At 65.5% G+C, this 44,936-nt stretch carries 37 protein-coding genes and 5 pseudogenes; 18 read left to right on the forward strand and 24 right to left on the reverse strand.

All coding sequences use genetic code 11. The annotated features are described in order from the left end of the window. Positions 1 to 77 precede the first annotated feature (77 nt). From sucD to NW75_RS16365, 8 genes and pseudogenes are all read right to left on the reverse strand, one after another. Positions 78 to 962, reverse strand: coding sequence for a succinate--CoA ligase subunit alpha (gene sucD / locus NW75_RS16330; RefSeq protein ID WP_033966213.1), 885 nt, complete (start codon positions 960 to 962; stop codon positions 78 to 80). Positions 963 to 1,023: 61 nt separating this feature from the next. Then, positions 1,024 to 1,320: a GIY-YIG nuclease family protein gene (locus tag NW75_RS16335; RefSeq protein WP_033966214.1), complete on the reverse strand. Its 297-nt coding sequence runs from the start codon at positions 1,318 to 1,320 to the stop codon at positions 1,024 to 1,026. 51 nt (positions 1,321 to 1,371) lie between these two features. Beyond that, positions 1,372 to 2,333: pseudogene (mdh, locus tag NW75_RS16340) on the reverse strand (malate dehydrogenase). Between the two features lie 150 nt (positions 2,334 to 2,483). Next, positions 2,484 to 2,783 (reverse strand): hypothetical protein, encoded by a 300-nt coding sequence (locus tag NW75_RS16345; RefSeq protein WP_052192463.1) that lies wholly within the window; start codon positions 2,781 to 2,783, stop codon positions 2,484 to 2,486. Between the two features lie 10 nt (positions 2,784 to 2,793). Further along, positions 2,794 to 3,120 carry a YbjQ family protein gene (locus NW75_RS16350; RefSeq protein ID WP_033966215.1) on the reverse strand — a complete coding sequence of 109 codons (327 nt, stop codon included), beginning with the start codon at positions 3,118 to 3,120 and terminating at the stop codon, positions 2,794 to 2,796. 60 nt (positions 3,121 to 3,180) lie between these two features. Next, the gene (gene zapE / locus NW75_RS16355) at positions 3,181 to 4,290 is read right to left on the reverse strand and encodes a cell division protein ZapE (protein ID WP_033966216.1); all 1,110 of its coding nucleotides are present in this window, start codon (positions 4,288 to 4,290) and stop codon (positions 3,181 to 3,183) included. A gap of 46 nt (positions 4,291 to 4,336) precedes the next feature. Further along, complete coding sequence (locus NW75_RS16360; RefSeq protein ID WP_033966217.1) at positions 4,337 to 4,798, reverse strand: PaaI family thioesterase; 462 nt, start codon at positions 4,796 to 4,798, stop codon at positions 4,337 to 4,339. A 118-nt stretch (positions 4,799 to 4,916) separates the two neighbouring features. After that, on the reverse strand, positions 4,917 to 5,702 hold the full coding sequence (locus NW75_RS16365) for a succinate dehydrogenase iron-sulfur subunit (RefSeq protein ID WP_033966218.1): 786 nt from the start codon (positions 5,700 to 5,702) through the stop codon (positions 4,917 to 4,919). 266 nt (positions 5,703 to 5,968) lie between these two features. On the opposite strand from NW75_RS16365, the gene NW75_RS16370 reads away from it, so the two are divergent. Beyond that, entirely contained in the window at positions 5,969 to 6,712 is a 744-nt protein-coding gene (locus NW75_RS16370; RefSeq protein ID WP_033966219.1) for an SDR family NAD(P)-dependent oxidoreductase, read from the forward strand. A 57-nt stretch (positions 6,713 to 6,769) separates the two neighbouring features. Here NW75_RS16370 and NW75_RS16375 read toward each other — a convergent pair whose 3' ends face one another. The 4 genes from NW75_RS16375 to sdhC all read right to left on the reverse strand — a co-directional run bounded on the left by NW75_RS16375 (position 6,770) and on the right by sdhC (position 10,025). Then, complete coding sequence (locus tag NW75_RS16375; RefSeq protein WP_033966220.1) at positions 6,770 to 7,330, reverse strand: ATP-dependent Clp protease proteolytic subunit; 561 nt, start codon at positions 7,328 to 7,330, stop codon at positions 6,770 to 6,772. 89 nt (positions 7,331 to 7,419) lie between these two features. After that, positions 7,420 to 9,222 (reverse strand): succinate dehydrogenase flavoprotein subunit, encoded by a 1,803-nt coding sequence (sdhA, locus tag NW75_RS16380; protein WP_033966221.1) that lies wholly within the window; start codon positions 9,220 to 9,222, stop codon positions 7,420 to 7,422. After that, positions 9,215 to 9,613 (reverse strand): succinate dehydrogenase, hydrophobic membrane anchor protein, encoded by a 399-nt coding sequence (gene sdhD / locus NW75_RS16385; protein WP_033966222.1) that lies wholly within the window; start codon positions 9,611 to 9,613, stop codon positions 9,215 to 9,217. Before sdhD ends, sdhA begins: the two co-directional genes overlap by 8 nt. Position 9,614: 1 nt before the next feature. Further along, positions 9,615 to 10,025: a succinate dehydrogenase, cytochrome b556 subunit gene (sdhC, locus tag NW75_RS16390; protein ID WP_081988796.1), complete on the reverse strand. Its 411-nt coding sequence runs from the start codon at positions 10,023 to 10,025 to the stop codon at positions 9,615 to 9,617. A gap of 317 nt (positions 10,026 to 10,342) precedes the next feature. Between sdhC and NW75_RS27495 the strand changes: the two are divergent. The 3 genes and pseudogenes from NW75_RS27495 (at position 10,343) to NW75_RS16405 (ending at position 13,844) form a co-directional block, all read left to right on the forward strand. Next, positions 10,343 to 11,685, forward strand: a pseudogene (locus NW75_RS27495) (methyl-accepting chemotaxis protein). 19 nt (positions 11,686 to 11,704) lie between these two features. After that, positions 11,705 to 13,084, forward strand: a complete 1,380-nt coding sequence (locus NW75_RS16400) for a methyl-accepting chemotaxis protein (RefSeq protein WP_033966224.1) — start codon at positions 11,705 to 11,707, stop codon at positions 13,082 to 13,084. Between the two features lie 61 nt (positions 13,085 to 13,145). Beyond that, positions 13,146 to 13,844, forward strand: a complete 699-nt coding sequence (locus NW75_RS16405; protein WP_033966238.1) for an SDR family NAD(P)-dependent oxidoreductase — start codon at positions 13,146 to 13,148, stop codon at positions 13,842 to 13,844. Position 13,845: 1 nt separating this feature from the next. Here NW75_RS16405 and NW75_RS16410 read toward each other — a convergent pair whose 3' ends face one another. From NW75_RS16410 to NW75_RS16425, 5 genes and pseudogenes are all read right to left on the reverse strand, one after another. Beyond that, positions 13,846 to 14,421, reverse strand: a complete 576-nt coding sequence (locus tag NW75_RS16410) for a nucleotidyltransferase family protein (protein ID WP_033966225.1) — start codon at positions 14,419 to 14,421, stop codon at positions 13,846 to 13,848. 4 nt (positions 14,422 to 14,425) lie between these two features. After that, the gene (locus NW75_RS16415) at positions 14,426 to 15,346 is read right to left on the reverse strand and encodes an XdhC family protein (RefSeq protein ID WP_033966240.1); all 921 of its coding nucleotides are present in this window, start codon (positions 15,344 to 15,346) and stop codon (positions 14,426 to 14,428) included. A 35-nt stretch (positions 15,347 to 15,381) separates the two neighbouring features. After that, positions 15,382 to 17,589 carry a xanthine dehydrogenase family protein molybdopterin-binding subunit gene (locus NW75_RS16420; protein ID WP_033966242.1) on the reverse strand — a complete coding sequence of 736 codons (2,208 nt, stop codon included), beginning with the start codon at positions 17,587 to 17,589 and terminating at the stop codon, positions 15,382 to 15,384. Further along, positions 17,586 to 18,561: pseudogene (locus NW75_RS24595) on the reverse strand (FAD binding domain-containing protein). The gene NW75_RS16420 and the pseudogene NW75_RS24595 overlap by 4 nt, the downstream one beginning before the upstream one ends. Continuing rightward, entirely contained in the window at positions 18,558 to 19,058 is a 501-nt protein-coding gene (locus NW75_RS16425) for a 2Fe-2S iron-sulfur cluster-binding protein (RefSeq protein ID WP_137902839.1), read from the reverse strand. The pseudogene NW75_RS24595 and the gene NW75_RS16425 overlap by 4 nt, the downstream one beginning before the upstream one ends. 111 nt (positions 19,059 to 19,169) lie before the next feature. On the opposite strand from NW75_RS16425, the gene NW75_RS16430 reads away from it, so the two are divergent. Together NW75_RS16430 and NW75_RS16435 are read left to right on the forward strand one after the other, a co-directional pair. After that, a complete protein-coding gene (locus tag NW75_RS16430; RefSeq protein WP_081988798.1) occupies positions 19,170 to 20,219 on the forward strand; it encodes a glycerophosphodiester phosphodiesterase in 1,050 nt (349 codons plus the stop codon). Then, on the forward strand, positions 20,219 to 20,497 hold the full coding sequence (locus NW75_RS16435) for a hypothetical protein (protein ID WP_033966226.1): 279 nt from the start codon (positions 20,219 to 20,221) through the stop codon (positions 20,495 to 20,497). Before NW75_RS16430 ends, NW75_RS16435 begins: the two co-directional genes overlap by 1 nt. A gap of 23 nt (positions 20,498 to 20,520) precedes the next feature. Here NW75_RS16435 and NW75_RS16440 read toward each other — a convergent pair whose 3' ends face one another. Continuing rightward, complete coding sequence (locus NW75_RS16440; protein WP_033966246.1) at positions 20,521 to 21,213, reverse strand: alpha/beta fold hydrolase; 693 nt, start codon at positions 21,211 to 21,213, stop codon at positions 20,521 to 20,523. Between the two features lie 88 nt (positions 21,214 to 21,301). Between NW75_RS16440 and phhA the strand changes: the two genes are divergently transcribed. Continuing rightward, complete coding sequence (phhA, locus tag NW75_RS16445; RefSeq protein ID WP_033966227.1) at positions 21,302 to 22,168, forward strand: phenylalanine 4-monooxygenase; 867 nt, start codon at positions 21,302 to 21,304, stop codon at positions 22,166 to 22,168. Here the strand turns inward: phhA and NW75_RS16450 are convergent. Continuing rightward, positions 22,165 to 22,899, reverse strand: a complete 735-nt coding sequence (locus tag NW75_RS16450; RefSeq protein ID WP_033966228.1) for a UTRA domain-containing protein — start codon at positions 22,897 to 22,899, stop codon at positions 22,165 to 22,167. The two genes, phhA and NW75_RS16450, sit on opposite strands and share 4 nt — an antisense overlap. Positions 22,900 to 22,927: 28 nt before the next feature. After that, positions 22,928 to 23,485, reverse strand: a complete 558-nt coding sequence (locus NW75_RS16455; protein ID WP_081988801.1) for an HD domain-containing protein — start codon at positions 23,483 to 23,485, stop codon at positions 22,928 to 22,930. Between the two features lie 189 nt (positions 23,486 to 23,674). On the opposite strand from NW75_RS16455, the pseudogene NW75_RS16460 reads away from it, so the two are divergent. From NW75_RS16460 to NW75_RS28340, 3 genes and pseudogenes are all read left to right on the forward strand, one after another. Continuing rightward, positions 23,675 to 25,378: pseudogene (locus NW75_RS16460) on the forward strand (phosphocholine-specific phospholipase C); the annotation flags it as partial. A 116-nt stretch (positions 25,379 to 25,494) separates the two neighbouring features. Continuing rightward, a complete protein-coding gene (locus NW75_RS26770) occupies positions 25,495 to 25,746 on the forward strand; it encodes a phospholipase domain-containing protein (protein WP_231565262.1) in 252 nt (83 codons plus the stop codon). 82 nt (positions 25,747 to 25,828) lie between these two features. Beyond that, positions 25,829 to 26,302 (forward strand): annotated as a pseudogene (locus NW75_RS28340) (phosphatase PAP2 family protein); the annotation flags it as partial. Here the strand turns inward: NW75_RS28340 and NW75_RS16470 are convergent. Together NW75_RS16470 and NW75_RS16475 are read right to left on the reverse strand one after the other, a co-directional pair. Next, on the reverse strand, positions 26,210 to 28,621 hold the full coding sequence (locus tag NW75_RS16470; RefSeq protein ID WP_443024491.1) for a phosphocholine-specific phospholipase C: 2,412 nt from the start codon (positions 28,619 to 28,621) through the stop codon (positions 26,210 to 26,212). The pseudogene NW75_RS28340 and the gene NW75_RS16470 sit on opposite strands and share 93 nt — an antisense overlap. Before the next feature lie 66 nt (positions 28,622 to 28,687). After that, complete coding sequence (locus NW75_RS16475) at positions 28,688 to 31,390, reverse strand: TonB-dependent receptor (protein WP_081988802.1); 2,703 nt, start codon at positions 31,388 to 31,390, stop codon at positions 28,688 to 28,690. A 175-nt stretch (positions 31,391 to 31,565) separates the two neighbouring features. Here NW75_RS16475 and NW75_RS16480 point away from each other — a divergent pair, with 175 nt between their 5' ends. Then, the gene (locus NW75_RS16480) at positions 31,566 to 32,402 is read left to right on the forward strand and encodes a DeoR/GlpR family DNA-binding transcription regulator (protein WP_033966232.1); all 837 of its coding nucleotides are present in this window, start codon (positions 31,566 to 31,568) and stop codon (positions 32,400 to 32,402) included. 10 nt (positions 32,403 to 32,412) lie between these two features. Here the strand turns inward: NW75_RS16480 and NW75_RS16485 are convergent, their stop codons facing one another. After that, on the reverse strand, positions 32,413 to 32,838 hold the full coding sequence (locus NW75_RS16485) for a flagellar basal body protein (RefSeq protein WP_033966233.1): 426 nt from the start codon (positions 32,836 to 32,838) through the stop codon (positions 32,413 to 32,415). A 3-nt stretch (positions 32,839 to 32,841) separates the two neighbouring features. Further along, the gene (locus NW75_RS16490; protein WP_231565263.1) at positions 32,842 to 35,655 is read right to left on the reverse strand and encodes a hypothetical protein; all 2,814 of its coding nucleotides are present in this window, start codon (positions 35,653 to 35,655) and stop codon (positions 32,842 to 32,844) included. 135 nt (positions 35,656 to 35,790) lie between these two features. Between NW75_RS16490 and NW75_RS16495 the strand changes: the two genes are divergently transcribed. The 7 genes from NW75_RS16495 (at position 35,791) to NW75_RS24600 (ending at position 44,936) form a co-directional block, all read left to right on the forward strand. Then, positions 35,791 to 36,819, forward strand: a complete 1,029-nt coding sequence (locus tag NW75_RS16495) for a flagellar motor switch protein FliG (RefSeq protein ID WP_033966234.1) — start codon at positions 35,791 to 35,793, stop codon at positions 36,817 to 36,819. Between the two features lie 13 nt (positions 36,820 to 36,832). Beyond that, complete coding sequence (locus NW75_RS16500; protein WP_231565265.1) at positions 36,833 to 37,390, forward strand: FliH/SctL family protein; 558 nt, start codon at positions 36,833 to 36,835, stop codon at positions 37,388 to 37,390. 262 nt (positions 37,391 to 37,652) lie between these two features. Further along, positions 37,653 to 39,206 carry a flagellar basal-body MS-ring/collar protein FliF gene (gene fliF, locus NW75_RS16505; RefSeq protein WP_171010530.1) on the forward strand — a complete coding sequence of 518 codons (1,554 nt, stop codon included), beginning with the start codon at positions 37,653 to 37,655 and terminating at the stop codon, positions 39,204 to 39,206. 13 nt (positions 39,207 to 39,219) lie between these two features. Further along, entirely contained in the window at positions 39,220 to 39,573 is a 354-nt protein-coding gene (gene fliN / locus NW75_RS16510; protein ID WP_033966249.1) for a flagellar motor switch protein FliN, read from the forward strand. Positions 39,574 to 39,672: 99 nt separating this feature from the next. Then, the gene (locus NW75_RS16515) at positions 39,673 to 40,911 is read left to right on the forward strand and encodes a sigma-54-dependent transcriptional regulator (RefSeq protein ID WP_156143056.1); all 1,239 of its coding nucleotides are present in this window, start codon (positions 39,673 to 39,675) and stop codon (positions 40,909 to 40,911) included. Positions 40,912 to 40,925: 14 nt separating this feature from the next. After that, the gene (flhA, locus tag NW75_RS16520; RefSeq protein ID WP_137902875.1) at positions 40,926 to 43,001 is read left to right on the forward strand and encodes a flagellar biosynthesis protein FlhA; all 2,076 of its coding nucleotides are present in this window, start codon (positions 40,926 to 40,928) and stop codon (positions 42,999 to 43,001) included. 474 nt (positions 43,002 to 43,475) lie between these two features. Further along, positions 43,476 to 44,936 carry a hypothetical protein gene (locus NW75_RS24600; RefSeq protein ID WP_156143057.1) on the forward strand — a complete coding sequence of 487 codons (1,461 nt, stop codon included), beginning with the start codon at positions 43,476 to 43,478 and terminating at the stop codon, positions 44,934 to 44,936.

The following is a 44,936-nucleotide window of genomic DNA, read 5'->3' on the forward strand; positions in this document are numbered from 1 at the left end:
AGGACATCGGGCACTGTGCCCGTCACCCTCATCCGGCCCTGACGGGCCACCTTCTCCCACCGGGAGAAGGTTCTTGTTTAACCGTTCAACACCGCCAACAAGGTGGTGCCGAGCTCGCTGGGCGAGTCCGCGACACGGATCCCGGCGGCTTCCATCGCCGCGATCTTGTCTTCGGCACCACCCTGCCCGCCACTTACTATAGCACCGGCATGGCCCATGCGACGGCCCGGAGGTGCCGTGCGGCCCGCGATGAAACCTGCCATCGGCTTTTTGCGGCCGCGCTTGGCCTCGTCGATCAGGAACTGCGCCGCCTCTTCTTCAGCCGAGCCGCCGATTTCGCCGATCATGATGATCGACTTGGTCGCCTCATCGGCGAGGAACAGCTCGAGCACGTCGATGAAGTTGGTGCCGTTGACCGGATCGCCACCGATGCCGACCGCGGTCGTCTGACCGAGACCTGCATTCGACGTCTGGAACACCGCTTCATAGGTAAGCGTGCCCGAACGGCTGACAACCCCGACCGAACCCTGCCGGAAAATGCTGCCGGGCATGATGCCGATCTTGCACTCGCCAGGCGTCAGCACGCCCGGGCAGTTCGGGCCGATCAACCGCGACTTGGAGCCCGACAGCGCGCGCTTGACCTTGACCATGTCGAGCACGGGAATGCCCTCGGTGATCGTCACGATCAGCGGCACCTGCGCATCGATCGCTTCGAGGATCGAGTCGGCTGCGAAGGGCGGTGGAACGTAGATTACCGATGCGGTCGCGCCGGTCTTGGCGACCGCCTCGGCCACGGTGTCATACACCGGCAGATCGAGGTGCGTCGTGCCGCCCTTACCCGGGGTAACGCCGCCCACCATCTGCGTGCCATATTCCAGCGCCGCCTTGGTGTGGAAGCTGCCGGTCTCCCCGGTCATGCCCTGGGTGATGACCTTGGTATTCTTGTCGACGAGGATGCTCATAAGGGTCCTGCTCTTCGTTCAATTCCACCCCGCGAACGCCGGGGCCCAGTTGCGATTCGGCTCATGGCTGCGCGATCCGGTCGTAGAGATCTTCCCAATCCGGGTTGAGCCCTTCGATCTCATCGACTTTCCAGCGCCGCCTCCATTCCTTCATCTGCAGCTCGCGCTGCCTTGCATCTTCCCAGTCGGCTCGGGCTTCGTACCAAACCAGCAGCTTGCACCCGTATCGCTTCGTGAACCCTTCAACGAGTCCGTTGCGATGCTCCCAGGCGCGCTTGGCCAGATTTACCGTCGAACCCAGATAAATCGTGCCGTTGCGCTGACTGGCCATGATGTAGACATAAGCGTGTCCGTTCATCGCCAGCGTTCCACAACTGGGCCCCGGCGTTCGCGGGTGGTACTTACTCCCTTAGTTCAAGCTCGAATCGATCGCCTTGCAGGCAACCAGCAGCTCCTTGACCGCATCGACCGACACGGCAAGGTTCGCCTTGGCTTCGTCGTCGAGTTCGATCTCGACCACCTGCTCGACGCCGCCTGCACCGATCACCACCGGCACGCCGACATAGAGATTGTCGATGCCATATTGGCCGGTCAGGTGCGCCGCTGCCGGCAGCACGCGCTTCTGGTCATAGAGATAGCTTCCGCCATCGCGATGCCGCTGGTGGCAGGCGCATAATAAGCCGAACCGGTCTTGAGCAGCGCAACGATCTCGCCGCCGCCGCCCCGCGTACGCTTGACGATCGCGTCGATCTTTTCCTGAGTCGAACGGCCCATCTTGATGAGGTCGGGAACCGGGATACCCGACACCGCCGAATATTGGATCACGGGGACCATGGTGTCGCCGTGGCCGCCGAGCACGAAGCTGGTCACGTCCTTGACCGAAACATCGAACTCCTCGGCGAGGAAGTGGCTGAAGCGCGCCGAATCGAGCACGCCGGCCATGCCGACGACCTTGTTGTGCGGCAGACCCGAAAATTCGCGCAGCGCCCACACCATCGCATCGAGCGGGTTGGTGATGCAGATGACGAACGCGTCAGGCGCGTTGGCGGCGATGCCCTCGCCGACGGCCTTCATCACCTTGAGGTTGATGCCGAGCAGATCGTCGCGGCTCATGCCGGGCTTACGCGCGACACCGGCGGTGACGATGATGACGTCCGCGCCCGCGATGTCCTTGTAATCATTGGTGCCGGTGATCTTGGCATCGAAGCCCTCGACCGGCGAGCACTGGCTGAGATCGAGCGCCTTGCCCTGCGGTACGCCTTCGACCACGTCGAACAGAACGACATCGCCCAGGCCCTTCAGTGCTGCGAGATGGGCGAGCGTGCCGCCGATGTTGCCGGCGCCGATCAGCGCGATCTTCTTGCGAGCCATCGAATGTCCTTCTTCGCTGTGGCCGCGTGCGGCCGACCTGTCTCGGCCGCGTTCGGCCTGAACGCGCGCGGCTTAGGCCGGTTTCCCTGCGGGGCAACCCGAAAGAGAACGCCTTTGTCAAGGCTTATTGCACATGGTTCGCAAGTGCAATTATTTGACATCCGGGTGCTCCATTGCCACGTACCGCCGCTCGCCAGTCTTCGCATCAAACCATACCGACACCGGCTTGCCCGACGCATCGTCGATGAAACGCTCCGACGTCTCGCGCCAGTCAGGCCCCTGGGGCGCGCGCTGCACCGCGCCGTAGCGCACGCGCTCAAACGCAATGCCACCCGCCAGCAGCCCGGCCGCGACGACCGTCGGCCACGTTCCCGGATCCAGCACCACGCCAATCAGCGCGGCCGTCAAAAACAGCGCGGCGGCGACCAGCACGAAGGTACGCAGCATCATCGCCGGGGCTTCATTCGGGCGCGGGATCGAGCAGCACGGCGGTGCCGTACGCGACCACCTCGTTCATCGCCTGCGCGATCTCGCCCGAGTCGAAGCGCATCATCACCACCGCGTTCGCCCCCATCAGCGTGGCGTTGGCCACCATCCGGTCGATCGCGTGCCGCCGCGTATCCTCGACCAGCCTGGTATATTCGGGAATCTCGCCACCAACGATCGAGCGCAGGCTGGCGGTGATGTTGCCGCCAATCCCGCGACTGCGCACGACAACGCCAAACACCTGACCCAGCGTCGCGCGCACGGTGTGGCCGGGGACATTCTCGGTAGTGGTCACGAGCATGGCATGGCTCCCAAGGGCAGCAACTCCCTTAACGCGCCAACACGCCGCTGTTAAGCGGGTTCAGTCCGCGCCATGCCCCTGCGCCAGATAGGTTTCCGAACGCATCTCTTCCAGGCGGCTGATCGTACGGTCGAACTCGAAGCGGCCATCGCCCTTTTCGTAGAGCTGCGCCGGTTCGGCATCTGCGGCCGCCAGCAATTTGACCTTATGCTCATACAAAGCGTCGATCAGCGCCACGAACCGCGCCGCTTCATTGCGGTTTTCCGGCCCTAATTTGGGAATGCCGACCAGAATCACCGTATGAAAGCGCCGGGCGATCGCGATGTAATCGGCGGGCCCGCGCGCTTCCGCGCACAGTCGCTTGAAGCTGAACACCGCGACGCCTTTCAGCGCCTTGGGCACATGCAGCGTGCGGCCCTGCACGGTCAAATCCTCGGACGGCACGTGCGCGCGATCCTCGACCGGGAAATCGGTGAGGCGGAAAAAATCGCCCGAAAGGATGCGCGTCGCCTCCGGGCCGTTGGGCACCAGCCAGGTATCGACCTGACCCAAACGGTCGCGCCGATAATCGGTCGGGCCGTTGAGCGCGATCACGTCCAGCCGCGATTCGATCAAGGCGATGAAGGGCAGGAAATGCTCGCGGTTGAGGCCGTTCTTGTAGAGATCGATCGGCGGGCGGTTGGAAGTGGTCACCACCGTCACGCCTTCCTCGAGCAAGTGCGTGAACAGCCGCGACAGGATCATCGCATCGGGGCTGTTGGTCACCATCATCTCGTCAAAGGCGAGCAGCCGCGCTTCCTCGGCCAGCGCACGGGCAAGGCCCGGGATCGGATCGCCCTGCTCCTTGGCGCGTTCGATGGCGAGGCGCTGGTGCACCTCCAGCATGAATTCGGCAAAATGCACGCGCCGTTTCCGGCGGATATCGAGGCTGGTGTAGAACAAGTCCATCAGCATCGATTTGCCGCGCCCGACCCCGCCCCACAGATAAAGGCCACGGGGTGGCGCGGGCTTGCGGCCCAGCGCTCGCCACAAGGTGGAACCACGCTTGGGTGTTGCCTGCAGCGCCGTGGCGAGATCCGCCAGCCGCCGCGCCGCCGCCGCCTGTTCCGGATCGGGCTTGAGCTCGCCCGACGCGAGCAGCGCATCATAGCGCTTGAGGATGTCGGTCATCTGTCGCCGCTCGGCGCTTGAACGAAGCGGACGGACGCTCTGCGGCTCACTGATTGGCCCCCGGCGGCGTCGATTTGCGGAGCGTGCCCGTGAAACTGGCGATCGTCGGCGTGGCGTCCTGGACAATCAGCCCGCGCAGAAACAGCATGTTGCGCGTTTCCCGCAGCAATTCGACATGCGCCTCCAGCGGAACGCCGATCGCGCCGCCCCCGATGAGCTGCGCCGACAGATCGAGCGTCACCGCCCCGCCCGCCTGCAAGACACCGAAGCCGCGCGCCGCCGCGAACAGCGCGACATCCATGAAACCGAGCAAGGCCCCGCCATGCACATCGCCGCGCATATTGGAATGTTCGTGCCGCGGCAGCATCCGCACCCGCGCGATCGGGCCTTCGACCTTGACCAGCAACGGCTCGATAAAGCTGTTGAAGCGCGTCGGATCGCGAAACTGCCAGCGCTTCCATCCCGGCAGATCGGGATCGTCGTCATACGAAAAAGGAGCTTCAGTCAAAAACGCGACGATCCCCGATAGCCTGCTCCCCGCGGGAGACGACAGCCCCCGCAGCGCGGATTAGGGTGACGCAGGCGACCGTCGGCCTCACCCCAACCCTTCCCTCCAGGAGAGGGCGTTATACGATCCGTTCGACTTCCAGCTTCTTGATCTCGGCAATCGCCTTGGCCGGATTCAGACCTTTGGGACAGACGTTCGCGCAATTCATGATCGTGTGGCAGCGATACAGGCGGAACGGATCCTCCAGATCGTCAAGCCGCTCGCCGGTCATCTCGTCGCGGCTGTCGGCGAGCCAGCGATAGGCCTGCAACAGGATCGCCGGGCCGAGGAACTTGTCCGAATTCCACCAATAGCTCGGGCACGACGTCGAACAGCACGCGCACAGGATGCACTCGTACAGGCCATCGAGCTTTTCGCGATCTTCCGGCGACTGCAGCCGCTCCTTGCCCGAGGGCGGCGGCGTGACGGTCTGCAGCCACGGCTTGATCGAGCTGTACTGCGCATAGAAATGCGTGAAATCGGGGACCAGGTCCTTGATCACTTCCATATGCGGCAACGGCGTGATGCGCACGTCGCCCTTCACGTCTTCGATCGCCTTGGTGCAGGCGAGCGTGTTGGTGCCGTCGATGTTCATCGCGCACGATCCGCAAATCCCCTCGCGGCACGAGCGGCGGAAGGTGAGCGAGCTGTCCTGCTCGGACTTCATCTTGATCAGCGCGTCGAGCACCATCGGCCCGCACGAATCGAGATCGACCTCGAACGTGTCGTAATGCGGGTTTTCGCCGGCATCGGGATCGTAGCGGTAGATTTTGAAATTCTTGGTCCGCGACGCCTCGGCAGCGGCTTTATGCACCTTGCCGGTCTTCTTGATCTTAGAATTGGCGGGAAGAGAGAATTCGGCCATCGCTTGCTCGCGCTTTCCATCCGTGGGGAGCGGTACACCGCCCTAGAGTCTTATAGGCCGTACACAAGCAGGGGCCCGCTCGCAAACCCCTATGGCGACGAATTGCTGCAACTGCGATTGTCCATGCCGGTGCCCCGACGCATCAATCTTTGACGATGCAAAGAATAAGTAGCGGCACGGCGCGTTGAACGCGCAGGGCGCAACGCCATTTGCGAGGCAGCGCCGAAGACCCTCCAGCGGGCGGGCCGCGCCAGGGAATTCGCATCATGACCAGCAGACTCGAGGGCAAGAAAGCAATCGTGACCGGCGGATCGCGCGGGATTGGCGCGGCGATCGCCCGTCGGCTCGCCGCCGATGGCGCCGACGTCGTCATCACCTTTGCCGGCAATCAGGACGCCGCCAACCAGACCGTCGGTGCGATCACCGCCGCCGGCCGGAAGGGCTATGCAATCCAGGCCGACAGTGCCGATCCCGTCGCCCAGCGCGCCGCCATCAAGGAGGCGATCGAAAAGCTCGGCGGGCTCGACATCCTTGTCCACAATGCCGGAATCGCCGACTTCGCCTCGATCGAAACCGATCCGGCCGACTCGTTCCGGCTCCAGTTCGGTGTCAATGTCGACGGCGTGTTCGCCGGCACCGCAGCGGCAGTGCCGCTGATCGCCGATGGTGGACGGATCATCGTGATCGGCAGCATCAACGCGCACACCATGCCGATCGCAGGCGGCGCCATTTACGGCGCGACCAAGGCGGCGGTGGCCGGGCTGGTGCGCGGCTGGGCGCGTGACCTGGGATCACGCGGCATTCTGGTCAACGTCATCCAGCCGGGCCCGATCGACACCGACCTCAATCCCGCCGATGGCGAAATCGCCAAGCTGCTCACCCCCGGCATCGCGCTCGGCCGCTATGGCAAAGCGGACGAGGTGGCAGCGCTTGCCGCTTTCCTCGCCAGCGACGAAGCGTCGTACATCACCGGCGCGGCGATCGACATCGACGGCGGCTTCTCGCTGTAAGCGAAGGGCGGTGCCGGAAATTCCGGCACCGCCCGCCAGCGCCGCCGCGATACGCGGTTAAATCACGTCGAGCACCAGCCCCAGCGCGCGGGCTTCCTCGGCCTCAATGTACCAGTTGGACGGAGCCTTTTCGCGCAGTTCCTCGAAATCGACTCGGCTGCCCATCACGATGTCGCGAAAGCCTTCCTCCTCGATCAGGATCGAATGCTCGACTTCGTGCAAAGCCGCCTTGATTGAGGCGACGACCATGCGCAGCGGGCCGTTGAGGTTGAGCGTCTTGGTGATCGTGCGCTCATGGATCATCAGCCGCGTGTGCCGCGTGAGGAAGCGGCGATCGACCGGGAAGGCCGCCATGAACGTGGCACCTGCCGAATAGACCGCGACCTTGCCCAGGAACAGAATCTCGCGCCCGTCATGATCCTCGAGCAAACGGATATCGTCGGCCATCGTCCGCGCGACCTCGGGGTCGCCACCCAGCGTCGTTAGGGCGATGACGAGCGTGCCCTCGCCCGGGCATTGCTCGAGCTGCTGGCGGAAGCTTGAATACATCATCTGGTCGACCGGCCCCGACAAGCGAATGTGCGGGTTGGCGAGCAGGGGATAGCGGGGCTGGGACATGAGCGCGCAAACCTCCGACGCGCGCGAGAGTTCCGGCGCGATTGGCAAGATCCCGCCCTCCCTTGCAGAGGGAGGGCCGGGACGCGCGATCAGTATACGCGCTTCTTGGGCTTGATGTATTCGACGTCGTCGGTGAGCGTGTAGTCGTGCACCGGGCGGAAGCCGAGATCGACCGTGCCGTCCTTGCCGCCCCAACCGGTGAAGGTCGCGGTGGTGTGCTTCATCCAATTGACGTCGTCGCGATCGGGATGATCCTCGTTGACGTGCGCGCCGCGGCTTTCCTTGCGGTTGGCCGCCGAGTTCATCGTCACCACCGCTTGCGCCAGCAGATTGTCGAGTTCGAGCGTCTCGACGAGATCGGTGTTCCAGATCAGCGAGCGATCCTGCACATCGACATCGGCCAGGCGGCTATAGGTCGCACCAATCTTCTCGACGCCTTCGCTGAGCAGCGCATTGTCGCGGAATACCGCGCAATTCTTCTGCATCGTGCGCTGCATCTCCAGCCGGATCGCCGCGGTCGGCGAGCCGCCCTTAGCATTGCGGAAATGGTCGAGACGGCCGAGCGCCAGCTCTTCCGAGCCCTTTGGCAGCGGCCCGTGCGGCGTGTTGGGCTTGAGCGTCTCCTTCAGGCGCAGCCCGGTCGCGCGGCCGAACACCACGAGATCGATCAGGCTGTTGGAGCCAAGACGGTTCGCGCCATGCACCGAGACGCACGCCGCCTCGCCCACGGCGAACAGGCCCGGCACGACGCTGTCGGGGTTGCCGTCCTTCAACTGCACGACTTCGCCGTGGAAGTTACACGGGATGCCGCCCATATTGTAATGCACCGTCGGCGTGACCGGCAGCGGCTGGCGCGTCAGATCGACACCGGCGAAGATCTTGCCGGTCTCGGTGATGCCGGGCAGCCGCTCGTGCAGCACCTTGGGGTCGATATGGTCGAGGTGAAGGAAGATATGATCCTTCTCCTTGCCGACGCCGCGCCCCTCGCGCATTTCCATCGCCATCGAGCGCGACACGACGTCGCGGCTGGCGAGATCCTTGGCACTCGGCGCGTAGCGCTCCATGAAGCGCTCGCCCTCGGAGTTGGTCAGGTAACCACCCTCGCCGCGCGCGCCTTCGGTGATGAGCACGCCCGCGCCGTAAATGCCGGTCGGGTGGAACTGGACGAATTCCATGTCCTGCAACGGCAGCCCGGCGCGCAGCACCATCCCGCCGCCGTCGCCGGTGCAGGTATGGGCGGACGTCGCCGAGAAATAGGTACGGCCATAGCCGCCCGTCGCCAGCACGACCGCATGGCTGCGGAAACGGTGGATCGAGCCGTCATCCATGCACAACGCGATCACGCCACGGCACACGCCGTTTTCCATGATCAGGTCGAGCGCGAAATATTCGATGTAGAAGTCTGCGTCATACTTCAGGCTCTGCTGATACAGAGCGTGGAGCATCGCGTGGCCGGTACGGTCGGCCGCGGCGCAGGTGCGCTGCGCGGGTGGGCCTTCGCCCATATTCTGCATCATGCCGCCGAACGGACGCTGATAGATCTTGCCTTCGTTGGTGCGGCTGAACGGCACACCGGCATGTTCCAGCTCATACACCGCCTGCGGTGCCTCGCGGACCATATATTCGATCGCGTCCTGGTCGCCGAGCCAGTCGGACCCCTTGACGGTGTCGTACATGTGCCAGGTCCAGTGGTCCGGGCCCATATTGCCGAGGCTGGCGGCGATGCCGCCCTGTGCGGCCACGGTGTGGCTGCGCGTCGGGAACACCTTGGTGATGCACGCGGTCTTCAGCCCGGCTTCGGCGCTGCCCATCGTCGCGCGCAGGCCCGAGCCCCCGGCACCCACGACAACCGTGTCATAGGTATGGTCGATGATCTTATATGCCTCAGGCATGCGGCGCTCCGGTGGTGGCGGTGAAGGCGACCTTGAGGATCGCGAAAAGGGCGATGGCGGCGGTGCCGAAAGTGAAGAAGTTGAGGATCAGCAGCCACGCGACGCGTGCTGCGCCGTGGACATAATCCTCGATCAGCACCTGCAGGCCGAGTCGGAAATGGTAGAAGACCGACACGATCAGCAAGCCCATCGGGATCGCCGCCCAGGGCGATTGCAGCCAGCCGCGCGCGGTGTCGTAATCATAAGCAGGCATCCGCGCGATCGCGACGAAGAACCAGACCATCAGGAACAGGTTTGCCGCTGCGGTGACACGCTGCGCCCACCAGTGATGCGCGCCTTCCTTGGCGCTGCCGAGGCCGCGCACGCGGCCGAGTTCGGTTCCATTGCCCATCTTATTTCACCATCAGCAAATAGGCCCAGAAGGCCACGGTCGCGAGGACCGAAAATACCATCGTCGCGATCGACCCGACGCGATTGCCCTTCAGTTCATAACCGGCCCCGGTATCCAGCACGAAATGGCGGATGCCGGTGGCGAGATGCTGAAAAAAGCACAGCGTCAAGCCGATGCCAAACAGATAGCCGAGCGCCCCGCCCAGCCATTCGCCAAACACGAAGGTGAAGGTCGCATAGCTCTTGGCACCACCGGCCAGCGCCGCGAGCCACCACACCAGCACCACGGTGCCGACCGTCGCCATGCCATCGCCGGTGATGCGGTGAACGATCGAGACGATCATGTGCGGACCCGGTTTCCAGATCGACAGATGCGGGCTGAGCGGGCGGGCGCGGGGAGCAGAGCTGGCCAAGGCGGAACGTCCTCGTCGATTGATGGGTCGAAATGTGCGGTCTGATACAGGTGTGCTCTCTTAGACACCGAAGCGCGCGATGCAAGGTTTGTAGGCTGCTTGTGCGCATGCAATCGCTACATGCGCCCCCGGGCACTGGTGGCGAACATGCCGACATCGCCCGCAGCGCGGTTGGCCAGAGCGAATCGAAGGGGCGATCGTCGCAGGGCGGCAACCGCGCTTACCGCGCATTAACCAAATCGCGCTACGCCATGTGTCGGACCGTCCGCTTCATCGGTCATGCCAGACACGGAGTTTTCGCCTTGACCGTCAATGAATTGCCCAATCCCGGCACGGTTGCTGCGACGATCGACATCCGGGCGCGGCTGCGCGCGTTCGATTCCGACAATTCGCTGGAGAGTGCGGCACGCGACGTGTGGACGATCCTGGAGCCCGATGCCGCAGACATCGCGCTGGCGTTCTGGGCCCAGTGGCGGCGCGCGAGTCCCGGCGCGCAAAGCTGGCAACCGCATGAAGAAACCAAGATGGTCGAACTTGGCGTCACCTATCTGCGCCACCGTTTCTGCGACGTGTCCGGGCGCCTGTGGGTCGAGTCGATGGAGCGCTCGGTCGCCTCGGGCTACAAGGCGGGGGTCTCGACCATGGCTTTGCTGTCGATGACCTGCGCCAGCGATCGAGCCGCTCTGGAAATTCTGTTCAAGCGCGTGAAATCGGACGACCCGCGCTTGCCGACGTTCATTGATACGGTGATGCGCCTGACCGGCCTCGAAGCCGAGATCACCGTCGAAATCTACAACGCATTCCGCGCTCACACCGCGCGCGGCGAACGCGACCGGCTGGCGATCGACTTCCGCGAAGGAATCGCTGCCACAGTCGAACAGGCGACCCAGGAATCGGAAGTGCTGCGCGGCCAATCGGTCAAAACCTCCACCTCGGCGCGCGGAATGCTGGGCAAGACCAGCGAAGTCGCCGCAGCAGCCGAGCAATCGGCGATGGCGATGCGCGAAGCAGCGCAAACCGCCGCCGGGCTTATCCGCGCGATCGAGGACGCGCGCACCGAAGTCGAAGCCGCCGCCGAAATCGCGACGCGCGCCTCGTCCCAGGCTGGTGCTGCGGTCGCATGTCGGAGACGCTCAGCGACCACGCCAAGTCGATCGAATCGATCCTCGGTCTCATCCGCGACATTGCCGGGCAGACCAATCTGCTCGCGCTCAACGCCACGATCGAGGCCGCCCGCGCGGGCGATGCCGGGCGCGGCTTTGCCGTGGTTGCGCAGGAAGTGAAGAGCCTCGCCAACCAGACCGCACGCGCGACCGACGACATCGCCGCCAAGATCGCCGCGATCCAGTCCGCCACGCGCTCGACGGTCGAGACCAACGCCTCGATCAAGGCGACCGTTTCGGAAGTGCAGGAAAGCGCCAACCGCATCCGCTATGCGATGGAAGCGCAGGCGCAGACCGTCACCGCGATCACCGCCGCCGTCGATGAAACCGCGCTGGCCGCGGATTCGATGTCCAACACCATCACCGCGATCCGCGAGGACACCGAAAGCGTTGCCTCCGAGATCGACCGCGTCGGGCGCGGTTTCGACTCGCTCGATACGAAACTTGGCATGCTCAAGAACAGCGCGAGCGAATTCGTCGCGAAAGTCGCTGCATGAGCCCTGGAGAGGATCTGACATGGCTGGAAGCGGGACGCCCGAGGGCGCGACCGCCGGCGGGTGGAGTGGCGTAAGCCGCACTGCCGCCGCGCGCGTCGCGGACTATGATTGGGATGGCAGTGTCGCCGCCGCCTCCGCCGAAATTGCGGACGCCATCGTCGGCCATGAAGGCGAAATCGCGCGCGCTTTCTGGGAGTATTATCTCTCGCTGCCGCAAACGGCGCATATCCGGGGGTTCTTCACGCCCGACTATCTGTCCGCGCGCGTGGCGCACAGCGCAAAATATACCCGCGCCAAATATGCCGCGCCGCTGGACGACGATTGGATGCGCATGGCGATCCGCCACGCCACCGATTCGCAAAAGGCCAATATTCCGTTGCCAGCGCTGCTGACCTCGTTGAGCTTCGCGCATAGCCGTACGCTCGAACGGATCGAGGCGAAGCTCGGGATGGGGTCCCCCCGGCTGCGGGTGCTGGCGGATTGCGTGCAGCGACTTGGGCTGGTTGAGGCCGACGTCATGGCATCGCATCTCGGCGCACGCGATGCCGAGCGGGCCCGCGACGAGCGCCGCACGCGGTCAAGCGCGTTCAGCGCGACCATCGCCGGATCGATCGAGGGCACCGCCGCGCTCGGCAATCGCATCCGCATTCAGGCGCAGGGCGCTGCGCGATCGGCGCGCGGGATGCTGGGCAAGACCAGCGAAGTCGCGGCTGCGGCCGAGCAATCGGCGATGGCGATGCGCGAAGCCGCACAGACCGCCGCCGGGCTGATCCGCGCGATCGAGGATGCGCGCACCGAGGTCGAAGCCGCCGCCGAAATCGCGACCCGCGCCTCGACTCAGGCGGGGGCTGCGGTCGGCATGTCGGAGACGCTCAGCGACCATGCCAAGTCGATCGAATCGATCCTCGGGCTCATTCGCGACATTGCCGGGCAGACCAACCTCCTCGCGCTCAACGCCACGATCGAGGCCGCGCGCGCTGGCGATGCCGGGCGCGGCTTTGCCGTCGTTGCGCAGGAAGTGAAGAGCCTCGCCAGCCAGACCGCCCGCGCCACCGACGACATCGCCGCCAAGATCGCCGCGATCCAGTCGGCCACGCGCTCGACCGTCGCGACCAACGCCTCGATCAAATCGACCGTGGCCGAGGTGCAGGAAAGCGCCAACCGCATCCGCTACGCGATGGAGGCACAGGCGCAGACCGTCACCGCGATCACCGCCGCCGTCGACGAAACCGCGCTCGCCGCCGATTCGATGTCTAACACGATCACCGCGATCCGCGAGGACACCGAAAGCGTTGCGGGGGAAATCGAAACGCTCGAACACGATTTCGGCGAGGTCGATGATCGTCTTGGGGGCCTGAAGCGCGCCGCTGATACCTTCTCGGCCAGCGTCGCGGCCTGACCGCGCGCCATCACGAGCGAGCGATATGGCGGCGACCGCGATCGCCCGCTACACCGGGCGCATGACCCATATTCTCCTCACCGGTTCCTCGCGCGGTATCGGTGCCGCGACGCTGACGGCGCTACAGGCGGCTGGTGCCACCGTCATCGGACAGGGGACCGCAAGCGGCATCCCGGCCGACTTTGCCGATCCGGCGGCACCGCGCGCGCTGTGGGACGCGGCGCTCGCCGCGCATGGCGGGCGGATCGACGTGCTGATCAACAATGCCGGGGTGTTCGAAGCCAATCCGATCACGCGCGACGATGCCGCCTGGGTTGCGGAATGGGAGCGCACAATGCGCATCAACCTGACCGCCGCCGCGGAATTGTGCCGCCTCGCGGTGCTGCACTGGCAGGACCGTGGGACCGGTGGGCGGATCGTCAACATCGCCAGCCGCGCCGCCTATCGCGGCGATTCGCCGCAGCATTGGCATTATGCCGCGTCCAAAGCGGGCATGGTCGCGATGACCAAGAGCATCGCGCGCGGCTATGCCAAGGACGGCATTCTTGCCTTTGCGGTCTGTCCCGGCTTCACCATGACCGGCATGGCCGAAGAGTATCTGGAGAGTCGCGGCGGGGACAAATTGCTCGCCGACATTCCGCTCGGCCGCGTGGCTAGCCCCGAGGAAGTCGCCGAGGTCGCCCGCTTCCTCGCACTCGATGCGCCGCCATCGATGACGGGCGCAGTGCTCGACGTGAACGGCGCGAGCTACGTGCGCTAAGTCAACGCAACGCGCGCAAGCGTTCGAGATCCTCGGGCCGGTCGATATCGAGCAATTCGGCCTCGGGCGCGATCACATGCCGCCCGGCCCGCACCATTGCGCGACCGCCTTCATCGCCGCTCAGCGTCATCAGCGCATCGAACTGATCGACCCCGAACAATGCGGGCGGGCTGCTGTGAACCCCGTTACTCGACGCGACCACCGCATCCGGGCCGCTCGCCGCCTCGAGCAAGCGGTGGATGTGCGTCGCGGTCACGCGCGGCATATCGGCCAGAGCGATCACCACCGCTGCGCAGCCAATCTCGCGCGCCGCCGCGACGCCGAGCTTGACCGATCCCGACATGCCGTCATCGGGATTGTGATTGTGGAGCACGGCATAGCCCCGGCTGGCGAAATCGAGCTCGGTGCCCGAACATACCACGAAGCGCGCCTTGAACGGCACGTCCTCCAGCGCAGTGACGACATGATAGGCCAGCGGCTTGCCGAGAAAGGGTTCCTGCAATTTGTCCGCGTCACCGAACCGGCGCGATCGCCCGGCCGCGAGCAGGATCAGCACGCACTCTTCGACCGCGATCATCGCTTCAGTCCTTCCGGTTGAACGCTCCTACCATGGCCGCCGCGATCGACAGCGCGATTTCGGCGGGGCCGATCGCGCCGATATCGAGCCCGACCGGCGCATCGATGCGATCGATGTCCGTGTCTGCAACGCCCGCCGCCGCCAAACGCTCCCGCCGTGCGGCATGGCTGCGGCGCGAACCGAGCGCGCCGACATAGGCGGTGGGCCGCGCAAGTGCTGCAACCAGCGCCGGATCGTCGATCTTGGTGTCGTGGCTGAGCGTGACCACCGCGCTTGCCGGACCCGGGTCGAGCGCTTCGATCGCCTCGTCGGGCCAGCGATCGTCGAGCGTGACGCCGGGGAAACGCTCCTCGGTCAGGAAGCGCGCACGCGGATCGATGATCGTCACCTGGATGCCCAATTGCCGCGCGAGACCAGCCAGCGCCTGCGCGATCTGCACCGCACCGACGATGAACAGCCGCCGCGGCGGATCATAGCGATTGACGAACGCCGCGCCCTCCAGCGGGCGCAGCGAACTTTGCCCGCTGGCAAGATCGGTCGACACCGCCAACGCCTCGCCGCTCGCCTGCGCCTCGGCAATGCGGTCGAACAGTTCGGGGTCGAAGCCTTCGGCCGATACCGGCTGCACCAGCACGGAAATCTCGCCGCCGCACGGCAGGCCGACTTCCCAGGCGGCGGCATCGGCCACGCCATAGTTTTTGAGCTGGAACGGCGCGCCCGCAATCACCTCGGCGGCGGTCGCCAAGATGTCGCTCTCGACACAGCCGCCCGACACCGAGCCTTCAAACCGCCCGTCGGCATGGACGATCATATGGCTGCCACGCGGGCGCGGGGCCGATCCCCAGGTCGATACCACCGTGGCGAGCGCGAGCGGCGCGCCCTTCCACTGCGCGGCGGCGTTCAGCACGGAATCGTTATCGGCCATCATCTTCTCCTGATCCTCCCCGTTCCGGGGAGGAGTCACATTTCCGGCAAACCGGACACTATCTTGTCGAGCGTCAGCGGAAAGTCGCGTACGCGCACGCCGCAGGCATTGTAGATCGCGTTGGTCACCGCCGCGCCCGCGCCGGAAATCGACAATTCGCCCAATCCCTTCACCCCGATCGGATTGGCATGGGTGTCGATCTCTTCGAGGAACAGCACGTCGAGCGGCGGCACGTCGGCATGGCTCGGCACATGATATTCGCCCAGGTCATGGTTGACGAACTGGCCGTGGCGCTGGTCGAGCACCGCTTCCTCCATCAGCGCATAGCCAATGCCCCAGATCATCCCGCCAATCGCCTGGCTGCGCGCCAGCTTCGCGTTGAGGATTCGCCCGGCCTCGAACACGCCAAGCATGCGCCGCACGCGCACTTCGCCCGTCACGGCATTCACCGCAACTTCGGCGAATTGCGCACCGTGCGCCGCCTGGCTGAAGGTGCGGGCATTGGAGCCTTGCGAAATCTTGCCCATCGCCACCAGCGGCGCGTCACCAACCAGTTCGGCGAGCGGCACGCGCCGGTTGCCGGCGACCGCATGACCGTCCTTCAACGTCATGTCCTGCGCCTTGGCCCCCATCCGCTCGGCCAGCGTCGCGACGATGTCCTCGCACGCCAGCGCGACCGAGGACCCCGCGCTCGCCGCACCGAACGACCCGCCCGAGCCCGCGCCCGGCGGCAAATCGGTATCGCCCAGGATCACGTCGATCTGCTCCATCGGCAGCCCCAGCGCCTCGCCCGCAATCTGCGCGAGGATCGTGTAGCTGCCAGTGCCGATATCGGTCATGTCGGTTTCGATCCGCGCGCGGCCATCGGGCGACAGCGTCACGCGCGCTTCCGAATCGACCAGCAGGTTGATCCGCACCGCTGCCGACACGCCCATGCCGATCAGCCATTCACCTTCGCGCACCTGCCCCGGTTGCGCCGAACGCTTGGCCCAGCCAAAGGCCTCCGCCCCGCGATCAAGACAAGCGACCAGCCCGCGCGTCGAAAAGGGCGCACCCGTCATCGGATCGACCTTCGGCTCGTTCAGCTTGCGAAAGTCGATCGGATCGCGGCCCAGCGCCTCGGCCATCTCGTCCATCGCGCTTTCCAGAGCGAGCGTGCCGACCGCCTCGCCCGGCGCGCGCACCGCGCCCGCCATCACCATGTCGAGCGTGACCACCTTGTGGCTGAAATGCCGGACCGGTGCCTCGTAAAGCGAGATCGACCCCAAAGCGACCGGCTCCATGAAACCGCCATCGGGACCTTGGCTAATGACACTGTCATGCCCGACCGCCAGCAGCTTGCCCTCTTCGGTCGCGGCGAGGCGGATGCGCTGATGGGTGTCGGTGCGGCGATACACGTTGTGGAACAATTGGCGGCGCGCCATCGCGATCTTGACCGGACGCCCGAGCTTCTGCGCGGCGATTGCCGCCAGCACCGCATCCGGCCCCAGCATCTTTCCGCCGAAGCCACCGCCAATATAGGGTGACAGGATTCGCACCTTTTCGTCGGCAACGCCCAGCGACTTGGCCAGCACTTGCCGCGCGACCTTGAGGATCTGCAGACTGGAATGCAGCGTCAGCGAATCGCCATTCCAGATCGCAACCGAGGCGTGCGGCTCCATCGCGGCATGGACGTGGTTGGGCGTGGTATAGATTTGGTCGATCGTCACCGCCGCCTGCGCCATGGCGGCTTCGATATCGCCCTTGGCAATGTCCTGCAGCCGCGAATCCTTGGGCGGGCCGCTCGCTTTGTCGATATCGGCCATCGTGTCGAAATGGCCGGGTTCGATGGCGACATGCACGCGCACCGCCTTCGCCGCCGCGCGCGCCGCCTCGAAACTGGTCGCCACCGCAACGCCGACGACCTGATCCCAATGGTCGATCTCGTCGTTCCCTGTATGAGCCGGGCCGAACGCCGCCGCCTGGCGCGGGATGCGCGGATCATCGACGATGATGTCGAGCACATCGGGTAGCGCGCGCGCGGCATCGGTATCGATGCCCGTCACCTTACCCTTGGCGGCGGGCGCTGTGATCAGATAGCCGTACGCCACCTCGCCTTCGACCAGATGCTCATAACCATAATGTGCCGCGCCGCTGACCTTGAGCGCGCCTTCGCTGCGGTCAAGCGCGGCACCGAGCACGCCTTGCACGCCGCGATCCATTGCGAGGCCGGGATGATCGGCATCCATCGTAAAGTCGCTCATGCACCTGCTCCTGTCAGCGTGCGCAGCGTCGCGATCAGCGTCCGGCGCGCGAGCGGTATCTTGAAATCGTTCGCGCCGTGGCCCCCTGGCGTCGGCCAGCAGCGCATCCGCCGCAGCCGCAAACACGGCGTCACTCGGCGCTTGCCCGACCAGCGCGGCCTCGACCGCCGAGTCGCGCCACGGCATCGGCGCAAGCCCGCCAAACGCCAGCGCGGCGGAGGCGATCTTCCCGTCCACAACCGCAACCACCCCCGCCACCGACACCAAGGCAAAGGCATAAGACGCGCGGTCGCGCACCTTGCGATAGGCCTGCGCACCGGCAGGCGGCACGGGCAGTTCGACATGGGTGATGAGTTCGCCCGGCCGGAGCACCGTCTCGATTTCGGGCGTATCCCCCGGCAAGCGATAGAAATCGCCGATCGCGATCCGGCGCTTGTCACCGTCAGAGGTGAGCGTGACGATCGTCGCATCCAGCGCGCGCAAGGCCACCGCCATGTCGCTGGGGTTGGTGGCGATGCACTGCTCGCTGGTCCCGAGAATCGCGAGATTGCGGTTGAACCCGTCCATCGCCGAACAGCCCGCGCCGGGGTCGCGCTTGTTGCACGCCATCGCGGTATCATAGAAATACGGGCAACGCGTGCGCTGGAGCAGATTGCCGCCGGTCGTGGCCTTGTTGCGCAATTGCCCGGAGGCTCCAGCGAGCAAAGCGCGGCTCAGCACCGGATAATCGGCGATCACCTGCATGTTCGCAGCAAGGTCGCTATTGGGCACCAACGCCCCGATCGTCAGCCCGCCATCGCCGCGCCGCTCGACCCGTGCGAGATCGAGCCGGCTGATGTCGACCAGTTTCTCCGGCGTTTCGATCTGCAGCTTCATCAGATCGAGCAAATTGGTGCCGCCCGCAATGAAGCGGCCACCGGCGGCGACCGCAGCTTCGGGGCTCTCGGCGCGGCTGTAGGTGAAGGTCTTCATGCGCGCTCCGCCCCCGCGACTTCGGCAATGGCATCGACGATATTGGGATAGGCCGAACAGCGACACAGATTGCCGCTCATCCGCTCCGAAATCTCAGCCCCGTCGAGCGTGACCGTTTCCAGATCGGCACTGACATGGCTCGGCCAGCCCTTGGCCATCTCATCGAGCATCCCGACCGCCGAACAAATCTGCCCCGGCGTGCAATAGCCGCATTGATAACCGTCATGTTTGATGAAGGCGGCCTGCAGCGGATGCAGGTCCTCTGCGCTGCCAAGTCCTTCTATCGTCAGAATGTCATCATCCTGATGCATCACCGCCAAAGTGAGACATGCATTGATCCGTCGGCCGTTGACCAGCACCGTGCACGCACCGCACTGGCCATGGTCGCAGCCCTTCTTCGTTCCCGTCAGCCCGAGATGTTCGCGTAGCACATCGAGCAGTGAGGCACGGATATCGGGCTCGACCGTATGGGTCGCGCCATTGATGGTGAAATGCATTGAGGCTCGCCTCCCGTTGAGCTTGGGGTAACGATTATGAACGCTTTGGTTTCCGTATATCGGCGCACGCCCGCCCTTCTTAAAGGGATCGCGCGCACGCGAATAGCCGGTATGGCGGCGCTGCTGCTGGCATCGGGCGGCGCAATGGCGCAGACTGTGCCGGTGAAGCCGCTTTCCTCCCCTATCGTCATCGCGCATCGCGGCGCGAGCGGGCTGCGTCCCGAACATACCATCGCCTCCTATACGCTGGCGATCGAACAAGGTGCCGATTTCATCGAGCCCGATCTGGTGCTGACCAAGGACGACGTGTTCGTCGCGCGCCATGAAAACGACATTACCGGCACCACCGATGTCGCCAAGCATCCCGAATTCGCCGCACGCCGCACCACCAAGGTGATCGACGGCGAAACCCACATCGGCTGGTTTACCGAGGATTTCACGCTCGCCGAGTTGAAGACGCTGCGCGCGATCGAGCGGTTGCCCAAGGTTCGCCCCGACAACGCCAAATATGACGGCCAGTTCGACGTGCCGACGCTGGCGGAGGTGATCGCGCTCGCCAAGAAACATTCGGTCGGTGGCCGCGTCGTCGGCATCTATCCCGAGACCAAGCATCCGACCTATTTCGCCAGCATCGGCCATCCGATGGAGGCCCGCCTCGTCGCGCAGTTGAACGCGGCGGGCTGGTCCAAGCCGAGCGACCCGGTGTTCATCCAGTCGTTCGAGGTCAACAACCTCAAGCAATTGCACAGCATGACCGGCCTGCGCCTGATCCAGTTGATTGACGCCACCGGCGCCCCCGCCGACAACGCCGCACCGAGCTACGCCGCGATGGCGACACCCGAAGGGCTCAAGGCCGTCGCGGCTTATGCGTACGGGATCGGCCCCAATAAGGACATGATCCAGCGCGGCGATGCCGCCCCGTCCACGCTGGTGGCGGACGCCCATGCCGTCGGGCTGCGGCTCCATCCCTGGACCTTCCGCGCGGAAAACATGTTCCTGCCGCCATCGCTGCGTATCGGCACCGACCCCGTCGCGCGCGGTAAGCTGGCCGAGGAAATCACGCGCTTCCTCAATCTCGGCATCGATGGTTTCTTCACAGACTTCGCGTATATCGGCGTGGACGCGCGCAATGCTCGGCGTGCCAAGGCGAAAGGCCAGTAATGCGCAAATCCGTGATCGCTGTCGCCGCCCTGCTCCCGCTGCTTGGCGGCGGTTGCCTAGCCAAGACGGTGGTCAATGTCGCCACCCTGCCCGTGCGCGCGACCAGCAAGGCGGTCGACTGGACGACGACGAGTCAGTCCGAAGCCGATCGCAATTACGGCCGCAAGATGCGCAAGCAGGAAGCGCGCGAAGGACGGGATCTGAAACGGCAATATAAGGAATGTCGCGCGCAAAATCGCGACGATTGCGATCAATACCGGCCCCACGCCGAACGCTAAACCGGCACATGGCGGCGGGTGCGTTAGGTCGCCCCGCCGCCCAGCACGCGCGCCACCGCCAGCATCACCGCCGGGCGCACCTGCACCCCGACATGGCTGCTCCGTACTTCGATCGCGCGGCTGGCGGCATCATGGCAGATCATGCCGTTGACCAGCCCGTCGCTGCGGCTCCAGATCGCGGTGCTCGGCACCGGCAACGGCTCCGCCACCAGTGCGCTTTGCGCGCGGACATGCGGGGCATCGACGCGCTCCCCGGTCAACAACTCGAACGCGCGCCACACGTTGGTGGCACGCGGGTCGCCGGCGAAGGGCGAACTGATCGTCACCACCTCGCGCACCATGCCGGGCAGACGGTGTGCCGCGAAGCGCGCCATGATCCCGCCCAGGCTGACCCCGATCAGCGTCACCGGTGCGCCCGTTTCGTCATACATCGCACGGATCCGTGCCAACAGCCGCTCGCCCTCCGGCCCGATCGTGCGCGCGCCGAGATTGCGCCCGAGCCCCCAGCCTTCGGCGCGATAGCCAAGCCTACGCAGATAGCGCCGCAGGAACACCCCCGAAGCATCGCTGTTGAACAGCCCCGGCAGCAGCATCACCGCTCGCCCGTCACCACGCGGAGCCTGCGCCAGCATCGTGCGCGCGCCCGCAAGCGAGGCAAGGCCCCAGGCACCCCGCGGCACCTCCAGCGCCCATAACAGCTTCGATGGTGGCTTCATCGCCGATTCCGGTCGCACAGCGCGCTGAAAAGTCGTTTTCATCTGCAACCCGTTTCCTGCCCTGCTATGGCTGTGCTACCCTGAAGTCATGACCGAAGAAACGCATGTTCTCGACCGCCCACCAGCCAACGCGGCGGATGATTGGACGATCCCGCAAGACTGGGCGCACTTCACCCAGGAGGAGCACCGCGTGTGGGATACGTTGTTCGCGCGCCAGGCCAAATTACTGCCGGGCCGCGCCTCCGACGCCTATTTACGAGGGCTGGATGTACTGAAGCTGTCCAAACCCGGCATTCCCGATTTCGAGGAGCTATCGGAGCGGCTGATGAAGCTCACCGGCTGGCAAGTCGTGGCGGTGCCGGGGCTGGTGCCCGACGACGTGTTTTTCGATCACATGGCCAATCGTCGCTTCGTCGCGGGCAATTTCATCCGCCGCCCCGACCAGCTCGATTATCTGCAGGAACCCGATGTGTTCCACGACGTGTTCGGCCATGTGCCGATGCTCGCCGACCCGGTCTTTGCCGATTATCTCGCGGCTTATGGGCGCGGCGGGCAGCGCGCGCAGGGCCTGGATGCGCTCAAATATCTCGGGCGGCTTTACTGGTATACGGTCGAATTCGGCCTGATCGCCGAGCCCGAGGGTTTGCGCATCTATGGCGCGGGCATCGTCTCCAGCTTTGCCGAAAGCCGCTTTGCGCTCGACGATGCCAGCCCCAACCGCATCGCCTTCGATCTCAAGCGCGTGATGCGCACCGACTACCGGATTGACGATTTCCAGCAGAATTATTTCGTGATCCCGAGCTTCGACGAACTGCTGCGCGTGACGGTCGAGACCGATTTCGCGCCGCTTTACGAGGCGCTGGCCGGTACACCGGACATACCCGTGGCCACGCTTTTGCCGGAGGATCGCGTCCTCACCCACGGAACCCAGGCCTATGCGCTCGCCAAGCGCTAATCGCGCGTGCGCACCTCGACCAGGACGCGGATTGCCTCGTGCCGCCAATATTCGTGGTCATATTCCACGATGCGATCCGCCGCATCGTAACTGCGGCGCACCACCAGCAGCCCCGGCGTGCCCGACGCGACGCCCAGCGCCTGCGCGATGTCCTTGATCAGCGCGCACGGTCGCATCTCGACATGGTTGCGCACCACCCGCACGCCATACCGCCCGGTCAGCACCGCCGTTAGCGACCCATCCAGATCGTGATCGATCAGGCCGGGCGCGATCGCAGGATCGACCAGGATCCGCTCGATCAGTACCGGCCGCCCGTCGATCGCGCGGCGGCGGGCGAGCGCGTACAGCGGCGCGCCAACCGCGCAGCCGAACACCGCCGCATCCACCGCCGCTGCCGCCACCGTATGCTTGTGCAGCGTTTCGGTCGTCGGCACGCGGCCTTGCTCGGCGACATAGGTCATGAAGCCCGCCCAGCGCGTCGGGTCATAGACCACAGGCGGCGGCGAGACATACCAGCCGCTGCGGTCGCGACGATAGATCAGCCCCTCCGCCTCCAGTTGGAACAGCGCTTCACGCACGGTGCCGCGCGCCGCGCCCGACCCAAGCTGAAGCCGCCGCTCGGACGGCAACCGCGCGCCCGCTCCCAGCGCGCCGCAGGCGATCTCCTCGACCAGACGATCGCGTAGCGCGAGATAATGCGGACCTGACCCCGCTTCTGCTGCCTTCTGCATAGGCCCGATCATGGCCGAAGCCGGAGGATCACGCCAGCGGACGCACCGCAAGCCGTTCGAGCAGCGGACGATAGCTGGCGAGATCGGGCACCTGCCAATCGGGCTGCTTGCCGATATCATCATAGCGGCGCAGCGCCACCGCATCGGCGAAATACGGTTCCTGTTCAAACGCCGCGATGCCCGCCGCATCGAACGCCCCGCCTTGCAAGCGCAGACTGAGTGCCGACGCAGCGCTCAAGCCCGCCTCATAGCTGGGCTCGACCGCGCAGAGATAGCGCTTGGCGGCGACGTGCAGGCGCACCGGCTCATACACTGCGGGCGGAAAGGCCGTGGCGAGCAGCGCCGCACCCAACTCCTCGTGCCGCGCGTCCGCGCCGTGCAGATCGGCAGCGAGCCCGGCCCCGTCAACGAACTGACCAATGTCATGGAGCAGCGCCGCCGCGATCAGCGTGTCCGACGCGCCATCCTCGCGCGCGGCCTGCGCCGCTTGCAGCACGTGCTGCAGCTGATCGACCTCCTCGCCATAGCGATCGTCGCCATACTCGGCGAACAGCGCGTAAATCTGGTCGATAAGGGCGGCGGGCATGGGCATTTTCCTTTGCAGAAGCGGCGATCCGAAGCGCGACTGTCGCACGATTGTCGTTTAACTGGACTATACCAGATTTATGACCTGGTGGCGACATTCGCCCCGGATCGACGGAGAATACCTGTGAACGATGCGACCAGACGGCGCTTTCTGCAGATGGCGGCGGGGGCCGGTGCGGGCGCAGCCGGGATGCTGCCGGGTCTGATCGAGCGCGCCGCCGCGATCGCTGCCAACAGCCCGACCGGCACGATCCGCGATGTCGAGCATGTCGTGATCTTCATGCAGGAAAATCGGTCGTTCGATCATTATTTTGGCAGCTATAATGGCGTGCGCGGGCTGGGCGATCCACGCCCGCTGCGCCTCCCCGGCGGGGGCAGCGTGTGGGCGCAACCGAGCGCGCAGCATCCCGATGGCTTCGTGCTGCCCTTCCACGGCGATTCGACCACGACGCAGTCGTTCCGCGTCGATGGCTCCGAACAGGGCCATCAGCACAATCTCACCATCTTCAACCGGGGTCGGTGCGATCGCTGGGGCGCGACGCGGCAATTGCACCAGCGGATGCTGCATTATGGCGCGGGCGACCTGCCCTTCTATTACGCGCTCGCCAACGCTTTCACGATTTGCGACGCCTATCACGCTTCGACGCTGACGCAGACCTATCCCAACCGGCTGCATTTGTTCACCGGCTGCAATGGCGGTGGCACGGTCGGCGGCGATCCCGAAATGGACAATTATGGCGAGGACGAAACGCCCAGCGCCGACATGGCGACCGACCAGCCGCTGCGCCCCGATGCCTATCGCTGGACCACTTATGCCGAGCGGCTGGAACAAGCGGGCGTAAGCTGGAAGGTCTATCAGGAATATGACAATTTCGGCGACAACACGCTGTCGGTGTTTCCCGCCTTCCGCCCCTGCGCGCGCGATTCCGCTTTGTATCGGCGCGGTCGATCGTGGGTGAGCGAGCACAAGACCGGGGCCGACCGCACCCGTTCGGACGGGGAGCAACTGGTCGAGGGCTTCCGGCGCGATCTGGCGGCGGGGACTTTGCCGCAGGTGTCGTGGATCGTCACCGCCGCCGACCTGTCCGAACATCCGACCGCCGTGCCCGCGCGCGGCGAACATCTCTGCGCCGAACTGATCGCCGCGTTGGTCGACCATCCGGAAGTCTTCGCCAAGACGGTGTTCATCGTCAATTATGACGAGAGCGGCGGCTTTTACGACCATATGCCGTCCCCCGTCCCGCCGGTGGGGGACTTGCCGGGCCACAGCACGGTGTCGATCGCCGGTGAAGCAAAACACTATGCCAGCGGCGACAATCAGGGCGCGCAGCCGATCGGCCTGGGCATTCGCGTGCCCGCACTCCTCGTCTCGCCGTGGAGCCGGGGCGGTTTCGTCTGCTCCGAACTGTTCGACCACACGTCGGTACTGCGCTTTCTGGAGGCGCGCTTCGGCGTGGCCGAGCCCAATATCGGTCCGTGGCGGCGCGCAGTGTGTGGCGATCTCATCTCCGCCTTCGATTTCGCACAACCCAATCGCGACTGGGCGAGCCTCGCCTTGCCCGGCACCGCCGATTTCGAACAGCGCATCGCGCGTTCGCAGGCCGGGCGCGCCACCGCGATTCCGGCGGTGCAAAGCGCATCCCGGCAAATGTCCGGGCAACGCCCTGCCCGCGCCCTGCCCTATCGGCTCGACATCCTCGCTCGGGTCGACGCGGATCGGCGCTTCCGCCTCGACCTGGTCAACCGCGGCACGACCGGTGCAGTGCTGACCGTCCACGACAATCACGATCGCGGCGGCCCCTGGCACTATACGATCGGCGCGGGCGACCACTATGCCAGCACGCAGTGGCATGACGACGGCACCGTCACCGACCGCTACGACCTGAGCGTGATCGGCCCCGACGGGTTGCTGCGCCGTTATGCCGGGACGCTGGCGGGCACGGCGGAGGTCGCTTGCTCGCATTGCCCAGCCAGGATGCGGTCGAACTCTCGCTCGCCAACCCCGCTACTGTGCCACTACGCTATACGATCACGCTCGACCCGGCCTATCCAGCGTCGACCCTGCGAACCCGTGCCTTCACCGTGCCCGCCGGTGCAACGCTGCGCGACCGCTGGGATCTGGCGGCGAGCGACCGCTGGTATGATCTGACGATACGCTCGCCCGACGATCCCGCGTTTTTGCGTCGCTTCGCGGGCAAGGTCGAAAACGGGCGACCGGGCCGGACCGACCCCGCCATCGGGGAGATGCGGCTCGATGTCTAAGCGTCTTTTCCTCGCAGGCCTCGTCGCGGTTGCAGCAATGGGCAGCGCCGTCGCCGCGATCGGCGATCCCTGGATGCACCCCATGGACGGCGTGCGGATCCTGTCCGCCCCGCCCGCCGCCGGATCGGCGCGCGATATTGCCGACCGCGCGATCTTCCAGGCGACGCGCGCCCTGCAGGGCAGTCCGCGCTGGCGGATCGCGCAGCGCGATGTCGAGAATGGCCCGTTGTCGCGTTATGCCTGCGCGCTCGGCGTGACGTTGAAGGCCAGCGACGTGCCGATCCTGGCGAGTCTCTTCGACCGGGCGGGCGCGGGCTTCCTCGTCGAGCCCGTCAAAACCCATTACGCGCGGGCCCGGCCCTATGCCGACAATGATGCGCCCATGTGTCAGGCGCGCACCGCCGCGCTCGCCCGCAGCGGCGATTATCCCTCGGGCCATGCCGCCAATGGCTGGCTGGAGGCATTATTGCTCGCCGAACTCGCGCCCGACCGGGCGAACGAATTGCTCGCGCGGGGTCGTCAGGCGGGCGAAAGCCGCGTGATTTGCGGCGCGCATTCGGCCAGCGCGGTTGAGGGCGGCTGGCAAGCGGGGGCCGCCGCCTCGGCGGTGCTGCACGGCTCCGCATCGTTCCGCCAGCAGCTCGAGCTGGCGCGCGTCGAACTCGCCCGCGCCCGCGCCACCGCCCCCAAGGTCGATCCCGCCGCTTGCGCGATCGAGGCGGAGGTGCTGGCGCGCGCGTATTATTGAAGCCCCGGTCGCGTCACGCGGCCGGGTTGGGCGAGGCGATGACCAGCGGTGCCGCGCCATGCGCGACCGGATCGCTGAAGGATTCGCCGCCGTTCTCCTGATGACCGGCAAGGCGTACCTGCTCGGTCGCGCTGGTGACGAGCAGATCGTACCAGCTTGGCTGCCCGACAGATCGATCGGCACCACGCTCTCGGCATGCGCAGCGACCTCCAGCGTGCGCGGCGGCTGGCCATAAGCGAGATCGCGCACCGTCAGCGTCAGTGCGGCGTGACCATGGTTGCGTACCCGCACTCCCTTCGCCTCGAGCATCGGCGCAAAGCCCGCGCTGCGCCCAGTGAAGCGCCGGTGAAACCCGGCCGGCCCGAGCAGAAACGCATCATAGGCCCCATCCGCGCCCACCGGCAGTTCGGCGGCAAGCGATTGCCCTGCGCCAACGGTATAGCGGCGCGGCCCGCCCGCAAGATCGGTCAGCGGATAGAGATGGAACACCGCCGCGCGCTCGCGCCCGGTGTTGGACAGCAGCAACCCCGGCACCTGCCCCGCCGCAGCCATCAGCGTCGCATCGAGCCGATAGGGCGTTGCGCGGCGGCGACGGATGCCTGCTTCCTGCACCGGCGCGGTCAGCGCGGCGGGTGGCAGCGGGCGCGTCTCCTTGAGCGTCGCCGCGCGTTCGGACAGCGCCCGCGTTGGCGGCAAGGCGCTGGCAAACGCCCGGTCGTCGGCGCGCGAGAAATCGAAACACGAGGTCAAATCGCCGCACACCGCGCGCCGCCAGGCGCTGATATTGGGTTCGGCCACGCCGAAGCGCGTTTCGAGGAAGCGAATGACGCTGGTGTGATCGAACACTTCGGACGCGACATAGCCGCCGCGGCTCCACGGCGACACGACATACATCGGCACGCGCGGCCCGAGCCCATAAGGGCGGCCGAGATACGCCGCATCGGCCTCGCCTTGCGAATGGCGGTGATATTCGTCCTCGGCGGCAACCGTCGTGCCGCCCAGCAAGCGCGCCGGATCGCGCGGATCGTGCGCGGGCGGTGCGGGCGGCGGGACATGGTCGAACAACCCGTCATTCTCATCGAAATTGAGCAGCAGCACTGTCTTGGCCCACACCTCGGGGTTCGCGGTCAGCGCATCGAGCACCTGCGCGGTATAATCCGCCCCCTGCAAGGGCGTTGAGACGCTGGGATGTTCCGATGCCGCCGTCGGCGCGATGATCCACGAGACCTGGGGAAGTTTGTCGGCCAGCACATCAGCCTTGAGCAGATCGAGCCCACGCGTGGTCAGCGTGCGCCGGATCAAATCGGCGTCCGGCCCCGACGTCGCGGTGCGCGCATCGCGATAGCGGCGGAAGCCGATCAGCGGGTTGTCGCTGAAATTGTCCTCCATCTGCTGATAGATTTGGAAGCTGATCCCCGCCGCCTGCAGCCGCTCGGGATAGGTCGTCCAGGCATAGCCGCCATGGCCGCGCGGATCTTCCAGCCCGTCATAACCGTTGTCGATCGCCGGGCCATGCCCGCGCGCCTGCGGATCGTGGGTGCCGGTCCACACATACAGCCGGTTGGGATTGGTGCTGAGATGCAGCGCGCAATGATAGGCGTCGCACAGCGTGAAGGACTCGGCCAGTGCATATTGGAACGGAATGTCCTCGCGCGTGAAATAGGCCATCGCATGGTCGTGCTTGGCCTTGGGCCAGCCGCCCATCCGGCCATTGTCCCACGCCGCCTGGCTGTCGGGAAAACCGTGCGGCGTGCCGAGCGGCCGCATCAGCCGGAAATCGCGCTTGGTATCGAGGTGGAAGGGCGCGATCCAGTCGGGCGGCCCGGCATGTTCGCTCGGCTGCACGAACACCGTCGCCCCGCGCCGTTCGCCCAGATCGGGCACCGGAATGGCAAAGCGATCGCCAAAACCGCGCACCCCCGGCATCGCGCCGAAATAATGGTCGAAGGCGCGGTTTTCCTGCGTGAGGATCACGACATGTTCGACATCCATCACCGTCCCCGTGCGGCGATTGGCGGGGATGGCGAGCGCGCGCGCGATCGACGGGAACATGCCTCCCGCCGCCGCGCCGCCACCGGCCATCAGCGTCTTCAGAAAGGCACGGCGATCGGCGGGAGGCAGCGACATGGGCGTTCGTCCATTCACAAAGAGACGGCGCGCCGACAAGCTCGACGCGCCGCCCGGAGGGGGTCGTCAGAACTTCAGCGTGAAACCGGCAAAGACGGTACGGCCACTCTGAGTCTCGTTATGCAAGCGGTGATAGATGCTGTTATACTGCACCTCAGTCGTGTTGGCGATGTTGATTGCGTCCACCGTCAGCCGCAGTTTGCTGGTAAGGTTCACGAACGCCGCTGCGTCGACATACACCGTGCCGTCGAAACCGTCCTCGCTCGCCGGATTGGAACCGTCATAGGCGCTGCGCAGATAGGACGACCGATAGTTCGCCGATCCGCGAATGCCCCAGCGCTTGGTCTCGTAATAGAGCGTGCCATTGGCGTTGGTCTTGGACAGGCCTGGGATCGGGGTCTTCACACCCTTCACCGGCGCGTTCGAATCGATCACCGTCACGTTCGCCGACATACCGAACTTGTCGAACGGGGCCGGAAGGAAAGTGAAGTTGGTTTGCGCCGCCGCTTCGAAGCCGGTGATATAGGCCTTGCTCAGGTTCACCGGCCGCGAAAATTCCGCGACGATGGTGGTCGGCGTTACGCCGGGTAGCGTCGAGACCGGCAGGCCCGTCGCGCTGAACGGCACATTGAACAGCGTTTCGCTCGAGATCAGGTTGCTGATGTCCTTGTGGAACACGCCCACCGAAATCAGGCCGATCTTGCCGAAATACCATTCGGCCGACAGGTCGTAGGCATTGTCCTTATATGGTTTCAGGTTCGGGTTGCCGACGCTTGCGGTGATCTGGCCGCTATCGGCATTGGCGCTGCCCGCCGCCGCCAGCGAACCGAGCGAGGGACGGTTGATGTTCTTGGCAGCCGCCACGCGGATCAGGAAGCTCGGCGTGACTTCCAAAATGGCGTTGAGTGCCGGGAGCACGCCCGAATAGCTCGATTTGGTAACGTTGCTGCCAATCGGCGTGTCATCGCTGTTGGTGATCAGGCCGTTGCTGTTGACGTCGGTGAAATACGCCCGAACGCCGACATTGCCGCGCAGCCGCATGCCCGCAACATGGCCGTCCCAGTCGAGCTGGCCATAGGTCGCCTTGGTCGTTTCGGTGACGGTGTAGGTGTTTTCGATGTCGGTTGCACCGGCGGTGGTGTGCGAGGCGTTATATTTGGCAAATGCGGCCGCATAATTGCCGGTGATCCAGCTTGCCGCCTCGTTCTGCGTGAAGACGTCGGCATAGGATGTCACGGGGCTGCCGGTGAACTGGTGGAACTGCCCGTCATTGTAGATTTCGGAGCCCGACGTGCTGTAGCGGCGATAGCTCGCCCCCGCGCGCAGCGTGAATATGTCACTCAGCTTTAGATGCCCGTTGCCGGTCGCTTCGCGCAGGCTGGTCTTGTTCCAGAATTCGCGGAAGTAGAATTCCTTGAACTCATATTTCGACGCATCGGTGGTGTTCCAACGATAGACGTTGGTCGCCGAGGTGCCGTCCGCCGCATAGGTGGTGGTCATGCCGCCATAAGCGCGCAGGTACAGCTTGTCGTCATACGGGGTAGTGTATTTCGAATCCTCATAGCCGACATGGCCGTCGAAGCCGAGGCTGTCATTCACATCCCATTTGCCGGTCAGCGCGAGCTGGTTGAAGCGGTTCTTGTTGAGCGAGCGGCGGTGTTCGCTGGCATAGGTGACGTTGTCGACGCTGATCGCATCGACAAAGTTGCTGCTGTCCCAATGGATCGAATTGATCTTCGAGGTCGTATCGAAGATCACCGAGCCCGACGTGTTGTTGGGCCGCGTCGCGAGGTGATATTCGTCGCGGTGCGTGGTGAATTCGCCATGCAGCGCATCGAGCGTCAACAGCACGTTGTCCGCCGGACGCCACTGCGTGGCGAGCGTCAGGCCAAGCCGCTCCTGCTGCGCATCCCACACCGACAGGCGGTTGCCCGAGGCGAACACCAGATCGCCCGACTTGAACTTGGTCTGCTGGTCGGCCGAGAGCCCTGAGATATCGAGGCCCTTGCCGAGGTAGCTGGAGATCTGGCTCGCGCTCAACTGGGTCGGCGAATAGGTGTTGTAGCCCTGCTCCTCGGTCTTGCGCTTCGAATACGCTACCGAGACCAGCACGCCGAAGGTATCGCCCCAATTCTGGCCGATCATCGCGGCGATGCGCGGCTGCGCGTCCTTGGTGTAGCTGTTGGTGCCGAGCTTGGCCGAGATCGCGCCGGTAATGCCCTGCTTATATTCCAGCGGCTTGGCGGTGAACAGGCCGACCGTACCGGCCATGCCCCCTTCATTCTGCGCCGCCTGATAGGTCTTTTCGACCTCGATGCGCGAGAACAGTTCGGAGGCGAAGATATTGAAGTCGAACGCGCGGTCGCGCGACCGCTGGCCGCGGCTGTCCATCGCCGAATCGACGTTGCCGAGCACTTCCATGCCGTTGAGCTGGACGCGGGTATAGTCCGGCCCAAGGCCGCGCAGCGTGATGCGGCGGCCTTCGCCTGCCTCGCGGTTGATCGCCACGCCCGGCAGGCGCTGGATCGATTCGGCCAGGTTGAGTTCGGGGAACTTCGCCATGTCTTCCGCGACGATCACGTCTTTGACGATGGTGGCATCGCGCTTCAACGCGCGCGCTTTGGCAAGCGACTGGATATAGCCGTTGACGACAATATCGGCTGGGGCCGCGTCCGTGGCGGCGGCAGGGTCGGTCACGGTTTGCGCCATCGCGCTGGTTGCAAAGACGCCGCTCGTCGCGGTTGCGATCGCCAGAATCGCCGTACTCATTTTACGCATTTGTGGTGCCCTCCCTGCGCGGCTGGGAAAAGCCCCAAGTCGCGCTGCCCGACCCGGCCGGTAGAGCGCGGACATGACGAGTATGTGACATTTTGTGGTTTTGTGGCGGTTTTTATGTGGATAAATGTGAGTTTCCATTGTGTGACAGCCGCGATATGATCGCGCCATGCAGACACCGTTCTCACCGCTCGACGATGCTCCGGGGCTGCGCGTCATCCAGAGTTCGCGGATCGCAGCGATCCTAAAATTGCTCGAGGCGCGCTCCAGCCTGTCGATCGCCGAGCTGGCCGCGCGCTTTGACTGTTCGGAAGAAACGATCCGCCGCGATATCCGCCAGTTGGAGCAAACCGGTCGCGTGCTGAAGGTGCATGGCGGCGTGCGCACACCGGATGCCGATTTCGAAGCGCCCTATCGCTTGCGCTTTCGCGAACAAGCCGAAGCCAAACAGCAGATCGGGCAGGCTGCGGCAGAACTGGTCGAACCCGGCATGACCCTCCTGGTCGATTCGGGCACTACCTGCTTCTGGCTGGTTCGCGCCTTGGCGCGGGTGCCGGACCTCACCATCATCACCAACAGTATCGACGTTGCGAGCGAAGTGCTCGGCCGTCCGAAACAGCGCCTGTTCGTCGCGGGCGGCGTCATCAATCACGATTATCGCGCCGCATTCGGGCCGGAGGCGATCGCTTATTGTGGCGGCTTCGTTCCCGATCTGACGATTTTTTCCATGGGCGCGATTGATGCGGAGCGCGGCTTCCTCGACTTCGAACCCGACGAGGCCACCTTCAAGCGCGCCTTGCTCGAGCGTGCGCGCCGGATCGTCGTTCTGGCGGATTCGACCAAATTCGGGCGCAAGGGGACGACGCGAGTGGCCGACTTTGCCGATGTTGCCGATCTGGTGACCGAGGCCCAGCCGCCCCACGCCTTTGTTGCAGCGGCCGCTGCCACCGGGATGGCGGTGCATGTGGCCCGCGCGGCCCCGGCTGCGGATTCACCGCCGCTATAAGGCCATCGCCTTACCCGCCATGGCCGATCGCCGTCTTCAGCATGGATAGCTGTTTGCGATAGATGTTGGTCATTGCCGCGAAATCGGCCTGGATCTGCCCCATCTTCAGCAATTGATCTTCCAGCGTGACGTTGTTGCCGTCGGGCTTGGTCTCGCTCACATCGGTATCGAGGATCGACGATGCGCCCATCGGCGCGCGTGCGCCGAGCGCCGCCATGCTCGGGGTCAATTGCACGGTGGGCACGGCGATACCCGGTGCACCGCCCGCGCCGCCGCCCTGCGCCGCCAGCAGCGCCGAAAAATTGGGTGCCGCGACATCGCGGGCCTTGAAGCCCGGCGTTTCGGAATTGGCGATATTTTGCGAAATGACCCGCTGGCGATCGGCCAGATGCTTCATTTCGGCGCGGATGCCCGACAGGATCGCGGGAACGGCCATGGCTTAGCCTCCGAACAGGGATACGAGGGAACCGCTATTGCTCGTGTCCGAAGTCGACGAGCTCAAACGCGCGAGGGCAGATTGGTAACCCGCCAGTTGCGCCTGTTGATAGGCACTCACCGTGCCACCGCCCGCCTTCTTCGTGTTGTCGACGATCGACGCCTTGGTATCGTCCCAATAGAGCGAACGATACGCGGTTTGCGTCATCGACAATGCCGACTTGATCTTGCCCAATGCCGCCTTGGCGTCTGCGGGGGTCGCCAAGGTCAGCGATGTACTGAGATCCAGTCCATAGGCACCGCCCGGCCGCACGGTCGGCGCATTCGCCGCCACGGGCACCGGCGTCTCGATCCGCTGCGGTGCGATCCCGAGCTTGGACAGGGCATCGCGATCCCCGGTGCCAGGAATGAGTTCGATCGAATGACCGGCGGCGGCATCGATGCGCAGGCTCTTCATGCCGCTGATCCGCGGGGTGCTGGTGCTGCCCTTGGTGCCGGTCAGCTTGCCGATCCGGTCCGACAGCGTCTGCATCGTGTCGTCGGCGGTGATGGTGATCTTCTTGGCCGTGCCGCCATCGATGCTGATCGAAAAACTGTCGCCTACGCGCAGCGCGGTCTGGGTCACCAATTTGGCCGAGACTTCGGGGTTGATCGTCCCCGTGCCGAAGCCGATCGCCCCCAGGCTATTGTCCCCGGTCGCCGCCACCGCCAGCCGCACCGGCTGCGTCGTCTGCCCACTTTGACCGAATTGGGTGGTGCTGGCGATCGCGCCGGTCGCACCGTCGATCCGGCTGACGAAACCATCCACCGTACCCGAGCGCGCCGCACCGATCGTGCCGGACGTCCGACCGCCGGCGTAGATCGCACCGTCGAGAAAGGCGACGCTGTCGACCTGGTCGTCCTGCGCGCTGCCGACATAAGTGACCGCCGCGCTGCTCAGCGCACCATCGATGCGCGCGACAAAGCCATCGCGCCCGCCCGACGTTCCATTCACCTGTGTGCCCGAAAGCGCCGCGCTCGCGGAACCACCGACCGCAATCGTGCCATCGCTGCCCACCGCCAGCGCGCGCGCATCGGCCGTGCCCAGATCAAGCGTCGCCAGATCGTTGGACAAGGCACCGGCGTCGAGTTTGCGCACTTGTGCGGTGCCATTGTTGTTCATCAGCGCCAGCACATTGCCGTCGCTGCCGATCGCCAGCGCCGTGATCGATTCGCTTCCACCCGAATCGATCGCGCGACGATCGGCAACGTGGCCCGTCGAGTCGATCCGCGCGACAAAGGCGTCGCCGCCCCCCGTCGCGCTCTTGCCCCCGACGAAGACCGAACCATCGTTCCCGATAGCGAGCGCTTTGGCGACATCATTGCCGGTGCCCGCCACGACCGTCGTAAACGCTTCATCGCCCAGCGTGCTGTAGCGCGCGACGAACATGTCGCCATCATGCGTCACCCCGTCGAGGCTGCCCGTGACGGTGCCCGCCACCACGACATCGCCATTGGCAGCAACGCTAACCGCCGCCCCGGTGGAGGCCCCGGCCGCGCCAAGCCCCCGTTCCCACACGACTTTGCCCGCGCCGTCGAGCTTGGTCAGGAACAGCGTGTCCGAACCGTTGGAGCGTTCCGACCCCAAATCGCCCCGCGTCGTGCCGACCACATAGGTATTGCCCTGCGCATCGGTCGCCATCGCTGCGGCATCGGTATTGGCCTGGACGGCGGTGGTCTTGGTGGTGGTCGCCACCGCCTTGCCATTGTAATCGGTCTTGAAGGTTGTCGTCGAACTGGTCGTCTTGCCGGCGATCTTTGCTTGTTCGGTGGCAACACGGTCCAGCGCGCTCAGCGTCGCCACCGACTTTTGCACCATCGCACCGGCAGGATCGGCGAAGCGGAAGATCTGCGTCGCGGTCGGTGTGGTGGCGGTCGGCTGACCGGCAACCGCCGTCTGCCCGGCGGCGAGCGGGACCGGCCCGCTCTCACCGGTCGCGACGAGCAGCGCGGGCTTGGCGTTGATCTGGTCGATCGTCACCCGGTCGGCCCCGTTGGGCGCGTTGAGCGTCAGGCCCCATTTTTCGGTCCCGCGTTCGGGCGTGAAGTGCGCCACCCACTTTGGCTGCTGCATCCCCTTTTCGTCCAGCTGCAGACTGCCATCGGAATTGAGGCGCGGCAGCGCGGAAATCGCGGCGTTGAGCGCATCCGAGACCGAATCCAGCGTCGGCGGTTGCGGCCCCTGCGACAAATCCACCGTCAGCGTGTCGCTCGCCCCAGGCTTGGACAGCGTGATCTTGAGTTGCTCCTGCCCGGTCATTCCCGGCAACGCGTCCGACCGGCTTGCCGCCACCTCCGGCCCCTTCACCGTGTACGCATCGGGGGACGGAATTCCGACGCTCGTCGCGCTGCGCGCAGGCTGAGCGAGCGAGAGGTCCAGGATCCCGTTGGGGGCGTGCGCCAAAAAGCTCTGCAAATCCGTCAGGCCTTTGGCGAAGGTCGTCTGCAACGTCGCGCGCTGCGCGGCGTTGCTGGTGGTCGCGGCCGCAGTTTCGGCGAGCAGACGCAAGCGATCGAGCGCCTTATAGGTCGTAAAGCTGGTTTGCACGTCGCTCGGCAGCGCAGACGGGCCCGTCGCGGGCTTGTCGATGATCGTCGTCATCGCCTTGATCGCGGACACTTGCGCCGACACCGGTAGCGTCGTCGGCGTTTCCTTCCACGGCGGCGTCGTTGGCGCAGTCGTAAACTGCGCCTTGGCGACGCGCACGGCTTTGGATTCGATCGTGGGGGCGCTGCTGTTGGAGGCGCTGAAATCCGCGAACGAATTGCTGCCCGTCATAAGGCTCAGCCCGATCAAGCTCCCCGATAAATCCGCCGACATCTCCGTCATCCCTATAAGACTCTTCCTATAATAGCAGGGAGAGACGCTCGAAGGCCGTGCTTTCGGCGAATTTTCTGGGGAAAATTGGTGAACATGATGGCGCAGATGGGCGAACCGCCTGAAATGAAGCGATTCACCGGTCAGCAGCGAGCTGCGGCCTTGATGCTCGCGCTCGGGAAAGAACACGGTGCGCCGATCTGGGAACAGCTTTCGGTCGACGAAATCAAGGAACTGTCGGCGACGATCGCGGGCCTCGGCCGCATCCCCGCCGTCGTGGTCGAATATCTGCTCGTGCATTTCAGCGGCGAGGTCGCCAGCATGGCCTCGCTGCACGGCTCCTACGAATCGACCGAGCGGCTGCTCTCGGGCATCCTGCCCGGCGAGCGCGTCAAGGACATCATGGAGGATATTCGCGGGCCCTCTGGCCGGACGATGTGGGACAAGCTGTCGAATGTCAGCGAAACCGTGCTCGCCCAGGGGCTACGACACGAATATCCGCAGACGGTCGCGGTGATCCTGTCGAAGCTGCGTTCCGAACATGCCGCGCGCGTGCTGTCCGAATTGCCCAGTGAATTCGCCGTCGATGTCATCATGCGCATGTTGCGGATGGAGACGGTGCAGAAGGAAGTCATCCTCGAAATCGAGCAGACGCTGCGCACCGAATTCATGGCCAATCTGTCGCGCTCCAACAAGCGCGATCCGCATGAGGCAATGGCCGACATGTTCAACGCGCTCGACCGCGCGACCGAAGAAAAGATGCTGGCGGCGCTCGACGAGCGCGTGCCCGAATCCGCCATCCGCATTCGCGCCCTGATGTTCACGTTCGAGGATCTGGGCAATCTGTTGCCCGCCGCGATCGGCGTGGTCGTGCGCAATGCCGACAAGCGCGAAATGGCACTGGCGCTGAAGGGTGCCCCGGAGGAAATGAAGAAGCTGTTCTTCAGCACCATGACCGAACGCGCCGCCAAGTTGCTGCGCGAGGACATGGCCGGCATGGGCCCGGTCCGCGCCCGCGATTGCGAGGAAGCCCAGTCGTCGCTCGTGCGGCTCGCAAAGACCCTGGCCGATGCCGGCGAAATCACGCTCGTCGATCCCAAGAGCGACGATATGATGATCGTGTGACGGAGACAGGCAAATGAGTTTTCAAACCGTCCAGCGCTTCGCCTTCGACCGCGTCTTTACCGAGATGGGCCCGACGCCGTTCGACATGCCCGATTCGATGCTCGATCAGGCGGCGCTGCGTGCCGAACTGGACGCGCGCAACGCCGATCACGAAAGCGCCTTGTCGATCGCGCGCGCGGATGCCTTCGAGGCGGGGCTTGCCCAGGCGCGCACCGAACGCGACGCTGCGTTGCTGTGCGCCATCGACGCGATGCACGGCGCGCTCGACGCGCTCGACGCGCGCTTTGCCGATACCACGCGCCGCATCGTTGCCGACGCGACCGAAGTTGCGCTGGCGGCTGCGGAGGCGATTGCGGGCCGCGCGCTCGCCTGCGATCCTGCGGGGCTGATCGACGAGGGAATCGGGCGCGTGCTGCAACAAGTCGCGCGCGGCACCGAGTTGCAGGTCCGCGTCCACCCCGATCTGGTCGAGGCGGTCGAGCAGCGCATCGCCCAGCGTCAGGCCGCCGACCGGCGCAAACTCCACGTCGCGTCGTACCGGATGCCACGCTGGCACCCGGCGACGCCTTGATCGATTGGGAGCAAGGCGGCTTGCTGCTCGAAAAGGCCGCGCGACGGGCGGCCGTGGAGAGCGAACTCGCCCCGCTGCTGCCCCCACTACCCAGCGCCTGATCTCGCCACACGGCAATTTTTTTTCCGCCCGGCAGAAATTGCCGCCCGTCTCCATCCTATAAGATAGTCATGGGGGCTCGCCCCGACGGTCAGGATCGGGACACACTTTGGACGCAGCGCGCACTCTCTTTTCGCAATTGGGCGTAAGACGGCTTGCCGTAATGGCCGGTGTGGCGCTCGCGGTATTGGCGGCGCTCGCGTTCGTGGCGACACGAGGCGGGTCGACCTCCTCGATGGGCTTTTTGTTCACCGATCTCGATCCTGCCGCCGCGCAATCGATCACCGAGAAGCTGAAGGCAAAGGGCGTCGACTATCGGCTGTCTGCCGACGGCACCTCGATCCTCGCGCCGCAGGACAAGCTGGCGGAATTGCGTATGGCGATGGCGGGCGATCATCTTGGCGGCAAGATCGGCTATGACGTGCTCGACAACGAACAGAGCTTCGGCGTGTCCGCTTCGCGCGCGAAGCTGAACGAGACGCGCGCGATCGAAGGCGAATTGGGCAAATCGATCGAAAGCCTGGACGGCGTATCCAAGGCGCGCGTCCACATCGTCATGCCCGAGCGCGCGATGTTCGCGACCGAAAGCCGCAAATCGACCGCCGCCGTCACGGTCAAGACCAAGGGGCGGCTGTCCACCGAAGCGGTCGCCTCGATCCGCTATCTGGTCGCCTCCTCGGTGCCCGAGCTCGCGCCCGAAGCGGTGTCGGTGGTCGACCAGACGGGAGCCCTGCTGGCCCGCGCCGGTGACGCCGGGTCGGCGGGCGGAGCCGAAGCCGATGAGCGCCAGACCGCCACCGAAGCGAAATTGCGCGACGAAATCGAATCGCTGCTCGCCCCGATCGTCGGCATGGGCAAGGTCCGCGCCGAGGTTTCCGCGCTGATCGACCGCGACCAGACGCGCGAGGAGACCACCGCCTTCGACCCCGACAAGCAGGTCATCGGCCATCAGACCACGGTCGAATCCGGCGACCAGAATGCCGAGAATAACGCAACGACGCCGCAAGCTTCGGTTGCGGGGCAATTGCCCGATGCGCAGGCCAGCCCGGCTACGGGAAGCGGCACCTCGCGCAAGACGGCCAGCACGCAAAATTCCGAAGACACCACCTATGAAAATAGCAGCACGCACACGGTGACGGTGCGCGTCCCCGGCCAGATCAAGCGCTTGTCGATCGCGGTCATGGTCGATGGCGGCCCCAAGGGCCTGCCCGCCGCGCAGATCCAGCGGCTGACCCGCATCGTCGAGAATGCGGCGGGAATCGACACCAAGCGCGGTGACAGCGTCGTCGTCGAGAGCATGCCCTTCACCGCCGGCGACGCACTGGCCGAAAACAAGAGCGGGTTGCTGTCGCTGCTGCCGATGGACAAGGTCTTCTCGCTGATCGAACTGCTGGTGATCGCGGTGGTCGGCATCATCGTCCTGCGCATGCTGCTCCCCAAACCGGCACCTGAACCCGTCGCAATGGCCGAGCAGACGCCGCAACTCGGCAGCGATCCCGAGCGCCTGGCGCTCGCCGCGCGCGCCGCCGATGGCGACCCCGACGCGATGCAGCAAATCGCCGCGCTCGGCGGCGAGCAGCATCTGCTCGACCAGGAAATCGCGCTCGCCCAAGTCGATGGCCGCATCAAACTTTCGGCACTCAAGCGCATCGGCACGACGATCGCCGAAAGCCCGCCCGAATCCGCCTCCGTAATCCGGCAATGGATGAACTCATAAGATGGAACAGCCCATGGATTCCGAACCCTCGCTGGTTGCGATCGACTCGCCGGCGCAGACCGAACAACCTTTCATCGCCGATTTCGCCGACGAGCCCATTCGCCCTGCGGCTGGCGGCAGCCCCGCCGAAGGGCTGGAAGCGGTCTATGATGTGCCGGTCAAGGTGCAGGCCGTCCTCGGCCGGTCGCGCATGCCGGTGGGCAAATTGCTGCAACTCGTCGTCGGCACGGTGGTCGAACTGGACCGTCGCGTCGGGGAGCCGGTCGACATCTTCGTCAACAACCGCCTGATCGCGCGTGGCGAGGTCGTGCTGATCGACGGTTCGCTCGGCGTGACGCTGACCGAAATCGTGCGGGGCGAACGATGAAGGGTATGACACCGGCGGTACGATTGCTGCTCGTCGGGCCCCCCGTCGGAATTTCGCCTCGCCGCCGATCTGGCACGCGCGGCGGGGGCGGACGTGACGATGGCGGACGATGCCCCCCAGGCGATCGCGCTGTTGCGGATGAACGGCGGCGACCTGGTGATGATCGACGTCGATGCCGACGTTCGCGGTTTCTTGCAGCACCTGCGCGACGAACGCTTCGCCGTCCCCGTCATCGCGTGCGGCATTAATGCCTCGGCGCAGCAAGCGGTGGCGGCCATTCGCGCAGGCGCGCGCGACTATCTGCCTTTGCCGCCCGAACGCGCGCTGATCGCCGCGGCCATCGCCTCGGTCGTCACACGGGGGTCGATCGAAATCCTCGGCGACGCACCCGATCTTGCGCGGGCGCGCAACCTTGCGCTGGCGGTGGCGCGAAGCGCGTCGCCCGTACTGCTGGTCGGCGAAACCGGCACGGGCAAGGGCTTGATGGCCCGCGCCATCCATGAGGCATCGGGGCGGCTCGGCCCGATCCTGGTAGTGGAATGTGCAGGCGTCGCGCCCGAAATCGTCGATTCGGAACTGTTCGGGCATGAGGAAGGTGCCTTTGCCGGAGCGCTCGGGCTGCGCATCGGCCGCTTCGAAAAAGGCCGGCAGCGGCACGATCCTGCTGCGCGAGTTGGTGCCCTGTCGCCGGGAACGCAGGCGCGCTTGCTGTCGGCGCTGCAGGAACATCACATCCGGCGCGTCGGTGGCAACCACGCGGTGGCGGTGCAGGCGCGCGTTCTCGCGACCTCCACGATCGACCTGCAGCAACGCGTCGCGGCGGGGGCATTCCGCGCCGACCTGCTCGCGCGGCTCGGCCTCGCCCGGATCGAAATGCCGCCGCTGCGGGCGCGGCGTGGCGATATCGCGCTGCTCGCACGGCATTTTGCCCACCGCCTCGCGGACGCCGACGGCCTGTCCCCACGCCCGCTCAGCGAAGCGGCGGAAGGGGTATTGCAGGCCTATGGCTGGCCCGGCAATGTCAGCGAACTCGAAGACGCTATCCATCGCGCGGTCTTGATCGCGCGCGGGCCCAGGATCGAAGCGCGCGACATCGTCCTGGTCGATGGGTCGCAGCTCGCGCAGGACCATGCCGCCACCGAAGGCCGCCTCGAAATCGAAGGATTGGTCGGCCGCACGGTCGAAGAGGTCGAGCGCGAACTGATCCTGCAGACGCTGCAGCGCTGCCACGGCAACCGCACCTCGGCCTCGGGCATCCTCGGCATTTCGGTGCGGACGATGCGCAACAAGCTGAAGACCTTCATTGAGGCCGGTATCGCCGTGTCGCCCGCTCCGTGAACGCTGTGCTGCCGCTGCCCATTACCCGCCTGCTCGAACGGATCGGTGCCGGGCGCGATCTCGCGCTGGCATTCGGCGTCATCGCGATCATCGGCATGCTCATCCTGCCGATCCCGGCATGGCTGCTCGACATCGGTCTCGCTTTGTCGATCACCTTGTCGGTGATGATCCTGATGACGTCGCTGTTCATCGAAAAGCCGCTGCAACTCTCGGCTTTCCCGACGATCCTGCTGATCGCGACGATGCTGCGGCTCGGCCTCAACCTCGCCTCGACCCGATTGATCCTGGGGCACGGACATGAAGGGCCGCAGGCGGCGGGTGGCGTGATCGGCGCGTTCGGCGAATTCCTGATGGGCGGCGAAACGATCATCGGCCTGACCATCTTCGCGATCCTGATCGTCATCAATTTCGTCGTCATCACCAAGGGTGCGGGCCGCATCGCCGAAGTGGCGGCGCGCTTCAGCCTGGACGCCATGCCCGGCAAGCAGATGGCGATCGACGCCGATCTGTCGGCGGGCATGATTTCGGAAGAGCAAGCCAAGGAACGCCGCGCCGAAGTCGAAGCCGAAAGCGGCTTTTACGGCTCGATGGACGGTGCCTCGAAATTCGTGAAGGGCGATGCCGTCGCCAGCCTGCTGATCACCGGAATCAACATCATCGTCGGGCTCGGCATTGGCGTGTTCTCACACGGCGTGCCCGTTGCAGAGGCGTTCCGCACCTATACCGTGCTGACTGCGGGCGATGGCCTCGTCAGCCAGATTCCGGCGCTGATCGTGTCGGTTGCGGCGGGCATGCTGGTGTCCAAGGGCAGCGCGCGCGGCAAGACCGGCAATGCGCTGGGCGAACAGCTCGGCCGCTTCCCCAAGGCGTTTGGCATGGTCGCGTTCCTGATGGGCGCGCTGGCGCTGATGCCGGGCCTGCCCTTCGTGCCGTTCGCCGGTTTTGCCGGTCTGTCGGGCTGGCTTGCCTGGAGCATGAGCCGCAAGGCAATCGCCACCGCCAATGCCGAGCGACTGGCCGAAGCGACCGAGGCCGCGACGGTCAAGATCGCCGAAGAGCCGATCGCGCAAACGCTGGCGATCGATGCGCTGCGCATCGAAATCGGCTATGCGCTGCTGCCGATCATCAACGATGCGACGCGCGAACCGCGCCTCGACGACCAGGTGCGCGCGCTCCGCCGCCAGATGGCGACCGATTACGGCTTCGTGCTGCCCGCTGTGCGCATCATCGACAATATGGCGCTCGGGGCGAGCGAATATGTCATCTACATCAAGGAGAGCGAAGCCGCGCGTGGCGAGGTACGGCTCGACAAATTGCTGCTGATCAACCCCGGCGGCGGCGCGCCCGGCCTGCCCGGCGAGCCGACGCGCGAGCCGGTGTTCAACCTGCCTGCTTTGTGGATCGACCGCGAATTGCGCGAGGAAGCGGGCTTCCGCGGCCTGACGGTCGTCGATTGCGGCACCATCATCACCACGCACCTGACCGAACTGGTGAAGGACAATATCGCCGATCTGCTCTCTTATACCGAAACGCAGAAGCTGCTCGGCGACATCCACAAGGACGCGGCCAAGCTGGTCGCCGACATCGTGCCGTCCAAGGTCTCGGTGTCGAGCGTGCAGCGCATCCTGCAGAATTTGCTGTCGGAAGGGATTTCGATCCGCGACATCCCGACCATTCTGGAAGGCATTGCCGAGGCATCCCCTTCGACCAGCAACCTGACGATGCTGACCGAACATGTCCGCTCGCGCCTCGCCCGGCAGATTTCGGTGGCGCAAACCCGCGACAATGCCATTCCGGTGGTGACGCTGTCGCCCGAATGGGACACCGCCTTTGCCGACAGCATCGTCGGCACCGGCGACGACCGCCAGCTCGCTATGGCCCCCTCAACGCTGCAGGGTTTCGTATCGGCCGTGCGCGAAACCTATGATCGCCTGGCCGAGAGCGGCGAGATTCCGTGTCTGCTCACCAACCCGAGCGTGCGCCCCTTCGTCCGCTCGATCATCGAGCGGGTGCGACCCTCCACTGTGGTGCTGTCGCAGAACGAAATTCATGCCCGCGCCCGTATTCGTGCGCTTGGCACGGTCAGTTGAGCACGGTCCGGCTGCGACCCGCCTATAATGGTAGGACGGGCTCGCCGTGAAAGGGACTGCATGCAGATCGTTGGAAGCGGAATGGCCGGGTTACCCGCGCGATCGGTCGCCCCAACGTCGTAGCGCAGGGTTTTGCCGCAACGCTGGGCGATGTCATTTCGCTCGCCACGCCACCTGTCGCATCCGCCGTCCCAGCGCTGCCGCTGGTCTCCATGACCGGCGATACCAACGCAATGGCGTTCGCTACGCTGGCCATGCTCGGTCGTGCTCCCGCAACGATACTGACCACTGGCGAGCCCACCGCAACTCAGGCGACTTCCGCGCTGTCGCTAACCGGCACGATCGGCAGCGCGCCAGCGCTAACCGCAGACGGTGCGCCAACCCCGGGCACCATCACCACCACCGCTCCGATCCTGCCGGTAGCAAAGGGGGAAGCGACCGTACCCCCCCGCTCCTGCCGCGCTGGCTATCGGCGTGCCCACGCCCGACGCGGCACCGCCGGTGACGGCCGGTGTGTCTACAGCGCCCGCAGCGCCACCCTTCGGTGCGTCGGCATCCGATATTCTTGTCGCCGGGCCCGGACCCGACGCTTTGCCCGCTGTCCGGGCAGGGACGACGGCCGCGCTTCCCTCTTCGCCGGGGAGCGCTGCCGACGGCGTCGTGGCCACCGCGCCGCTACCAGAACCGCCCCTGTCCATCCCGGACGCGCCAGACATCACCGCGGCGGTGCCGGCAAACGCATCCCGTGATACGATCGCAGCGAATCCCGCTCCCTCGAACGTTGCGGCTGCCCCCGCCGCGACGAGCGTCGCCACATCCGCCGCGCCGGAAGTCAATCCGCCCGTCGTCACCGCTCCCGCCGGTCTTTCGGCCCCCGCAGCGGCTTCGCGCGCGCTGCGCACCGCCACGCCTGCACCGGCACCTGCCGTATCCGGCGGGGAAGTCCGTCTTCCCGACGCAACACCATGGTCGTCACCTGGGCCAACAATGGCCGAAGCGAGCCCCGCAATCGACCTCGCGCGCACCGCTGCCCCCATGCCCTCAGCCGCCCCGAGCATGGTTGCGCAGGCGACACTCGCATTACAACAGGCACCGACACCAGCGCCGGGCGACGCGCGGACACCTTCCGCACCAGCGACCAACGCAACCGCTGCGCCCCCACGGGCAAGCAAAGCCAAGGGCAGCGTGGCGGACGATGCGGCGCTGGACCGGGAGATGGCAACGGCTCCCGCACCGGTGCCCCTAGCAGCGACAATCGTGCCTGCCATGCCCGCTTTACCCGACCCAATGCCGGTGCCAGCGGCCCCCGTCGCAGGTGTGGAGGCATCCGCCGTACCGGTGGCACCCGTTGATGTGGCCACGCAAGGCTCAATCCCGGCCGCCACCGCACCGGCGATGCTTGCATCGTCGACGGCTGCCAGTGCCGCACCGACCGTAACTGCCCCTCCTGCCGCCTCGGCCGCGTCCAGCGGGCAGACCGACGGAGCGCAGCGCCGGTTCACGCAGGACACGGACCTGAAATCGGCCATCGCTGCATCAGCGACATTGCCGAAGACGCAGGACACCGCACCGCCGTCAGCGCAACGTCCGATTGCCCCCGTTCCGGTCGAGGCGTCGCCAGCAGCGCCCGCAGCGCCACCATCCGGGCCCGTTGCCGAGACATCGCCACAGCCTGTCGCTGCGGTCGAGCCGCCCGCAGGACCTGCCGCGACACCAGCGGACGGCCCGCCGGTGCACGCGCGACGCGATCCCGCCGACGTCAACGCGGAGACGCTGCCTGCACGCGACGGCACCCTACTGTCCCCGGTACATCCACAAGCGATGGCGGCGGATAGTCTCAGCGGGATTGCGCCCCCCGACAGCGCCGCAAGCCACTGTACAAGCCACCGCAGTCCCCGCTCCGGCAGCTACCGCCACCGCGCAGGACGGGAGTAA

Source organism: Sphingomonas sp. Ant H11 (assembly GCF_000797515.1).
Lineage (GTDB): Bacteria > Pseudomonadota > Alphaproteobacteria > Sphingomonadales > Sphingomonadaceae > Sphingomonas.

Coding starts and splice junctions, on each gene's coding strand:
- sucD (WP_033966213.1), bottom strand. CDS start 962: ATGAGCATCCTCGTCGACAAGAATACCAAGGTCATCACCCAGGGCATG.
- NW75_RS16335 (WP_033966214.1), bottom strand. CDS start 1,320: ATGAACGGACACGCTTATGTCTACATCATGGCCAGTCAGCGCAACGGC.
- NW75_RS16345 (WP_052192463.1), bottom strand. CDS start 2,783: ATGATGCTGCGTACCTTCGTGCTGGTCGCCGCCGCGCTGTTTTTGACG.
- NW75_RS16350 (WP_033966215.1), bottom strand. CDS start 3,120: ATGCTCGTGACCACTACCGAGAATGTCCCCGGCCACACCGTGCGCGCG.
- zapE (WP_033966216.1), bottom strand. CDS start 4,290: ATGACCGACATCCTCAAGCGCTATGATGCGCTGCTCGCGTCGGGCGAG.
- NW75_RS16365 (WP_033966218.1), bottom strand. CDS start 5,702: ATGGCCGAATTCTCTCTTCCCGCCAATTCTAAGATCAAGAAGACCGGC.
- NW75_RS16370 (WP_033966219.1), top strand. CDS start 5,969: ATGACCAGCAGACTCGAGGGCAAGAAAGCAATCGTGACCGGCGGATCG.
- NW75_RS16375 (WP_033966220.1), bottom strand. CDS start 7,330: ATGTCCCAGCCCCGCTATCCCCTGCTCGCCAACCCGCACATTCGCTTG.
- sdhA (WP_033966221.1), bottom strand. CDS start 9,222: ATGCCTGAGGCATATAAGATCATCGACCATACCTATGACACGGTTGTC.
- sdhD (WP_033966222.1), bottom strand. CDS start 9,613: ATGGGCAATGGAACCGAACTCGGCCGCGTGCGCGGCCTCGGCAGCGCC.
- NW75_RS16400 (WP_033966224.1), top strand. CDS start 11,705: ATGGCTGGAAGCGGGACGCCCGAGGGCGCGACCGCCGGCGGGTGGAGT.
- NW75_RS16405 (WP_033966238.1), top strand. CDS start 13,146: ATGACCCATATTCTCCTCACCGGTTCCTCGCGCGGTATCGGTGCCGCG.
- NW75_RS16410 (WP_033966225.1), bottom strand. CDS start 14,421: ATGATCGCGGTCGAAGAGTGCGTGCTGATCCTGCTCGCGGCCGGGCGA.
- NW75_RS16415 (WP_033966240.1), bottom strand. CDS start 15,346: ATGGCCGATAACGATTCCGTGCTGAACGCCGCCGCGCAGTGGAAGGGC.
- NW75_RS16420 (WP_033966242.1), bottom strand. CDS start 17,589: ATGAGCGACTTTACGATGGATGCCGATCATCCCGGCCTCGCAATGGAT.
- NW75_RS16425 (WP_137902839.1), bottom strand. CDS start 19,058: ATGCATTTCACCATCAATGGCGCGACCCATACGGTCGAGCCCGATATC.
- NW75_RS16430 (WP_081988798.1), top strand. CDS start 19,170: ATGGCGGCGCTGCTGCTGGCATCGGGCGGCGCAATGGCGCAGACTGTG.
- NW75_RS16435 (WP_033966226.1), top strand. CDS start 20,219: ATGCGCAAATCCGTGATCGCTGTCGCCGCCCTGCTCCCGCTGCTTGGC.
- NW75_RS16440 (WP_033966246.1), bottom strand. CDS start 21,213: ATGAAGCCACCATCGAAGCTGTTATGGGCGCTGGAGGTGCCGCGGGGT.
- phhA (WP_033966227.1), top strand. CDS start 21,302: ATGACCGAAGAAACGCATGTTCTCGACCGCCCACCAGCCAACGCGGCG.
- NW75_RS16450 (WP_033966228.1), bottom strand. CDS start 22,899: ATGCAGAAGGCAGCAGAAGCGGGGTCAGGTCCGCATTATCTCGCGCTA.
- NW75_RS16455 (WP_081988801.1), bottom strand. CDS start 23,485: ATGCCCGCCGCCCTTATCGACCAGATTTACGCGCTGTTCGCCGAGTAT.
- NW75_RS16470 (WP_443024491.1), bottom strand. CDS start 28,621: ATGTCGCTGCCTCCCGCCGATCGCCGTGCCTTTCTGAAGACGCTGATG.
- NW75_RS16475 (WP_081988802.1), bottom strand. CDS start 31,390: ATGAGTACGGCGATTCTGGCGATCGCAACCGCGACGAGCGGCGTCTTT.
- NW75_RS16480 (WP_033966232.1), top strand. CDS start 31,566: ATGCAGACACCGTTCTCACCGCTCGACGATGCTCCGGGGCTGCGCGTC.
- NW75_RS16485 (WP_033966233.1), bottom strand. CDS start 32,838: ATGGCCGTTCCCGCGATCCTGTCGGGCATCCGCGCCGAAATGAAGCAT.
- NW75_RS16490 (WP_231565263.1), bottom strand. CDS start 35,655: ATGACGGGCAGCAATTCGTTCGCGGATTTCAGCGCCTCCAACAGCAGC.
- NW75_RS16495 (WP_033966234.1), top strand. CDS start 35,791: ATGATGGCGCAGATGGGCGAACCGCCTGAAATGAAGCGATTCACCGGT.
- NW75_RS16500 (WP_231565265.1), top strand. CDS start 36,833: ATGAGTTTTCAAACCGTCCAGCGCTTCGCCTTCGACCGCGTCTTTACC.
- fliF (WP_171010530.1), top strand. CDS start 37,653: ATGGCCGGTGTGGCGCTCGCGGTATTGGCGGCGCTCGCGTTCGTGGCG.
- fliN (WP_033966249.1), top strand. CDS start 39,220: ATGGATTCCGAACCCTCGCTGGTTGCGATCGACTCGCCGGCGCAGACC.
- NW75_RS16515 (WP_156143056.1), top strand. CDS start 39,673: ATGGCGGACGATGCCCCCCAGGCGATCGCGCTGTTGCGGATGAACGGC.